The organism is Pararhodobacter marinus (assembly GCF_003122215.1).
In the GTDB taxonomy this organism is placed as follows: domain Bacteria; phylum Pseudomonadota; class Alphaproteobacteria; order Rhodobacterales; family Rhodobacteraceae; genus Pararhodobacter; species Pararhodobacter marinus.
In genome coordinates this window covers 55717-110813 of the sequence record NZ_QEYD01000013.1, presented here as the reverse complement: position 1 = coordinate 110813, position 55097 = coordinate 55717, and the positions used below count along the sequence as shown (strand labels likewise).

The following is a 55097-nucleotide window of genomic DNA, read 5'->3' as shown; positions in this document are numbered from 1 at the left end:
TCGCCGCCCTGATACACCGTCAGCCAGCCGATCATCGCGCCGAAGGCCATGATGCCCTCGATCCCCAGATTGAGCACGCCCACCCGCTCGCACAGCAACACGCCCAGCGTGCCCAGGATCAGCGGCGTGGCGATGCGCAGCACCGCCTCCCACATGCCGACCGATCCGAGGATGTCGAAAAGAACGCTCATCTGCGGATCCTGTACTGGGCAAGGAAAATCGCCACCAGCATGGTCAGCAGCGACAGGGCCACCGTCACATCGGCGATATAGGACGGGATCGACAGCGCGCGGGACATGCTGTCGGCCCCCACGAACATCACCGCCGTGAACAGCGCGGCAAAGATCACGCCCAGCGGGTTCAGATTGGCCAGCATGGCGATGACGATGCCGGAATAGCCGTAATTGGGCGACAGGTCGGTGGTGACATAGCCCTTCACGCCCATCACCTCGATCGCCCCCGCCAGCCCGGCCAGCCCGCCCGACAGGCAGGCGACACCGATCAGCGTGCGCCCCAGCGGCACGCCCGCGAAGGCCGCCGCGCGCGGGTTCAGCCCCGCCGCCCGCGCCCGCATCCCGAAGACCGAGCGCGCCTGCACGAACCACACAAGAACCGCCATCGCCAGCGCGATCAGCAGCCCCGCATGCAGCCGGGTGCGCGGGATCAGCGTGGCCAGCAGGGTGTTGTCGGGCACCGGCACCGATTGCGGCCAGCCGAAGGCGAGCGGGTCCTTCATCGCGCCCTCGATCATCAGCGACACGAAAAGCAGGGCCACGAAATTCAGCAGCAGCGTCGTCACCACCTCGTCGACGCCGAAACGCAGCCGCAGCCCCAGCGGCACCAGCAACAGCACCATCCCCGCCACCGCCCCGGCGATGCAGCAGAGCGTGATGGCAATAGGGGCGGGTATCGCGGCGATGGCGGGGATCATGCCCAGCGCGGCCACGGCGATGGCGCCCAGATAGAACTGCCCCTCGCCGCCGATATTCCACAGCCGCGCGCGGAACGCGACGGCAGCTGCAAGCCCGGTCAAAATCAGCGGCGTGGTGCGCGTCAGCGTCTCGGAAATTCCCAGCCGCGAGCCGAAAGCGCCGTTCAGGATCAGTGCATAGGCCCGGAACGGGTTGGCGCCCGCGATGGCGATCAGCACGCCCGCGACGATCAGCGCGGCCAGGATAGCCCCTACCGGCGCCAGCAGCGTCAGCGCGCGCGAGGGATGTTCGCGTCTCTCAAAGCGCATCGTGTGTCTCCGCCTCGATCCGCTCGGCCGCACTCCAGTCGCCCGCCATCATCAGCCCCAGCAGCTGCGCATTCGCGCGCCCGGCCGGGATCGCGGGCGACAGGCGCCCGTTGACGATGGCGCGGATGCGGTCGGACAGCGCGATCACCTCGTCCAGATCCTCGGAAATCAGCAGCACGCCTGCACCCCGCCCGCGCGCCTCCAACAGCCGGGCATGAACCCCGGCGATGGCGCCTTCATCGAGCCCCCGGCTGGGTTGCGCCGCGACAAGGATGTCGGGCCCGGCTTCCAGCACGCGGCCCAGGATCAGCTTTTGCATGTTGCCGCCCGACAGAAGCCGGATGCGCCCATCGACGCTGGCCCCGCGCACGTCGTAGCGCGCGAGGATATCGGCGGTGGCCTTGCGCGCAGCGGCACGCCGCACAAAGCCGCGTGCCGAGAAATCGGGCGACCAGATGCGTTCAAGCACCGCGTTTTCCCATGTCGTCATGTCGCCGATGCTGCCCTCGGCGTTGCGATCCTCGGGGATGCGGCCGATCCCGGCGGCGATGGCGTCGGGCACCGTGTGGCGCGTCACCGCGCGGCCATCCACCGAGAGGCTGCCCGAGCTCGGCGGATAAAGCCCCGAGACCACACCCGCCAGCGTGGTCTGCCCGTTGCCCGACACGCCGATGATGCCCAGCGTCTCGCCCGCGCGCAGCCGGAAGCTGACGTCATGCAGCGAGGCGCCGCCCTTGCCGTGCAAAGACAGATCGACGGCTTCCAGCAGCACCCGGCCCGGCACGGCCGGCGCGCGCGCGGGACGTTCGACCTTGCGGCCGACCATCAGTTCGGCCAGCTCTTCGCGGCTTGTCTCAGAGGTCCGCCGCTCGGCCACTACGCAGCCGCGCCGCAACACGACGACCCGGTCCGAGGCCGACATGACCTCGTGCAGCTTGTGGCTGATGAAGATCAGCGACAGCCCGTTTTCCGTCATCTGGCGCAGGGTGGCGAACAGGCTCTCGGCCTCTTGCGCGGTCAGCACGGCCGTGGGTTCGTCCAGGATCAGGATACGCGCGTCGTTATAGAGCGCCTTCAGGATCTCGACCCGCTGGCATTCGCCCACCGACAGGTCCGAGACCAGCGCATCGGGATCCACCCGGAGACCGAAGCGTTCCGACAGCGCCACTAGCTTCGCGCGCCCCGCCGCCCGGTCCGAGCGCAGGCGCCATAACGGCTCGGTCCCGGTCATCACGTTGTCGAGAACGCTCAGATTGGGCGCCAGCGCGAAATGCTGGTGCACCATGCCCACGCCCGCACGAATGGCCGCGCGTGACCGGCCCGGCGGCAATTCCTGCCCCTCGACGCGCACGGTCCCCTCATCGGCCGTGTAATGGCCGAACAGGATCGACATCAGCGTGGTCTTCCCCGCGCCGTTCTCGCCCAGAAGCGCGACGATCTCGCCGCGATCCAGATGCAGCGAGACGTCTTCATTCGCCGTCACCGCGCCGAAGCGCTTGGTGATATGGGACAGCTCAAGGACGCGGGTCATGCCCGCGCCCCTGCTTGGCTCGCGAACGCCACCGCGCTCAGGCCGGCTCTTCGAAATTGCGCGGGACTTCGAATTCGCCCGCCTTGATCGCCGCGCGGACCTCTTCCATCCGTGCCACCGCCTCGGCCGGGGCCACGCCCTCGACATACGAAATGTCGTTGCCGCCATCCTTCATCAGGCTCAGCGGCGTGTAATTCTTGCCGGTCGGGTTGCCCGCGCCGGTATCGGCGACGGCCGCGTCCAGAAGCGGGCGGAAGGACCACAGGGCATTGGCGAAAACGGTGTCGGGATAGCGCGGCGTGTAATCGATCATCGAGCCGATCGCCTTGATCCCGCGTTCGCGCGCGGCGTCGGCGGTGCCGATCCGCTCGCCGAACAGGATATCCGCGCCGCTGTCGATCTGCGCCAGCCCCGCCTCGCGCGCGCGGGGCGGGTCGAAGAAGGTGCCGATGAAGCTGACGCTGTGCTCGACATCCGGGTTCACCGCGTGCACGCCGTCGGCAAAGCCGTTGATCAGCATGTTGACTTCGGGGATCGGGATCGCGCCGACGCTGCCGACCTTGCCGGTCTGGGTCATCGCGGCGGCCAGCATCCCGCACAGATAGGCCGCTTCCCAGTTCCACGTCCCGAACACGCCGAAATTGTCGCCCGACGCTTCGCCCGACGACCCCATCAGGAACGCGGTGTCCGGGTAATCGCCCGCAACCTGCCGCGCCTCGCGCTCGACGGCATAGGATTCGCCCACGATCAGCGCATTGCCCGATTCCGCGTATTCCCGCATCGCGCGCGGGTAATCGGTGCCCGAGACGCCTTCCGAGAAGGTGTACTCGATCATGCCCTCGTCATGCGCCGCCTGAAGGGCCGCATGCAGGACCGAGTTCCACGCATTCTCGACCGGCGAGGCATGGATGCCCGCGACTTTCAGCGCCGTCTGCGCGCGCAGGATCGACGGCGCGAAAAGCGTCGAGGCCCCCAAGACGGCGCCCGTGCTCAAAAGGCGGCGGCGGTTGATCAACAGCTTGCTCATGGAAATCGTCCCTCTCCTGACATGCCCGCCGCTGGCGCGGGTCTGATGATTGCTGTTTCCAGCGGCATCGGCCGATTTCACGGGCGGTCGCGCCCGCCTGTCAAGCGGCCTTTCCGGCCCGCCTGCCCGGGAAAGGGTCAGATGCTTTCTTATTGAGCACGTTTCTGACCGCCCGGTCAAATCCCGTGCCGAGGCGCGTACTCGGCCGGGTTCACCACCTGGGGCCGACCGTCGAGCGCAAGGCGGCTCGTTTCGGGCGCGGTCTCGGCCACGACCCTGCCGCGCCGGATCACCGCCAGCCGGTTGGGACGCAGGCGGATCGCCTCGGCCGGATCGCGCGCCTGCAACAGCACCATGTCTGCCTTGCAACCCACGTCGAGCCCGTAGCCTTCAAGCCCCATGATCCGCGCGGAATTGACCGTCACCGCGTCGAACAGCGCGCGCTTGTCGGCCATCGACCCCATCTGCGTCGCATGCACCGCCATATGCGCCACGTCCAGCAAATCGCCCGTGCCCATCGAGTACCACGGATCCATCACGCAATCCTGCCCCAGCCCGACGGTGATGCCCATCTCCATCATCTGCGGGATGCGCGTCAGGCCGCGCCGCTTGGGATAGGTGTCATGGCGGCCTTGCAGCATCATGTTGATCAGCGGGTTGGGGATCGCAGCCATCTGCGCCTCGGCGATCAGCGGCAGCAGTTTCGACACATAGTAATTGTCCATCGAATGCATCGAGGTCAGGTGCGAACCCGCCACCCGGCCCTGCAGCCCGAAACGGATGGTCTGCGCGGCCAGCGTCTCGACATGGCGCGACAGCGGGTCGTCGGTTTCGTCGCAATGCATGTCGACCCTCAGCCCCCGGTCGGCGGCGATGCGGCAGAGCGCCTCGACCGAGGCCGTGCCCTCGCCCATCGTGCGCTCGAAATGCGGGATACCGCCGACGATCTCGACGCCCATGTCCAGCGCGCGCTCCAGCGCCTCGACGATCCCGGGCCCGCGATAATAGCCGTCCTGCGGAAAGGCCACGAGCTGCAGGTCCAGATAGGGCGCGACCTGACGCCGGACTTCCAGCATCGCCTCGACGGTGACCAGCGCGGGGTCGGACACGTCGACATGGCTGCGGATCGCCAAAAGGCCCTTTGACACCGCCAGGTCGCAATAGCGCACCGCGCGCTCGACCAGCGCGTCGACCGTCAGCGTGGGCCGCAATTCGCCCCAAAGCGCGATGCCTTCCAGCAGCGTGCCCGACACGTTCATGCGCGGCAGGCCCAGCGACAGCGTGGCGTCCATGTGGAAATGCGGATCGACGAAAGGCGGGCTGACCAGCAATCCGCCCGCGTCGATGACCCGCCCGGCCTCCGCGTCGATCCCCGGCTCGACGGCGATGATCGTGTCCGCGCTGACGGCGATATCCTGCCCCTGGCGCCCGTCGGGGAGGGTAGCATTGCGAATGACGAGGTCGAACATATGGCGAAACTGTCCCTGATGATGGCTCGGCGCGCAGAGTAAGCGCGCGCCCGGGCGGTGTCATCGCCCGAATCGCGCCCGCTTGGGTCCGCCCTGCCCGGGAAAAAGGAAACCGCCCGGCGACACGACCGGGCGGCTCCACGACTTCACGTCAGGGGCAAGGCCCGGTCAGGCCACCGCCTTCAGTCCCGAGCGCGCCGCGGCGATCTTCAGCGCCGCCTCGGCCGCCTCGCGCCCCTTCTGGACGAAATGCTCGCGGTAGATCGCGTTGTGATGCCCGGTTTCCTGATAATGATGCGGCGTCAGCGAGACGGACAGCACGGGCACCCCGGTCTCCATTCCCGCCTGCATCAGGCCGTTGACCACCGCCTGCGCGACGAAATCGTGCCGGTAGATCCCGCCATCGACCACGAAGGCCGCGCAGGCCACGGCGGCGTAGCGCCCGCTTGCCGCCAGGTCGCGCGCCATGAGCGGCATCTCGAAGGCGCCGGGCACGTCGACGATGTCGACCTGCGCCTGCGGAATGACCTGCAGGAACCCTTCCAGCGCGCGATCGACGATATCGGCGTGCCAACCGGCTTTGACAAAGGCGTAACGGGTGTGTGTCATGGGTATCTCCTTTCGTGACACGTCACCCAAGGCGATCCCATGCATCCCGCCCCGCTTTGCGCGGGAACGGGGACATGGTTCTCTTCCATCCGGACTGTGACCGTCGGCCCCGGAATTGCACCGGATCTGCTGACCCCTTCACCATGAAGGGCGCTCGCGGGCTTGCGGGAAACCCGCTTACCGCCGGTGGGGAATTTCACCCCGCCCTGAGAACACCCTTTTGTTCCACGCCGCGCGCCGCGCCGCAAGCCTCAGCCCGCATCGAGATGCGCCTCAAGCTCGATCACCTCGCCCTCGCAGCCCGGCCCGATCCCGGCGGCATTGGCCTCGTCGGTGTCGATATGCATCTCGGTAAAGGCCTTGGGCTGGACGCGGATCATCACCTGCCCGAAGGTCAGCGCGCGCTCCCCCTGCCCGATCTTCACCGCGACGTTCTGCCCGTCCTCAAGCCCCATCGCCTCGGCATCCCGGGGGTTCATGTGCACATGCCGTGCGGCGACGATCAGCCCGTCGGTGTCGACCGCACCATGCGGGCCGATGATGCGCACCACCGGCGTGCCGTCCAGATGCCCCGAATCGCGCACCGGCGCGTCGATGCCCAGCGCGAAACTGTCGGTGCGCGAGACCTCGATCTGCGTGCGCGGCCTGAGCGGCCCCAGAATCGCCACATGCTCGATCCGCCCTTTCGGACCTTCCAGCGTCACCCGCTCTTCCGCCGCCCAGTTTCCCGGCTGGCGCAACGGCACCTTCACCCTCAGCGCGTAGCCCGGCCCGAACAGCGCCTCCAGCTCGGCCTGCGCCAGATGCACATGCCGCCCCGACACCGCCACCGGAATGGGCCGCGGCGCGGCCTCGGGCCGGTCGAGATGCGCGGCAACCTCACGGGCGATCTGCAATTGCTCGGCGGTTTCGGTCACGATCACCGCCACGCGCGCGCCATAGGCCTGGATCTGAGGCGCGGCGCGGTCGCTCAGATCGACCGACTGGTTGCGGTCGACATCCAGCCGCAGCTCCATGAAATCGAGTCCGTCGCAGATCCGCCGCCGCATCGAGGGCGAGTTCTCGCCGATCCCGCCGGTGAACACCACGGCATCCACGCCGCCCATCCCCGCCGCGTAGCTGCCGATATATTTCCGCACCCGGTGGGCGTAGAGATTGATCGCCAGCTGCGCCGCCGCATCGCCCCCGGCCGCCCGATCCTCGACATCGCGCATGTCGGACGAACCGGTCAGCCCTTTCAGCCCGCTCTCGTGATTGAGCGCCTGTTCGATCTCTTCGATTCCCAGCCCCAGCTGCCGTTGCAGATAGCCGAAAGCGCCGGGATCGACATCGCCCGACCGCGTGCCCATCACCAGCCCTTCCAGCGGCGTCAGGCCCATAGAGCTTTCGAAGCTTCGCCCCAGCGAGATCGCGCAGACCGAAGCCCCGTTGCCCAGATGGACCGAGATGATCTTCAGCTCGGACAAGGGACGGGCCAGAGCCTGCGCCGCCCTCTCGGCCACGTATTTATGCGAGGTGCCATGAAAGCCATACCGGCGGAGCCCCGCCTCGCGCCAGCTTTGCGGCACGGCATAGGTGGTGACGCAGGGCGGATTGGTGTGATGGAACGCGGTGTCGAAAACGCCGACCTGCGGCAGGTCCGGCCAGACGTCCCGCGCCACCCGCACCGCCTGCAGATTGGCCGGGTTATGCAGGGGCGCCAGAGGCGTCAGCCGCTCGATCCGGGCAAGGGTCTGGGCATCCAGAAGCGCGGGCGCGGTGAACTCGGCGCCGCCATGGGCGATGCGGTGCCCGACAGCCTCGATCCCGGCGATCCCCTCGGCCTCGAGCAAAGCGGGCACGGCGGCGATGGCGGCGGTCAGATCGCCATGCGGCGCCGTCCCCGACCGCGCCTTGCCGTCCACGGTCAGCGTGACCTCACAGGCCCCGTCCCGGAACCGCGCGAACGCGCCCTTGAGCACCTGCCGCGTCTCGTGCCCGGCGCCGCGCGCCCGGTCGAAAACACCGAATTTCAGGCTCGAACTGCCCGCGTTGAAGACGAGTATGCGCATCCTGTCCCTCCGGTCTGCCGGCACGATAAGAGACATTGTGCAGTTGCGAAACCATGACAGGGATCAACCCGGCGGAACACCGCGCCCGCCGGGTGCTCTGCTCGTCTTTGTTCCAAAAATATCCTCGGGGGGATCCAAGGGGGGCAGACAGCCCCCCTTGGCGCGGGGAGCGCGAGGGGGCGCGCAGCCCCCTCGCCTCTTGTCAAAAACCCGGGGGCGCCCAGCCCCCTCGCCTCTTGTCAAGAACCCGGGGGCGCCCAGCCCCCTCGCCTCTTGTCAAAAACCCGGGGGCGCCCAGCCCCCGCGCACCCTACTGATCCTCGTCGTCGTCCGGCTCTTCCTCGACCACCGGGATCTTGTAATCCCCGCGCAGCCAGCGGGCCAGGTCCACATCCGCGCAGCGCTTCGAGCAGAAGGGCTTGTACGCTTCCACCATCGGCTTGCCGCATTGGGGACAGCGCGCGCTCATGCCACCCATCCCGGCAGCGCCGCGCGGTCGCGCTTGCGCGCCAGCTCGTAATTGCCCAGCGGAGTCCAGCCCGCCATGGTCGCCTCGCCCGCATCGGCGCGGAAGGCCTTGCCGATCACCTGTTCCAGCACATGCCGGTCGCGTTTCGGGCAGGGCGCGAAATCGACGATCACCATGCCGCCCAGCCCCCGCAGTCGCAGCTGGCGCGGGAGGTCGCGCGCCGCCGCGATCGAGGCTTTCAGCCCCGCCGCGGGCGAGGTATCGGCGCCGGTATTCACGTCGACGGCGACGAAGGCGCGGGTTGCCTCGATCCACATCGAGGCGCCGCCATCGAGCCGCACTTCGGGCCGCGACAGCGCGGAAAGCTGGTCGAGCACGCCGTGATGGTCCAGCGCTTCGGGGCTGTCATCGACTTCGTCGACATCGCCCCAGTCGCGCCAGGCCAGTTCGTGCGGCCCCGGCGCGTCGACCAGCAGCTCGGGCGCGCCGTCGATATCGCCCAGAACGGCCTCGGCCAGGCCGCGCATCGACAGGATGTCCTCGGCAATCTCGTCCTCGGCCGCATCCTCGCAGACCGAGCGCAGGATGAGGCCCAGCTCTTCGTCCGCGCCCGTCATCGCTTCGCTCGCCAGATCGGCCAGTCCGCGGCGCGTATCCTCGTCCCGGATCGCGCGGGAGATATTGAGCCCCGGCGCGCCGGGCGTGACGATGGCGTAGCGGCTCTTGAACAGCACCCGCAGGGTCAGCGGCAAAGCCTTGCCGTCCTCGGACGCGCCGGTGACCTGCACCAGGATCGGCTGGCCCGGGCGCAGGCCCTTGGGCGCGCGCAGGAAACCGCTATGGCCGTCAGGCAGGTCGACGAACACGCCGCCCAGCCCCTTCACGGGCCGCCCGACAATGCCGCGCAGGATGGCGCCGGTGGCGAAACCGTCCTGTTCCAGCGCCAGATCCTGCAGCACGCCGTCCTCGATCAGCGCCGCGACTTCGCGGCCCTCGATCTGTCCCAGCGCAATGACCGAGCCCTTCATATCCGGTACCCCGCTGCGTTGAGAAGTGTCGCCGTTTCGGCCAGCGGCAGGCCCACGACCGCGCTGAACGAGCCCTGGATCCACGGAATGAACGCGCCCGCGCGGCCCTGAATGCCATAGGCACCGGCCTTGCCCTGCCATTCGCCCGAGGCGAGATAGCCGTTCAGTTCGTCATCCGACAGGCGTTTCATTTTCACCGCGGTTTCCACAACCCGCTCCCAGACCTGCGCGCCGCGCTTCACCGCCACGGCGGTGATCACCGTGTGGCGCCGCCCGCCCATCGTGGTCAGGAACTCGGCCGCTTCCGCCGCGCTTTCGGGCTTGCCCAGAATGCGGCGGCCCAGCGCGACGGTCGTGTCGCCGCACAGGACGATCTCGTCGTCCGAGGCGCTGACCGCCTGCACCTTCTCGCGCGCCATGCGGGCGCAATAGGGGCGCGGAAGCTCGCGCGGATGCGGGGTTTCGTCAATATCGGCGGGACGAACGGCGTCGGGAATGACGCCGATCGTCGCCAGCAGGTCCAGCCGGCGAGGGCTGGCCGAACCCAGGACAAGCTTCATCACTTGAAGCGATAGTTGATCCGGCCCTTGGTCAGATCGTAAGGGGTCATTTCAACCTGAACCCGGTCGCCTGCGAGGACACGGATGCGGTTTTTCCGCATCTTGCCTGCCGTATGCGCGATGATCACATGGCCGTTGTCCAGCTCGACCTTGAACGTCGCGTTCGGCAGGAGTTCCTTCACGACGCCGGGAAATTCGAGCAGTTCTTCCTTGGCCATGGTCTCTCCGATTGGGTATGAACCCGCGCGAGGCGGGCGCGAGCCATATGCGCCTTCATTCGCGGATTTTCAAGGTTTAACTTGCGGCGACCACCTTGGTTCCGTTGGCAAGCCGCGTTTCCTGCTCGTCCCAGTGCCGCAGGTTCAGCACGCCGCCATCCGCGCGGGTCTTCGCGATAAGCCCGCGCGACACCGTTCCGACCACCCAGCCGGGCGCATCCAGCGTGCCCTTGGCCAGAACGCCGTCGGACGGCCAGTCGCGGTCGGGCGGCCCGTAGATCGCCGCCGCGCCGGTGTTTTCCTCGCATCCCGCGCACCAGTCGGCGGTGCCCACCAGCGGCGCATGGACCACCGCGCACTGGTTTTCCAGCGCCCGCGCCATCGAGCCGATACGCACCCGCCAATAGCCCGCCGAGGTTTCGGTACAGGACGGCGCGAGCAGGATCTCGACCCCTTCTTCAGCCAGCTTGCGCGACAGAAGCGGGAATTCGCTGTCATAGCAGATCACCACGCCCAGCCGGCCCAGCGGTGTCTCGAAGATGTTGAGCCCCTCGTCGCCGGGCACGACATCCCAGTCCTCGCGCTCGAAGCGTGTCATGATCTGTTTGTCCTGATGCCCGACCACCCCGTGCGGCCCGTGAAGCGTCGCGCGGTTGACGGGCCGGTTGCCGGTAAAAACCGGCCCCGAGGGCCCGAGGATATAGACCCCGTGTTCGGCCGCGAGTTTCGAGAAGGTCTCGTTCATCGCCGGCGTGTGTTTCGCCACTTCCGACAGCGCCCCTTCCAGATCCGCCGCCACCGCCTTGCCGCCGAGACTGGCCAGTTCCATCGCGCCGTATTCCGGGAAGACCAGAAGCTCGGCGCCTTCGCTGACCGCCGCGCCGACCCAGCGTTCGGCCTTGGCTTCGAAATCGGCGAAGCTGTCGAACCAGTCCAGCGGATAGGCCGCCGTGGCGATGGTGACGGTATCGGTGTCGGTATCGGTCATGTCAGCTCCCGGATCCAGAATTGCAGCGGCTTGGCGCTTTCGCCCTCCTCGCCGATATCCTTCCAATGGTATTGCGCCACGACGCCCGGCAAGGGCCGGTAGCCGCGTTTGCGCCAGAACGCGTCGAGCGGGCGGTAATCCGCAGGCCGGGCCGGATGGTCCGCCGGCCGCTGCACCCCGCAGAATACGACATGATGGCGGCCCAATTCGGCTGCTTTCGCCTCGCGGATGTCAAAAAAGCGATGTCCGACCCCGTGACCGCGATAGTCCGGCAAGAGCACCGACTCGGCGCAATAGAAGATGTCTGACAAATCCAGCCCGGTGCCTTCGAAAGCGCCCGCGAATTCGTCGGCATGATCTTCCATCGGCATTCCCGTCGCGGCGCCGACCAGCCTGTCGCCATCGAACGCCCCCGCGACGACCGCGCGCGGATTGTCGCGATAGGGCTCCAGATAGCGCCGCTCATAGGCCAGATCGCCGTCATAGAGATAGGGCCAGTCGCGGAACACCCGGATGCGCAGCTCGGCCACGCGGTCCAGCGCGGCTTCCAGATCGGCGCCCGAAAGCGCCTCGACCTTCACGCGCTCACCTGCCGGATCCAGTCCTGCAGGTTGTAATAGGTGGTCACGCGGGTGATCTTGCCGTCCTTCAGGCTGAAGAACCCGCCCGCCGGCAGGACATAGGTCTGGCCATGCGCTTCGGGCAGGCCGGGATCGGTTTTCAGGTAGGTGCCGTTCACCACGAATTCCGCCGCCCCGCGCGTCCCGTCATCCGATCCGTAGACGACCATGTCGGTCAGACGTTCCTTGTAGGTTTCCGACATATGCGCGCAGAACTCGGCGAAGGCGGCCTTGCCCATGCGTGCATCGCCCTCATTCACGTGGTGGACGAAGTCCTCATGCAGGCAATCGCCCATCGCGTCGGTATCCCCCGCGTTGAACGCGTCGTAATAGGCCTGGATCGTTGCGCGGGCGGTCTGTTGGGCGGTGGTCACCGGAAACTCCTGTTCTTGTCGGGAAAAGTTTAACGCAGCGGCGGGCCGAGAAAAGCCCGAAAACGGCGCCGCCGGGATACCAGCGACGCCGCGTCTGATGGGCCGGTTTCCCGGTCCCGCAACTGGCTTAGCGCAGCGCCGCCGCCACCGCATCCTTCAGCGGCGTGGTCGGGCGCCCGATCAGTCGCGACAGCGTCTTGCTGTCGTCGAAGAGCGCCCCTTCCGCCGCGCAGGCATCGGAATCGGCGAAGATCTGCGCGACCGGGGCGGGCAGGCCCACCTGCTCCAGCATCTGCGCATAGGCCTCCTTGCTCATCGCGGCATAGGGCACGTCCCTGCCCGTCTGCGCCGAGACCTCGGCGGCGAAGTCGGGCATGGTGAAAGCCTCGTCGCCCGCCAGCTCGTATACCTTCCCGGCATGGGCGTCGTCCGAGGCCAGGACCGCGAGCGCCTCGGCATAATCGGCGCGAGCCGCCGGGCTGATTTTCCCCGAGGCATTGGCCCCGGCCACCGCGCCCGCCTGCAGCGCCCCGGCAAGCGTGCCGGTGTAATTCTCGGTGTACCAGCCGTTGCGCGCCACGGTCGCCGTCAGCGGCGAGGCCGCCAGCAGCGCCTCGGTGGCGATATGGTCCTGCGCCAGGATCATCGGCGAGGCGACGCCCTTCAGGATCGACGTATAGACGATGCGCCTCACGCCCGCCGCCTCGGCCGCGCGGATGACATTGGCATGCTGGCCCGCCCGGTCGTTGAAATCGCTCGACGAGATCAGCACCAGCACGTCGACCCCCGCCAGCGCGGGCGCCAGCGTCGCGGGCTTGTGGTAATCGAAGGGCCGCGCCTCGACGCCCAGATCGGCGGCCTTCGCGCTATCGCGGACCAGAGCCACCAGCGTGGCGCCCGGGGCGCGGGATCTCAGGGCGTCGATCGTCAGGCGGCCAAGCTGGCCGGTCGCGCCGGTGATGGCAATTGTCTGGGTCATGGTGGTCCTCTTCATGCTTGATGCGGGACAGATAACACCTTACTTACGAATCGTAAGTACCCACATGAATGTTAGTATGAAGAAAGGCGGCCCATGCCCCCGATCGATCAGACCGCCGACAGGGCCCGCGCCATGCTGGATGCGTTCGGGCGCGCCAATGTGATGGCCGCCGAATGCCCCTCGCGCGCACTGTTGCAGCACCTGACCTCGCGCTGGGGCGTGCTGGTGATGGCCGCGCTCGCCACCGGCACCCACCGCTTCGCGCAACTGCGCCGCCGCATCGGCGGGGTGAGCGAGCGGATGCTGGCGCAGACGCTGCAACAGCTTGAACGCGACGGGTTCGTCCATCGCCACGATCACGGCGAAGTGCCGCCGCGCGTGGATTATGCGCTCACCCCGCTGGGGCAGCAGGCGGCGGGGCATATCGTGTCGCTGGTCGGATGGCTTGAAGACAGCCTGCCCGCGATCCTCGAGGCGCAGGCGGCGGGCGCTACTGCGTCGCCGGACCGAAGCGCTCGAGCATCCGCTTGAGGATCTGGTCGCGCGTCTGGCGATAAGCCTGCAATTTCGTCTCGCGCGTCTCGCCCAGCCCGGTCGGGTCCATGATCGGCCAGTACTCGACGTCGATATGCGCGAAGCGCGTCAGCTCCAGCGCCGCGCGCTGGCTGGCAGGCGACAGCGCGACGATCAGGTCGAAACCCGACAGGTCGTCGCCCCAGTCCATCATCTCCTCGAACGAGCGCGAGCGATGGCGCGACAGCTCGACCCCCTTCTCCGCGCTGACCGCGATGGCGAAACCGTCGATATCCAGATCGTTGTGAACACCCGCCGACTGGACATAGGCGCGCTGGCCATAGAGCTGCTTCATGAAGCCCTCGGCCATCGGCGAACGCACCGCGTTATGATCGCAGCAAAACAGGACGGAACTGGGAAAACCCTCGCCCATCACACACCGCGGTTGAGGACGCTGATCAGGGTGAACAGCCGCCGGGCGGTGTCCAGATCGATCTCGGCTTTCCCCTCCAGACGCTCCTGCAACACGCGCGCGCCCTCGTTGTGGATGCCCCGGCGCGCCATGTCGATCGCCTCGATCTGGCTCGGCGGCAGGCGCTTCACCGCCTCGAAATAGCTTGCACAGATCTGGTCGTAATCCTTCACCACCTGCTTGAACGGCCCCAGCGACAGGTGCAGCTCGCCCACCCGCGCGCCGCTTTCCTGCGCCACCTCGACCACCAGCCGCCGGTCGCGGATCGCCATCGCCAGCCGGTAGGGGCCTTCGGGCACCGCGCGCCCCTCGCGCGCGGGCAGCGTAAAGGAATTGTCTTCCAGCAGGTCGAACACCGCGACCTTGCGCTCCTGCTCCATCTCGGGCGTGACCGGCGGCAGACCGGAATCGTCGATATCGATATGGCAGATACGGCTCATGGCAGGGCTCTCGCGTCAGGTCCGACGGTCATGCAACACCCCCGCCGCCGGATCAAGCGCGATGACGAGGCCGCTCGGCGCGCCCGCATCTTTGTTCCGAAAATATCCTCGGGGGGTGAGCGCGCAGCGCGAGGGGGGCAGACAGCCCCCCTGCCCGGCCTGCCAAGGGCGCCGCCGACAACCGGATCCACAGCCCGGAAACGAAAAGCGGGGACCCGAAGGCCCCCGCTCTCGTATCCGGACAGGATCGCGTGTCACTCGCCCAGGCGGGTGATGCGGCCGTCGGTATAGGGCTCGTAGGGCGCGTTTTCCTGCATGTAGGCGACCAGCACATCGGCCAGGTCGGGGCCGAAATCATAGGCATTGCTGGCCTCGTCGCGGAACACCGCATAGCCGTCGCCGCCGTTGCGCATGTAGTCGTTGGTCACGACTCCATAGGTCGCCTCGGGGTCGATGGGCACCCACGCGCCGTCGGACTGCACCATCACATCCGACACGCGGCTGCCCGCTTCGGCCGCCGGATCGAAGGTATATTGCAGACCCGCGACCTGCGCGAAGCGGCCGGCGCCGTCTTCCAGCTGGCTCACGCCGTTTTCCAGCGCCGCGACGATATTCGCGCCCGACAGCTCGAACGTGGCCAGCGTGTTCTGGAACGGCAGGACCGAGTAGACCTCGCCCATCGTCACCACGCCCTCGTCGATCGAGGCGCGCAGGCCGCCGCCGTTCTGGATGGCGATGGTCACGCCCTGATCAGCCACGCGGGCCAGCATGGCATCGGCCACCAGCGTCCCCATCGAGCATTCCCGCTGGCGGCAGACGCTGCGGTCGCCTTCGATCAGGCCCGCGCTTTCCGAAACCGGCTCGTTGCGGAACTCGTCGATCGGACCGGCCAGCCCGGCCACCCATTCGGCGATGTCGGCATCGGGTTCGACCTCGGCGGTGATCGGGATCGCATCGCCCGAGGCGTGCAAGAGGTTGCCCTCGTCGTCGAGTTCCAGCACCAGATGGCCCAGATAGCGGCTATAGGCACCCGCCGTCACCACCGGCACCAGCGCGCCGTTCTCGGCATCGACCCAGGTCGGATAGGGGCCGTCGCGGTCGGGATCCGAGGCCGACAGATAGGTGTGGCTGTGCCCGCCCACGACGGCGGCCAGACCCGGCACCTGCGCGGCGATTTCCTGATCCTTGCGGTAGCCCACATGGGTCAGCGCGATGATCGGCGAGGCGCCTTCGGCCTGCAGTTCCGCGACCGCGGCATTCAGCGCCTCGATCTCGTCGTTGAACGTCACGGTCGGCCCGGGGGACGAGGTTTCGACCGTGTCGGTGGCCAGCGCCGAGACGATGCCGATCCGCATGTCGCCTTCTTCGATGATCGTGTAGGGCGCGACGCGGCCCGCCAGCATGTCCGCGCCCGACACGTCCAGGTTCGACGACAGGATCGGGAAGCTGACGTTGTCGAGGAACACGGCCAGGCCTTCCGGGCCGAGGTCGAATTCGTGGTTACCCACCGCCATCGCGTCGATGCCGATCCGCTCAAGCAGCTCGGCTTCGACCTCTCCGCCATAGGTGGTGTAGAACAGCGACCCCTGCGAGGCATCGCCCGCATCCAGCACGATGACCGGATCGCCCTCGGCTTCGATGGCCGAGCGCATCTGGTTGACCAGCGCATAAAGCCGCGCGGCGCCGCCGAAGCACTCGCCCGCCGCCTCGGATTCAGCCGAACAGGTCGAATTGTAGCGGCTCACCGATTCGATGCGGCTGTGGAAATCGTTGAAATGCAGGATGTGCAGATCGGTCGCGAAACCGGGCAGCGTGCTCGCCGCGACCAGCGCGGTCGAACCGAGCAGCGCTTTGAACTGGGTTTTGAAGGACATCGTGTACCCCTGATGGAATTTTTTCTGGTAGGTCAAGGATTGCGCGGCTGGCGGGCGAAGTCAAAGACTCCCCGCAGGGTTTCGCCACGGCAGGTGACACCGGCATGACGGGTGCGCGGCGTGGGCGCGAAAAACCTGCCCATTGACCGGGCGTCACGCTTTCGGCATGAGCAGGTCATGCTGGTTTACAAGATCTTCCGCCGCTCCGAATGGGATGCCTTCACCGCCGCGGGCCAGACGGCGGGCGCGCCCGTCGATCTGGCGGACGGCTATATCCACCTGTCGACCTCGGCGCAGGTGGTCGAAACCGCCGCCAAGCATTTCGCCACCGAAAGCGACCTGGTGCTGCTGGCGCTCGACAGCGACTCGCTCGGTGCCGCGCTGAAATGGGAACCTTCGCGCGGGGGGGCACTGTTTCCGCATCTCTACCGCCAGATGACGACCGAGGACGTGCTGTGGGACAAGTCGCTGCCTCTGGGCGCGGCCGGTCACATCTTCCCCGAGGGCGTGGTCTGATGATCGAGAAACTGGGCCTGTGGGCCATGCACCGGATCGACCCCGAACAGGGTCACGGGCTGGCGCTGAAGGCGCTGAACGCGGGGCTGGTGCCGTTGCCGGGCCCGATCACCTCGACCCGGTTGCGCACGCAGGTGGCGGGGCTGGATCTGCCCAACCCGGTGGGGCTGGCCGCGGGGTTCGACAAGAATGCCGTTGCGCTGGCACCGCTGGCGCGCACAGGCTTCGGCTTTGTCGAGGTCGGCGCCGCCACGCCCCGCCCGCAGCCCGGCAATCCGCGCCCTCGCCTGTTCCGGCTGTCCGAGGACCGCGCCGTGATCAATCGCTTCGGCTTCAACAACGAGGGCGCCGAGGCCATCGCCGCGCGCCTGTCCCGGCGCCGGGCGGGGCCGGTGGTCGGCCTGAACCTGGGCGCGAACAAGGACAGCGCCGACCGCGCGGCGGATTTCGCCTCGGTGCTGGGCACCTGCGGTCCCTTTGTCGATTTCGCCACCGTCAATGTCTCGTCCCCCAATACCGAGAAGCTGCGCGACCTGCAGGGGGCCGAGGCCTTGCTGGGCCTTCTGCGCGGTGTCGTCGCCCGCCGCGACGCGCTGGAGCGCCGGATCCCCGTTTTCCTGAAGATCGCGCCGGATCTGAACGATCAGGAATTGTCGGACATTGCCGGCGTCGCCGTGGAATGCGGTCTGGACGCGGTCATCGCCACCAACACGTCGCTGGACCGCGAAGGTTTGAAAAGTGTACACCGGGGCGAGGCAGGCGGTCTTTCGGGCGCGCCTTTGTTCGAAAAGTCCACCCGCGTGCTGGCCCGCCTGTCGCAACTGCTGAACCGGCGCGTGCCGCTCATCGGCGTCGGCGGCATCGCCTCGGCCGAGGATGCCTATGCCAAGATCCGCGCCGGGGCCTCGGCCGTGCAGCTTTATTCCGCGCTCGTTTATGGCGGCATGTCGCTGGTCCCCCGGATCGCGCACGGGTTGGACGCGCTTCTGGAACGCGATAGCTTTGCGCAGGTAAGCGACGCTGTCGGCACCGGGAGGGAAGAATGGCTGTAGAGATCTGGCACAATCCGCGCTGCTCGAAATCGCGGCAGGCGATGACCTATCTGGAGGAAAAGGGCATCACCCCCGAGGTGCGGCTCTATCTGAAGGACCGCCCCTCGCGCGAGGAAATCCGCGAGATGCTGGACGCGCTCGACCTGCCCGCCACTGCGCTTCTGCGCAAGGAAGGCGCCGCGCTGAAGACCGAGGTGGAAAGCGTCATCATCAACGCGATGGCCGCCGATTCCTCGCTGATCGAGCGCCCGGTGATCCGCAACGGCAGCCGCGCCGTGATCGGACGCCCGACCGAGAAGATCGACGAGATCCTCTAACCCGCTCTCTGACCCGCCGTCCGGACCGCCCGCACCGCGAAGACGCAGGCATCGGTCGGCAGCTCGGGCACGGTTGCGCAAAGCCCCCGCGCGATGTTCCACGCCGCCAGCACGCGCGGGACGTAATCGCGCGTCTCGGCAAAGGGGGGCACGCCGCCATTGCGCCGCACCGCGCCCTCGCCCGCATTATAGCCCGCCAGCGCCAGCACGATGTCGCCGTCGAACTCGTCCAGCAGCCAGTCCAGATAGGCCACGCCGCCCCGGATGTTCTGCTCGGGATCGTTGGCATCCGACACGCCGAACCGCGCGGCGGTGGCGGGGATCAGCTGCATCAGCCCCTGCGCGCCCGCATGGCTGACCGCCGCGACCCGCCCCGCGCTTTCGACCGAAATCACCGCCAGCGCCAGCGCGGGCGACACCCTTGTGCCGACCGTCGCCATCAGGATCGCGGCGTTATGCGCGGCGGCGATGTCCTGCAGGTGTTGCACGCCCGGTTCCGGTACGCGCCGGTCGTCGGGCGCATCGCGCAGCGCCTGCATCGCCGCCAGGAAACGCCCCTGCCCCTGCGCGAGGTTGGGCGAGACCGCGTCCCAGAACCAGCCGAACCGCGCCCCGTCCGCGCCCGGCGCCGGCATCGGCTGGGCCGCGCGAACAACCGTATCGGCCAGCGGCGCGACGGGTTCGGGCGGGGCCAGGCGGCGCGCCTGTTCTTCGGGGTCGACCTGCACGTCGATGCGGTTGCGGCCGTCCTGCGGGGCGACGCCGATCCGGCGGAAGGTGAAATCGCCATGCGGGGCGACCTGTGCCCGGGCCGGCAGGGACGCGGCCATGACGCAACAGGCCAGCCCGGCAAGGGCGGCCACCAGAGAGGTGTGACGGATGGGCGAGCTGCTCGGCATGGCCCCGGATTTTCTGTTTTTCCGTTTTATCGCGGTCATCGTGCCAGAAAACCGCGTTTCGAAAAAGCCCCTGCTTACCCCGCAGGCACGGCGCCGGCGCGGGCAAATGCGGCCCCGGCGGCAGCGAAATGGCAAGGACTCTCCCGCTCAGCACCCGAATCGCGCCCCCGAATCGTCTACTTTGGCGGCGATCTGTGCCCGTCAAAGGCATGACCGGTTTCCCATCGGCGCCCTATCCGCCCCCTGCCCCCGCATCGTCGCGACACCGGACACAGATCACGAAAAGACTCGGGCCCCGCCTTGTTTCCGCCGGAATTGCCCCGCGATTGCGCCCCGAACCGGATCGATAAGGAACCTGCCAAGAACGAAGCCGGTCACACATCCCAACCCCATCCGGTTTCGGTCAAGGCAAGACGTTCATAGTACCTTGTTCTCTGGAGAGACTGACATGACCTTCCTGACCAAACTCAAAACCTTCGCCGCCGATGAATCGGGCGCCGTCACCGTCGACTGGGTCGTGCTGACCGCCGCCATCGTCGGCCTTGGCCTGGCCGTGATCACCTCGGTCCGTACCGGCGTGGGCAACCTCGGCACCGACATCTCGAACTCGCTGACCAGCGCTTCGGTCGCGACGCTGGGCACGCTGGGCAACAGCAACTGAGCGGCGGATGCCTGAGCATCCCTGATGACACGGCCACCCCATGGGGTGGCCGATCCCTTTTCCGGGGTCGGGGTCTTTCCCGACGCGTTCGTGCCGACCGGACGGGCCTGACAGGCTTTTCACCGGCCGCACAATTTCTGCGCGTTTGCTGCCTTGTGGCGGGCCCGCGTCCCGGAAGGGCCACTTTGTCGCCCTATTCGACTGGTACCAGTTTTAAGTGTTCATACCCGTGCGCGCGTTTTCAGCCACGGGGCAAGCGTACAGGAGCCAAGGATGCGTGCCCTCCAGATCGGAATCCTCGGGATCGGCCTCGGTCTTGCCGGTTTCGGCGTCTACATGGCGCAGAATTATGTCAGCCAGACGCAGGCCGCGATTGCCGCGGCGCAGGCGCGCGGGGCTGACCAAGTCGCGATCCAGACCGTGCCCGTCCTTGTCGCCACGCGCCCGCTTCGCTACGGCGAACCGATCGGCGCGGACGCGGTGCAGGTCGTGGACTGGCCCGCCGCCGCCGTGCCGCAGGGCGTGTTTCAGGACATCAACGTCCTGATCCCCGACCCCAACCGCCCGCGCATCGCCCTGCGCGCGATGGAACCGATGGAGCCTCTTCTGGATCTGAAGGTCTCGGATCCCGGTCAGCCCGCCGGCATCGCTGCGATCCTGACGCCGGGAATGCGCGCCTTTACCATCCGTGTCGACCAGAACAGCGGCATTTCCGGCACGCTGCGTCCGTCGAACACGGTCGATATCTACTGGACAGGGCGCGGCGCCGAAAGCGGCGAGGTCACGCGGCTTCTGTCCTCGGGCGTGCGCATCATCGCGCTGGATGAAAACGCCGATCAGGACCGCAACTTTCAGGGCGTGCCGCGCTCGATCACGGTCGAGGCCGAACCCGAAACCGTCGCCACGCTGGCGCAGGGCCAGTCCACCGGACGCCTGTCGCTGTCGCTTGTGGGTCTCGACGACACGTCGTCGGCGCCGAGCCAGATCCAGGTCGATGGCCGCAGCCTGCTGGGGATCGAGGACGCCCCCGCCCTGCAGGCGCCCGAGCGCTGCACCGTGCGCACGCGCCGCGGCTCGGAAGTCGTGATGATCGAGATTCCCTGCACCAACTGACCGGCCCCGCCGGCGCATCGGACCCGGAACACGGCGCCCCGAACAGGGCGCCGTTTCGTCTTTCTGCCCCTGCGGCACCCGTGGCGATTGGCGATTGCGTCTTTCCTGCAACAGCAACGCCCGCAATATCTGGGGTCGGGGCGGCATTTCAACGCCAGACCTCGGCGCCACTTTTCGGATCCACGCGAAAGACGCGCCGCAATCATTTGAATCTTGCAAAAAAAACCGGATTCCCGCATTCTGACGACAAAGCGCCCGTCAGAGGCCGATGAAAATCGTGATCGAGAGGCAGGATCACATGACCATGAAACGGACGATCGCGTCGGCGATGACGCTGGCGATTGTTGGCCTCGGGCAGGCCATCCTTCCCGCCACGCCGGGCTGGGCGCAAACGATGCGCGTGTCCTCGGGGCGTGCGCAGGATACGCTGGCCGTCGCGATGAACCGCGCGGTGGTGGTGGAAACCGATACCCCCTTCGTCGAATTGTCGATCGCCAATCCCGGCATCGCCGATATCTCGACCCTTTCGGACCGCTCGATCTATGTGCTGGGCAAGGCGCCCGGACGCACCACGCTGACCATCCTGGGCGCGAATGGCGAGCTGATCGCCAATGTCGAGGTTCAGGTCACGCCGGACGTGGCCGAGTTCCGCGAGCGCCTGCGCCAGATCCTGCCCTCGGAACCCATCGAGGTGCGCACCGCCAATGACGGCATCGTGCTGTCTGGCATCGTCTCGTCGGGCGCGCGCCTCGATGCGGCTTTGCAACTGGCAGAACGCTATGCGCCGGGCCGGGTGTCCAACCTGATGAGCGTCGGCGGCACCCAGCAGGTGATGCTGCGCGTGCGCTTCTCGGAAGTGCAGCGCTCGGCGGCGCAAAGCCTTGCCGCCAGCCTGTCGGCCAGCCATGGCCGCTCGCAGGTCGGCACCGGCCGCTTCGGCACGCAGGCCCTGGGCACCGCGGGCCTGACGATTCCGGCGCTTGAAAACAGCACGGAATCCCAGGGCGTGATCACCGGCGGCTTCTCGATCGGCGCGGTGCAGTTCCAGGTGCTGCTGGAAGCGATGGAATCGAACGGACTTGCGCGGACCCTGTCGGAACCCAGCCTGACCGCCCTGTCGGGACAGGAAGCGCATTTCCTCGCCGGTGGCGAGGTCCCGGTGCCGGTGATCGGCGATTCGGGCAGCGTGACCATCGATTACCGCCCCTTCGGCGTCGAGCTGACCTTTACCCCGCGTGTGGTCGACGGCGATGTCATCAACCTGTCGCTCGACGCGGCGGTGTCGAGCCTCGACAGTTCGAACTCGGTCACCACCGGCGGCGTGTCGGTCCCCGCCTTCCGGGTGCGCCAGACCTCGACCACGGTCGAGATGCGCGACGGCGAAAGCTTCGCCATCGCCGGCCTTCTGCAGGACGATTTCCAGGGCTCGATCGGCCAGGTGCCATGGCTGGGCGATATTCCGGTGCTGGGCGCGCTCTTCCGTTCCTCGGATTACCAGCGGTCGCAGAGCGAGCTGATGATCTTCGTCACCGCCCATCTGGTCAGCCCGACCCGGGGCGAGGCGCTGCTTCTGCCCACCGACCGCGTCCGGCTGCCCAACGAATCCGAGCTGTTCCTCAACGGACAGCTGACCGGCGGCACCTCGGGCGCGTCCGAAGTCGCGCGGCAGGATTTCCGCGGCGGCTACGGCTATGTGATGGAGTAAGCGATGACCCTGCCCCGTATCCATGCCCCGCTGATTTCGCGCCGCGCCCTGCTTCTGGGACTGGCCGGCGGCGCGCTGGCGGCCTGCGACACCACGGGCGAGGTCGGCGCCTTCATCGACGAGGGCGCCTTCGGCACCCCCACCGCGCATAACCTGCTGATCCAGACCGGCCAGCTGGATTACGCGGTGATCCTGGCCGAGCGCTTTGCCCGCGAAGTCCCCAACACCGTGAATTTCGCCTTCGACAGCGCGCAGCTCGACGAGGCCGCGCGGTTCGTGCTGATGCGCCAGGCCAGCTGGATGGCGCAATTCCCCGAACTGGCGTTCCGCGTCTTCGGCCATACCGATCTGGTGGGGTCCGAACGCTACAACCAGGGCCTCGGCCTGCGCCGCGCGCGCGCCGTCGCCTCGTATCTGGTGAGCCTTGGCATCAGCCGCCGCCGCGTGCAGGCGGTGGTGTCCAACGGCGAGACCCAGCCCCTGATCCCGACACCCGCACGCGAACGTGAGAACCGGAGGGCGGTCACCGAAGTCTCGGGCTTCGTGCAGAACCATCCCCGGATCCTCAATGGCGAATACGCGCATGTGGTGCACCGGGAATACGTTGAGAGTGCCGTGCGGGCCCCGGATATTCCCTGATACCTCTGCCGGGTTACCCTGTCCGGCACACCTCGCAACGCCCTGCCGACCCGTTCGGCAGGGCGTCTGCGTTGTGATGAAGCGCCAGACAATTACGCTTTCTTAGCCCCATTATTGCCAAGATTGTCACCGAGATTGGCCAAGCCCCTCTCCTCCCTGACCCTTTGGTCAGACAGGCGGGACGGGACGGTTCAGGTGCCATTGCCCCGCAGAATGCGGGGACGGAGGATAAGAAACATGTCGAGCGCAAGCGCCAGCAGGCAACTCGCCCCGATCCGGGCCTGCACCATCTCGCGGGATGTGCAGAACTTCGATCTTCTGATCGAGGATATGGAGCTTGAACTGGGCGAAAGCTGGGGCGACCTGTCCTTTCCCAACGCCTTGAAATTCCTCGACCAACCCGATGCGCGGGGCATGGAATTCATCGCCATCGCGCTCGACGACGAGGACGAATCGAACATGGCCATGGTCGAGGCGGTGATCCAGCGTGCCAACACGCTCGATATCGCCGTCCTGCTCATCGCCGAGGAACTCGGTCCGATCACGCTGCACCGCCTGCTGCGGCTGGGGGCCAGCGATTTCGTCCCCTACCCGCTGCCCGAAGGCGCCCTGCACGACGCGATCCAGCGTCTGCGCGCGCCGGTGACCGAAATGTCGAACATCTCGGCGCAGTCGCGGATGATGCCCAGCGCCTCGCAGAAAATGGGCGCGGTCTATGCCGTGCAGCCGCTCTCGGGGGGATCGGGCGCCACCACCTTCGCCGTCAACCTCGCCTGGGAAATCGCCAATAGCGGCAAGGACGCGCCCAGCGTCTGCCTGCTGGACCTCGACCTTCAGACCGGCTCGATCGCCACCTATCTCGACCTCGCGCGGACCGAGAAGGTCTATGAATTGCTGTCCAACACCGCCGTGATGGACCGCGACTTCTTCATGAACACGCTGCAGACCTTCAACGAAAAGCTGAAGGTGCTGACCGCGGCCGCCGACATGCTGCCGCTCGATTTGATCACGCCCGACGATATCGAACGCGTCATCACCATGGCGCGGGCGAATTTCGACGTGGTCATCATCGACATGCCCGGCACCGTGGTGCAATGGACCGAAACCGTGCTCAACGACGCCGATTGCTATTACGCGACGATGGAGCTGGACATGCGCTCGGCGCAGAACGCGCTGCGCCTGATCCGCGCGCTGAAGGCCGAGGATCTGCCGCTGTCGAAGCTGCGCTACGTGCTGAACCGCTCGCCCAAATTTACCGACCTGTCGGGCAAGGCCCGCGCCAAGCGCATGGCCGAGAGCCTCGATATCGACTTCGAAGTGTCGCTGCCCGATGGCACCGCGCAGGTCACCCATGCCAACGATCACGGGCTTCCGCTGGCCGAGATCGCGCCCAAGAACCCGCTGCTGAAGGAAATCCGCAAGCTCGCGCAGACCATCGCCGAAGCCACGCACGACCACAGCCGCGCCGCGGCCTGAGGAGACGCCCATGTTTTCCCGCTATCGCAAGGACACGGCCCCTGTCAGCGACACCCCCAAGCGCGACTCGCGCGCGGTGCCGGTGCACGAGATCGCCTCGGTCTCGCCCTCGGCCCAGCCCACGCTGACGACCCAGCCGCGTCCGGCAAGCGCCCCTCCCCGCGCCTTCAAGGCCACGCCCGCCCAGACCAGCATCAGCGCCCAGCCCGCCGCCAACGACAAGGATCGCCGCCGCAAGCAGCGCATTCTAGAGGTGAAGTCCGAACTGCACACGCGACTTCTGGACAATCTGAACCTCGCCGCGCTCGACAGCGCGTCCGAGGCCGAACTGCGCGCCGAAATCGCCTCGATCTCGGCCGAAGCGCTGAGCGAGATCAACTTCGCCCTGACCAGCGAAGAGCGCCTGACGCTGAACCAGGACCTCTATTTCGAAGTCCGCGGCCTCGGCCCGCTGGAGCCGCTGCTGAAAGACGACACCGTCAACGACATCCTGGTGAACGGGCCCAACCGCGTCTTTGTCGAACGCAACGGCAAGCTCGAACTCAGCGACGTGACCTTCAAGGATGAACGCCACCTGCTGCGGATCATCGACAAGATCGTCTCGGCGGTGGGCCGGCGGGTGGACGAATCCAATCCCTATGTCGACGCCCGGCTTGCCGATGGCTCGCGCTTCAACGCGATGGTGCCGCCGGTCGCGGTCGACGGCTCGCTGGTCTCGATCCGGAAGTTCAAGAAAGAGAAACTCGGCGTCAACGACCTGGTGAATTTCGGCGCCTTCTCGGAAGAGATGGCAATGTATCTCGAAGCCGCCGTTGCCACCCGGCTCAATGTCATCGTTTCGGGCGGTACGGGGTCGGGCAAGACGACGACGCTGAACGCGCTGTCGTCCTTCATCGACAATTCCGAACGGATCCTGACGATCGAAGACACCGCCGAATTGCAGCTTCAGCAGGTCCATGTCGGCCGGATGGAAAGCCGCCCGCCCAATGTCGAAGGCAAGGGCGCCGTCACCCAGCGCGACTGTCTGCGCAACGCGCTCAGGATGCGGCCCGACCGGATCATCGTGGGGGAAACCCGCGGCGAAGAGGTCATCGACATGCTGCAGGCGATGAATACGGGCCATGACGGCTCGATGACCACGATCCACGCCAACTCGGCGCGCGACGCGGTCTCGCGGCTGGAAAACATGATCGCCATGTCCGGCATCGAGATGCCGCTGCGCGCCGTGCGCAGCCAGATCGCCAGCGCCGTCAACCTGATCGTGCAGGCCTCGCGCCTGCAGGACGGCTCGCGCCGGATGGTCTCGATCACCGAGGTGACGGGCATGGAAGGCGACATCATCACCATGCAGGAGGTCTTCCGGTTCGAACGCACCGGGCTGGAACCCAATGGCAAGATCCTTGGCCATTTCACCGGCGCGGGCATCCGGTCGCATTATTCCGACCGCTTCCGCCGCTGGGGCTATGACCTGCCCTCCAGCCTTTACGACATCGTGCAGTAACCGGGTTTCGCCATGTCCATTTCCCCGACCCTGATGATCTATATCGCGATTTTCGGCGGCATCCTGCTGCTGGTCGAAGCGCTGTACCTGGTCGTCTTCGGCCGCTCGATCCGGCTCGGCAGCCGCATGAACCGGCGGCTGGAAATGCTGGACAAGTCGGCCGACCGGGCCGAGACGATGGAGCGCCTGCGCAAGGAAGCGTCGCAGCATAGCAAGTCGACCTCGATCCCGTTCTATTCGCTCTTGGCCGAGAAGGCCGAGAAAGCGCAGATCGCCTTTTCGCCCGTGATGCTGATCCTCGTGATGGTGCTGGTCGCGGCGTTCGGCTTCATGGCGCTGAGCGTCTTCACCGAGGCCCCGGTCGGCGTGCGCGCGGGCGTGGCGGCGGTGATGGGCGGGGGCGGCGTGTGGCTCTGGGTGTCGAACAAGGCCAAGAAGCGGCTCAGCCTGATCGAAGAGCAACTGCCGGACGCCATCGACCTGATCGTGCGCGGGCTGCGCGTGGGCCATCCCTTCATCCACGCCCTCTCGGCGGCGGCGCGCGAGATCCCCGATCCGCTGGGCAGCGAGCTGGGCCTCATCGCCGATGAGGCCGCCTATGGCCGCGATATCGGCGAGGCGCTGATGGCCTTCGCCGAGCGGATGGACATGCAGGATCTGCGGTTCCTGGCGGTGTCGGTGACGATCCAGGCGCAATCGGGTGGCAACCTGGCCGAAATCCTCGACGGTCTGTCCAAGGTCGTGCGCGCGCGCTTCAAGCTGTTCCGCCGGGTCCGCGCCATCACCGCCGAGGCGAAATGGTCGGGCATGTTCCTGTCGGCCTTTCCCATCGTCGCGATGATCGCGATCAGTGTGATCAAGCCGGACTATTACGACGAGGTGAAGGAAACGCCCTACTTCATCCCCACCGCCCTGGTGGTCGGCGCGTTTCTGGTGATCAACGTCCTGTACATGCGCAAGATGGTCAATATCAAAGTCTGAGGTATCCGCGTGCTGAGTCCCGACCTGCTTGAGAACCTGATGTCGCCGCCGGTGCTGATCGCGCTGATGCTGGCGGTCGGCGTGACGCTGGTGCTGATGATCCTGATGGGGCGCGGCGGCGACAAGCCCGATCCCCTGGAAAAGCTGCGCCAGCAATCGCGCAACGAATACCACAGCCATGAGCGCACCAGCCTGAACCGCCGCACCGCCGCTGACGAAAACGCGCTGAACAAGCGTCTGGACAAGTTCAAGAATTTCCTCGAGCCGACCGACGAAGCCCAGATGGGCGAGGCCAAGCTCAAGATGGTTCAAGCGGGGTACCTGGGCAAGAACGCGGTGCGCGACTTCCACGCGGCCAAGTTCATTCTGGGTCTCGGCGGGCTGATGATCGGCCTGGGCTATATCCTGCTTTTCCCGCCGCAAGAGGGCGCCTCGATGCTGGCCACCGCGCTGCCGGTGCTGGTGCCGACGCTGCTGGGCTATTACTTCCCGATCTACTGGGTCAACAAGCGCCATGCCGAACGTCAGGAACAGATCCAGAGCGGTTTCCCCGACGCGCTGGACATGCTGCTGATCTGCACCGAGGCCGGGCAGTCGATGGACCAGTCCATTGCCCGCGTCGCCCGGGAGCTGCGCGCGGGTTATCCCGCGCTGGCCGAGGAATTCGATACCGTCTCGCATGAAACCAAGGCAGGCAAGGACCGGCTGGAGGTGCTGCGCGACATGGGCGTGCGCTGCGGCAATGCCGATATCAAGTCCTTCGTGACCGTGCTGATCCAGTCGGCCACCTACGGCACCTCGGTCGCCGAGGCCCTGCGCGTCTATGCCAGCGAAATGCGTGACAAGCGCGTGATGCTGGCCGAAGAAAAGGCGAATGTCTTGCCCACCAAGCTCACTCTGGGCACAATGATGTTCACCGTGCCGCCGCTTCTGATCATCCTGGTCGGGCCGTCGGTCTACGGGGTCATTACGATGTTGAGCACGGCTGACTTCACTCTATGACGCGACTTTTCTGCCTGGCGCTGCTTCTTGCAGTGGCGGGCTGCCAATCCAGCGGCGAGTTCTCGCCCGACGGCCTGCCCGGCCGCGCCGTCAGCGCGGCCGAAGACGTGGACGGGTTGCTGGTCGGTCACCGGCTGATGGATGCGGGCGAATACGAGCTGGCCCTGCGCGCCTATTACCGCTCGATCGCCGAACAGGGCCCGACCGTCGACGCGCTCTCGGCCATCGGCTCGGCCAATCTGCGGCTGGGGCGGCTGGGACAGGCCGAACAGATGCTGCGCCGTGCCATCGAATTCGACCCCGAATTCATTCCGGCTATCAACAATCTCGGCGTCGTCATGGTCGAGAACCGCGACTGGGGACAGGCCGCGCATCTCTTCCGCACCGCCTTTGCGCTCGATTCCGGACGCTCCGAAGAAATCCGGGAGAACCTGCGCCTTGCGCTCGCAAATCTCGAGATTTCCGGCTATACTGACGAAAACAACGATAATTTCGCTTTGGTGCGGCGCGGCGACGGACGGTTCCTTCTTCTCGCTTCACACTGAGCGTCGAGCAGTAAAAGGACAGAGCATGCGCAAGGTGTGGATGGCACCGATGTGCCTGGCAGGGCTGGCCCTGCTGGCGGGCTGTGGCGAATCGATGCGGGCCCAGACGGCGCGCGCCATCGACAGCGTCCAGTCGATCGACCAGGAGAACATGGCCGAGATGATGCTCGCCGTCTCCGATCCGCGCGAGGCCGTCCAGTACTTCACCGCCCAGTCGCAGCAATATCCCGACCGCGTCATCTTTCGCCGTGGCCTTGCCCGCTCGATGATGCGCGCGGGCGATGCCGAGGCGTCGATCCCGATCTGGCAAGAGGTTCTCGCCCATCCCGAGGCCACGCTGGACGACCGCGTCGATCTGGCCGAGGCCTATATCCGCTCGAACAACTGGCCGCAGGCCGAAGCGACCCTGAACTCGATCCCGCCCACGCACGAGACCTATTCGCGCTACCGGCTCGAAGCCATGGTCGCCGACAGCCGCGAGCAATGGGACCGCGCCGACAGCTTCTACGAAATCGCCGTAGGCCTCACGCCCACACCGGCCAGCACGCTCAACAACTGGGGCTATTCCAAGCTGACGCGCGGCGACGCGCGCGGGGCCGAGCGGTTGTTCCTGGAAGCGCTGCAGCATGACAGCACGCTGTTCCACGCCAAGAACAACCTGGTTCTGGCCCGCGCGGCGCAGCGCAATTACGAATTGCCGCTGATGCCCATGACCCAGATCGAACGGGCCGAGCTTCTGCACACGATGGCGCTGGCCGCCATCCGCCAGGGCGACGTGTCGATCGGGCGCGCGCTTTTGCAGGACGCCATCGCAACCCATCCGCAACATTTCGAGGCAGCCGCCAACGCCCTCGCCGCTCTGCAATAGGCCCGGCCATGATGACCCAATCGGCCCATGCCGCGGTGTGGCTTCTGATCTTCGCGACGCCCGTGGCGCTGTATGTGGCCTGGACCGACCTCAAGGCGATGCGCATCCCCAACATGGCGGTGGTCGCGCTGCTGGCCGTTTACCTGGTGGTGGGGCTGATCACCCTGCCCCTGCCCGTCTGGGGCTGGTCGCTGCTGCATTTCGTCGTCGTTCTGGTGATTGGCTTCGTCATCAGCCTGACGGGCGGTTTCGGCGCGGGCGACGCGAAATTCGCGGCTGCCATGGCGCCCTTCGTTGCGGTGGGCGACCTGCGGTTGTTCCTTGTCCTGCTCTGCGCGGTGTCGCTGGCGGCGTTCGTCGTGCACCGCGCGATGCGCGCCCTGCCCTTCATCCGCCGCGCCACGCCCGACTGGCAAAGCTGGGAGCGCAAGGAATTTCCCTTTGGACTGGCACTCGGCCCGTCGTTAATCTTTTATCTCGCTTTGGCGAGCATCTATGGAAGCTGACGCTTCCCGCTGAGGTCCGGCCATGAACGAGCAGGCGCCCGAATCCCGCATCCTTCCGCCGCCGCCGCCCGCGACGCTGGCCGATACCGCCCTGCCCGAAACGCTGATGCGCGACATCCTGCTGAAGACGATGTTCCGCATGTCGCTGAGCCATGTCTCGGATATCGCGCGCATCGTCTGCCTGTCCTTCGCGCAGGTTCAGCAACTGATCGACAAGGCGCGCGGCGAGCGGCTGATCGAAGCCATGGGCACGCTGAACGCCACCGCCGAATCTGCCGAGATGGGGTATCAGCTGACCGATGCGGGCCGTCAGCGGGCGCAGCAGGCGCTGGCGATCTCGGAATATTACGGCGCCATGCCTGTGCCGCTTGAGGCTTATGGTGAACAGGTCCGGCGGCAGTCGATCCGCAAGGTCAAGATCACCCGCGACCAGCTGACCGCCGCGATGGGCGACCTGATCCTGCCCGAAACCCTGCTCGCCGATCTGGGCCCCGCCGTCACCTCGGGCCGGTCAATCCTGATGTATGGCCCGCCGGGCAACGGGAAATCCTCGATCTCGAACGGGATCCGTGACGCGCTGGGGGACCATGTCTTCGTGCCGATGGCGGTGGTGCATTCGGGACAGGTCATCGCCGTCTACGACCCGATCGTGCATCGCAAGATCGACACGCCCAAACCGCAGGGCAGCCAGCTGCGGATCCAGGGCGCGCGCCACGACCCGCGCTACGTGCTGTGCGAACGGCCCACCGTCATCACCGGCGGCGAGCTCAGGCTCGACATGCTCGAGCTGAAATACAACCCCGTCGCGCGCACCTATCAGGCGCCCTTGCAGTTCAAGGCGATGGGCGGGGTGTTCATCGTCGACGACCTCGGCCGCCAGGAAGAGCCGCCACAGGCGCTGGTCAACCGCTGGATCGTCCCGCTCGAGATGAATTACGACATCCTGACGCTGACCTCGGGCGAGAAATTCATCGTGCCCTTCGACACGCTGGTGATCTTCTCGACCAACTTCCACCCCAATACGATCTTCGACCAGGCGGCGCTCAGGCGGATTTTCTTCAAGATCAAGATCGATGGGCCGACGCAGGCCGATTTCCTGAAGATCTTCGCGCTGGTGGCGCGCAAACGCCGTGTGCCGCTGAACGAGGACGCGCTGATCCACCTGTTGCAGAACAAGTATCCGACGATCGACAACGTCTATTCGAACTATCAGCCGGTCTTCCTGATCGACCAGATCATCGCCATCTGCGACTACGAGGGGAAACCCTATCACATGTCGCCCGAGTTGATCGACCGCGCCTGGTCCAACATGTTCGTCAAGGATTCCGACATCGTCCGCTGACACGGTCGTGACGCGACGATCTGCTGGGCAGCGCCCGCCTTTCCGGCTTTCCTGTCGGCGGGAGGAACCAGCATGACCGACATCTCCATGGAAACGCGCGTGCGCGCCAGTTTCGCGCAACAGACGATGATGCAGACGCTGGCGGCAAGCCTGATCTCGGTCGAGCCCGGGCGCTGCGTGATCCGCGCGCCCATCGTCGACCATCTCAGGCAGCAGCACGGCGCGGCCCATGCGGGACTGGCCTTCACGCTGGGCGACACGGCGGCGGGCTATGCAGCCTTGTCGATGATGCCCGGAGATACCGAGGTGATGACGGTCGAGATGAAGATCAACCTGCTCTCGCCCGCCTTGGGCGAGGCGCTGGAAGCCGTGGGTCAGGTCATGCGCGCGGGCAAGCGGCTGACGATCGTCACCGCCGAGGTCTTTGCGCTGCAGGGCGAGACGCGAAAATCCGTGGCGCTTCTGCAGGGCACGATGATCCCCGTGGCGCAACGCTGACGCAAAAGGCGCGACCGAAGCCGCGCCTTTCGAAGAACCACAGGATCCCGAAACTCAGGCCGTCAGGCCCTGAGGCTCGGCCAGGCCGTTCGCACGGCAGGCCGCCGTCAGCGTGTTGGCCAGCAGGCAGGCGATGGTCATCGGCCCCACGCCGCCCGGCACCGGGGTGATCGCGCCCGCGACCGCCGCCGCGCTGTCGAAATGCACGTCGCCCACCAGCCGCGTCTTGCCCTCGCCCTTTTCAGGCGCGTCGATGCGGTTGATGCCCACGTCGATCACGGTCGCGCCCGGCTTCACCCAGTCGCCCGGGATCATTTCTGGGCGGCCCACGGCGGCGACGAGGATATCGGCCTGCCGGCAGACCGCGCCCAGATCCTTGGTGCGGCTATGCGCGATGGTCACCGTGCAGCTGTCGCCCAGAAGAAGCTGCGCCATCGGCTTGCCGACGATGTTCGACCGGCCCACGACCACGGCGTTGAGCCCCGACAGGCTGCCCAGATGGTCGCGCAGCATCATCAGGCAACCCAGCGGCGTGCAGGGAACCATCGACTTCTGGCCGGTACCCAGAAGCCCCACATTCGAGATGTGGAAGCCGTCGACATCCTTGGCCGGGTCGATGGAATTGATCACCAGATCGCTGTTCAGATGCCCCGGCAGCGGCAGCTGCACCAGGATGCCATGCACCGACGCATCCTTGTTGAGCTGGTCGATCAGCGCCAGCAGATCGGCCTCGGACGTGTCGGCGGGCAGCTTGTGCTCAAACGAGTTCATGCCGACCTCGGTGGTCTGCTTGCCCTTCGACTTCACATAGACCTGGCTTGCCGGGTCCTCGCCCACCAGCACCACGGCCAGACCCGGGGTCAGGCCGTTTTCATCCTTCAGCCGCTGCACATGGCCCGCGACCTGTTCGCGGACCTTGGCCGCGAAAGCCTTGCCGTCGATGATGGTTGCGCTCATCCGTCTCTCCCTCGCTTGCGGGTCGCGTCTGCGACCCCGTCTCGTTCTGTCCCGGGCGCGAGCGCCTCAGGCTTCGGTATTGGCAAAAGCGGCGCGGTAATGCGCCATCTGCAGCCGCGTCGCCAGCACCGCGTTCTTCATCAGCGTGGCCACCGTCACCGGCCCGACCCCGCCGGGCACCGGCGTGATCCAGCCCGCCACCTCGGCGCAGCTGTCGAAATCCGCGTCGCCCACGGTCTTTCCGTCCACCCGGTTGATGCCGATATCGATCAGCGCCGCCCCGGGTTTGAGCATGTCGCCCGTCACAAGCCCGGGCTTGCCCACCGCCACGAACACCGCATCCGCGGCGCGGCTGTGCATCGCCACCGAACGGGTCATGTGGTGACAGACCGTCACCGTCGCCCCCAGCCCCATCAGCAGGAAGGCGATGGGCTTGCCGACGATCTCGCTGTGACCGATCACCGTGACGTCCAGCCCTTCCAGCTTCAGCGGCAGCGTCTTCAGGATCTCGACCGCTGCGACGGCGGTACAGGGCCCCAGCGCCAGATCGTTATAGACGATGTTGCCGATGGATGACGGGTGCATGCCCTCGACATCCTTGAGCGGATGCACGGCTTTCTGCAGCGTCTTCACCGGGATATGCGCGGGCAGCGGGCGCTGGATGATGATCCCGTTCACGCGCGGATCGGCGTTGAGCCCGTGCAGCACGCCCACCAGCTGCTCCATCGAGATCGTTTCGGGATAATTGCGCGCCTCGAACTCGACGCCCGAGGATTCCGCCGTCTTCTGCTGGTTGCGGACGTAAAGCTCGGCTGCGGCCGTATCGCCGACCGAGATCGACACCAGCCTCGGCTGCCAGCCCTGCTCGGCCAGTTCCCGGGCTTCGGTGGCATTCTCGGACCGCATCTGCGCGGCGATGCCCTTTCCATCGATGATCGCGGCTCGCATGGATCTACTCCTGATCGCTGAGGACGTCGTATGTCGGATCGCGGCGGCCCCGGGGCCGCCGTCGGTCAGGGCGCGCAGCGGTGATGCGGCACCCCGGCCCAGAATAAGCGCGACGGCCTTACCGCCGTGATAACCGATCCCGGCCCGCAGCGACCGAGCGGCAAGGAACGGCCCCGCCTCGGCGGGAAACGGGCCGGCAAGGGATATCCCTGCCGGCCCGGACCATCAGAACAGGCCTTCGACGAAGCCCGATTCGTTGATGCGGATCGTTTCGGCCGCCGGCGCGCGTGGCAGACCGGGCATGGTCATGATCTCACCGCAGATCACGACGATGAAGCCCGCGCCTGCCGACAGCCGGACCTCGCGCACCGGGACCGAATGGCCGGTGGGCGCGCCGCGCAGGTTGGGATCGGTCGAGAACGAATACTGCGTTTTCGCCATGCAGACCGGGAAGTGGCCGTAGCCCGCTTCTTCCCACGCTTTCAGCTGCGCGCGGATCGACTTGTCGGCGATCACCTCGTCGGCGTGGTAGATGCGCTTGGCGACGGTTTCGATCTTCTCGAACAGGCTCATCTCGTCGGGATAGATCGGCGAGAAGTTCGACGTGCCCGATTCGGCCATCGACACGACCTTGTGCGCCAGTTCTTCGATCCCGGCCGACCCATGCGCCCAGTGCTTGCAGACGATGGCCTCGGCCCCCTGCTCGGCGACATAGGCTTTCACCGCTTCGATCTCGGCATCGGTATCCGAGTGGAAGTGGTTGATCGCCACGACGACCGGCACGCCGAAGCTCTTCACGTTCGAGATGTGACGCCCCAGGTTCGGGCAGCCCTTCTTGACCGCGGCCACGTTCTCGGCGCCCAGATCGGCCTTGGCGACGCCGCCATTCATCTTCATCGCGCGCACCGTGGCGACCAGCACCGAAGCGGCGGGCTTCAGACCGGCCTTGCGGCACTTGATGTCGAAGAATTTCTCGGCGCCCAGATCAGCCCCGAAACCGGCTTCGGTGACGACGTAGTCGCCCAGTTTCAGCGCGGTCTTGGTGGCGATGACCGAGTTGCAGCCATGCGCGATATTGGCGAAGGGGCCGCCATGCACGAAGGCGGGGTTGTTTTCCAGCGTCTGCACGAGGTTGGGCTGCATCGCGTCCTTCAGCAGCACCGTCATCGCGCCGTCGGCCTTGATGTCGCGGCAATAGATCGGCGTCCGATCACGGGTATAGGCCACGACGATGTCGCCCAGACGCTTCTGCAGGTCTTCGAGATCCTTCGACAGGCAGAGGATCGCCATGACTTCGGACGCGACGGTGATGTCGAAGCCGGTCTGGCGCGGGAAGCCGTTCGCCACGCCGCCCAGCGACGAGACGACGTCCCGCAGCGCGCGGTCGTTCATGTCCATGACGCGGCGCCAGACGACGCGGCGCTGGTCGATTTCCAGCGAATTGCCCCAGTAGATGTGGTTGTCGATCATCGCCGACAGCAGGTTATGCGCCGAGGTGATCGCGTGGAAATCGCCGGTGAAGTGGAGGTTCATTTCCTCCATCGGCACGACCTGGGCATAACCGCCGCCCGCAGCGCCGCCCTTCATGCCGAAATTCGGCCCGAGCGAGGCTTCGCGGATACAGATCACGGCTTTCTTGCCGATCCGGTTCAGGCCGTCGCCCAGACCCACGGTGGTCGTGGTCTTGCCTTCGCCGGCGGGGGTCGGGTTGATCGCGGTCACGAGGATCAGCTTGCCGTCGGGACGATCGGCCAGCGAGGTGATGAAATCCTGGCTCACCTTGGCCTTGTCATGGCCATAGGGCAGCAGATCGGCCGCCGGGATCCCCAGTTTCTCGCCGATCTCCATGATCGGTTTCTTCTTCGCTTCGCGCGCGATCTCGATATCGGTCTTGAATGACATGAAAGCCCTCCCTGCACTTGCCTGGCTTGCGCCAGACTTATCGGGCGAGCACGATTGTATACATGCCTATTGCGACCTGTCCGGGTGGTTTTCCGCCGCCCCGCGTTTCCGATCGGAAAGCCGCGGATCACTCGGTGTTCATAATTTCCCGTTCTGCCCAGACCGGCTGGTCCGGCACGAAGAGCCGCAGCTTGTCGCCCAGGGCCACGGCGCCCTCGGCCTCGACCCAGGCGGTCACGCCGCGCCGGCCCCTGGCGGCACCCTTGAACGCCTTGCCGAAGCCGGGATGCGCGGTCTCGATCGGGCGCGCGGGCAAGGTGCAGGGCCGGTTTTCCATATCCACCGTGACCGACGCGCCCGAGCCCGCCAGCAGCCGCGACGAGGGCGGCACATGGCTGAAATCCGGGATACCGCGAATCACCATCGTCGCCCCGACCAGAGCCGGGTTCAGCGTCTTGAGCCCCATCTCGGCGGCAATCTGGTCCAGTTCCTCGACCGACAGGATCGACAATTGGCGCGCATTGCGGATGGGCGTGTTGCGGGGATACAGCCCCATCACGCGCGAGCAGGAGGGCCGGGTCATCCCGCCATGCGTCTCGCCCGCCGGGCCGTCAAAGGTCAGTTCCATCCGCTCGAGCGGTTGCGATTCCAGCGCGGCATCCCGGTCCGGCACGATGCCCAGCCAGACGATTTCGGCTTCAAAACGGGTCTTGGCAAGCGCGGGCATGGCGGGGATCCTTTTCCTTCACGCATGAAAAAGCCCGGCACCGTCGCGCGGTGCCGGGCTGAATGCAAGGGCGGATCGGCGATCCGCCGGGGCGTCAGGCGCTCGGATTGGGCTCCATCCCGCCATCGTCGCCGCGCGGACGCGGGCGCGTTTTCGGGATCGACGCGACCGAGGGCAGGCCGCCGCCGGAATTGGGCGCGTCGTCCTCGTCGCGGCCCGGGCCTTCGCCGCGCATCACGCGGGTGATTTCCGAGCCGGTCAGCGTCTCGTATTCCAGCAGACCCTGCGCCAGGTTTTCCAGCTCGTCGGCATGTTCGGTCAGGATCCGCTTGGCGGTCTGATACCCTTCGTCGACGATCTTGCGCACTTCCTCGTCGATCTTCTTCTGGGTTTCCTGGCTGGCATTCGTCCCGCCCGAGTAGTTCCCCAGATAGGATTGCTGCTCGTTGGCATAGTCGATATGGCCCAGCTCGTCCGAGAAGCCGAACTGCGTCACCATCGCCCGCGCGATCTTGGACACCTGCTGGATGTCCGAGGACGCGCCCGAGGTCACGTTTTCCTTGCCGAAGATCAGCTCCTCGGCCACCTTGCCGCCCATCGCCATGGCGATCTTGGACTTGTACTTGGTGTAGGTCACGCTCAGCTGGTCGCGCTCGGGCAGCGACAGGACCAGGCCCAGCGCGCGACCGCGCGGGATGATCGTCGCCTTGTGGATCGGATCGTGCTGCGGGACGTGCAGGCCGACGACCGCGTGCCCGGCCTCGTGATAGGCGGTCAGCTTCTTCTCGTCCTCGGTCATGACCATCGAGCGCCGTTCGGAGCCCATCATCACCTTGTCCTTGGCGTCCTCGAAATCCTGCATGGTCACGAAGCGGCGGTTCTTGCGCGCGGCCATCAGCGCGGCCTCGTTCACAAGGTTCGCCAGATCCGCCCCCGAGAAGCCCGGCGTACCCCGCGCGATGATGCGCAGATCCACGTTCGGCCCCAGCGGCACCTTGCGGGCGTGGACGCCCAGAATACGCTCGCGACCCTTGATGTCGGGATTGGGCACCTGCACCTGACGGTCGAAACGACCGGGACGCAGCAGCGCGGGATCCAGAACGTCGGGGCGGTTGGTCGCGGCGACGATGATGATGCCTTCATTGGCCTCGAAACCGTCCATCTCGACCAGAAGCTGGTTCAGCGTCTGCTCGCGCTCGTCATTGCCACCGCCATAGCCCACGCCACGCGACCGGCCCACGGCGTCGATCTCGTCGATGAAGACGATGCAGGGGGCGTTCTTCTTGGCCTGTTCGAACATGTCGCGCACGCGGCTGGCACCGACACCCACGAACATCTCGACGAAGTCCGAGCCCGAGATGGTGAAGAACGGCACGCCCGCCTCGCCCGCGATCGCGCGCGCCAGCAGCGTCTTACCCGTGCCCGGAGGGCCCACCAGCAGCGCGCCCTTGGGGATCTTGCCGCCCAGACGGCTGAATTTCTGCGGATTGCGCAGGAATTCGACGATCTCTTCCAGCTCTTCCTTGGCCTCGTCGATGCCGGCGACATCGTCAAAGGTCACGCGGCCGTGCTTTTCGGTCAGCAGCTTGGCCTTGGACTTGCCAAAGCCCATCGCGCCCCCGCGCCCGCCGCCCTGCATGCGGTTCATGAAGAAGATCCACACGCCGATCAGCAGCAGGAAAGGCAGCCAGACCGACAGCGCCGACATCAGGCCCGAGCGCTCTTGCGGACGCGCCTCGACCGCGACGTCGGATTCCAGAAGCCGCTCGGTCGGGTTCTCGCCCGAGGGTCGGATGGTCGTGTAGGCGGTGCCCGAACGGTCGGTCACGCGCAGCGTCTCGCCGTCGATCACGACCCGGCTCACATCCCCGGCTTCGACCCTTTGCAGGAAATCCGAATAGCCGATGCTCCGCCCGCTGCTCGTCGTGGACCCGTTGTTGAACAACGTGAACAGAACGATCATCAGGAAGAACAGCACGATCCAGAAGGCGAAATTGCGCGCGTTGCCCACGGGGCTCTCCCAAAAACGACGGCCCGATGGGCCAGATGCGCTTAAGATAGTGATGCAGCGGGTGACTTCAATGCGATTGTGACGGCGTGTCATGGAACGCGGCGACGGGTCGCGCAGTCAGCGACCATCCTTCGGGCCAGAAAACCAGCGGCGCGGCCACCAGCGCCTCGTCGCGCCAGATCGCCGGCAATCCCGCCATCACGCCGCGCGGCAAGCCGGTCTCGCGCGGATGCGGATGCAGACCCGCACGCGCCTGACGGCCCAAGACAGCCAGCCCCGATTCGCCCAGCGCGCGAATCTCGGTGCCCTCTGCCGCCATCGCTGCCGCGTCGGGCGCCTCTGCCCGCCAGCGCCCGTCCCAGACCGCGCCCACCGGCACCCGCAGGGCCTCGACCGCCCGGGCCTCGCGCGCCAGCCGCCAATCCGCGCCCTCGCGCCACAGCACGCAGCCCATCAGCGTCCCCTCGCCCGCCGCCATCCAGCGCTGCAGCGCGTCGAAACGCGGCCGATAGGCCGCGCCCGACAACGCCATCGCCAGATGCGCCATGATCCGCGCCCGGATCTCATCGGTCTCGTCGGCCAGCGCGCCGCGCAGGATCAGGACGCCCCGCTCCTCGCGCAGGTCGCGCGCCAGAACCGCCTGCGCCTGCGCCTCCAGCGCCTCGCGCGCCCGCGCCATGCGCCCGGCGGTCCGCACCAGCCCCCCGGCTTCGATCCCCAGCGCCCGTAACCCGTCCAGCGCCTGCCGCGCCCGCACGCGCAGGAATCGCGGATCGGCATTGGTCGGATCCTCGACCCAGCCGATCCCGCGCGCCTGCAACGCGTCGCGCAGATCCGCACGCGAAACCTCCAGGAAGGGCCTCAGCCACACGACGCCCCGGGCCTGCCGCCGCGCGGCCATGCCCGACAGCCCGTCCACGCCCGAGCCCCGCGCCAGCCGCATCAGCACCGTCTCGGCCTGGTCGTCCAGCGTATGCGCCAGCACCACCGCGTCCACGCGGCCCCGCGCCCAGTTCCCGATCAACGCGAACCGCGCCGCGCGCGCGGCGTCCATCAGGTTGCCGCCCTGCGGCCCGGCCTCCCAGCGCAGGATGTCATGCGCCACCCCCAGCCGCGCGCACAAGGCGGCCACCCCGGCCGCTTCCCCGGCAGCCTCCGCGCGCAGGCCATGATCGACCGTCACCGCCGCCACGCGTGCGGGACCCAGCGCCGCGACCGCCAGAACCAGCGCCGCGACCGAATCCCCGCCCCCCGAGACCGCGACGCCCACCCGCTCCAGCCCGCCACAGGCCGTCCGGATGGCCGAAAGGGCAGCGCCGCTCACGACCCTGCCCCTTCACTTTGCCTCAAATACTCTCTTCGGGAGCGCCGTCGACGCCCCGTCGATCCGGCCGGCAAGAGCAAGGGGGCCCGCTGCCCCCCGGCCTTTTCATGCGTCGCCGTCATTGCGCTCAGCGCGACACCACCGTCACCGCGCGGCGGTTCAGATCCCAGCAGCGCTGTTCGGCGCAAACCTCGATCGGGCGCTCCTTGCCGTAGCTCACGGTGCGCAGGCGCGCCGCGCTCACGCCTTCCTGGATCAGGAACTGCTCGACCCGGGCCGCGCGGCGGGCGCCCAGCGCCACGTTGTATTCGCGCGTGCCGCGTTCGTCGGCATGGCCTTCGATCAGGATCTGGTAATCGGGATAGCGCGCCAGCCACGCTGCCTGCGTGCGCAGGATGGTCATCGCCTGCGGCGACAACTCGCTCGAATCGACGGTAAAGTTCACCGTGTCGCCGATCGTCTGGTTGAAATAGGCGATCGAGGTCGGATCGCTCGGATCGCCCAGCGCGCTCGAGCCGATCCCGCCCATGCCGCCGGTCGGCTCGTCGTAATCGCCGCCACGGGGGTTGTTACACGCGGCCAGCGCCAGCGCGGCCACGACCAGAATGGCCTTCGTCAGAAGTTGCATGTCTCTCGTCCTTTTTTATCCGCCGTTATCCACGTTTGCCGGGCCGGCCTCTGTCACAGTCTATCAGAGGCCGCCGGGCGGGGGAATCGGGCGCAGATCACGTTGCGCGGCGTTTCGCGTGTCCTCGGACCGGTTGCGCGGCGTTACGGCAGCAGCGGCGACCAGGACGGGTCCGAGGCCGGCCCCGGCGTGGGGATGCGCCGCAGGTTGCGCCCGGTGATGTCCACGGACATCAGGCTGGCATTGCTGCCCGGCTCTTCGCGGGTGAACATGATTACCCGGCCATTGGGCGACCAGGTGGGGCCTTCGTCCAGGTAGCTTGCCGTCAGCAGCCGCTCGTTTGAGCCATCGGTGCGCATCACGCCGATATGGAAACGCCCGTTATGCTGCTTGGTAAAGGCGATCATGTCGCCGCGCGGCGACCAGACCGGGGTCGAATAGCGCCCCTGCCCCTGGCTCACGCGGTAGGCCGTGCCGCCCTGCAGCGACATCGTGTAAAGCTGCGAATTGCCCGAGCGGTCGCTCTCGAAGACCAGCCGCTGGCCGTCGGGCGAGAAGCTGGGCGCGGTGTCGATCGCCTCGGTCTGCGTCAGTTGCCAGCGCTGGCCCGAGGCCACGTTCAGCATGTACAGATCCGTCCGCCCGTCCACCGACAGCGAATAGACCACCGATAGCCCGTCGGGCGAGAAGCGCGGCGCGAAGGTCATCGTGCCGGGCTGGTCGCCGATCATCTGCCGCGAGCGCGAGGCCACGTCCATCAGGTAGATGCGCGGGAAACCGGTCTCGTAGCTGGTGAACAGGATCCGGTCGCCGGTGGGCGAGAAGCGCGGCGCGAAGGCCAGCGCCGTGCCGTCGGTCAGGTACTGCACGTTCTCGCCGTCCTGATCCATGATCGCCACCTGCTTGCGGCGGTTATTGGCCGGGCCGCTTTCGGCGATGAAGACCACGCGGCTGTCGAAATAGCCGCTCTCGCCGGTCAGCCGCATATAGACCTGATCCGACACCCGGTGCGCCATCCGCCGCCAGGCCTGCGTCGAGCCGTCAAGCTGCAGCCCGTCGCCCAGCTGCTGGCCGGACACGACATCGAACAGCCGGAATTTCACGGTGATCTGCTGGCCGTTCACCCGCACCGCGCCGGTGATCAGCGCCCGCGCGCTGATCGCACGCCAGTCCGAGAACTGCACCGGGCTGTCGAAGCTGCCGATCCGGCCGATATGCGCGCTGGTCGGGATCTCGCGCAGCAGGCCGGTGCTCGACAGGTTGTTGGCGATCACCCGCGCGATCGAGGCGGCATATTCGCCGCCCGCCGCGTTCTCGGGCACGAAATCGGGAATCGCGAAAGGCACCGGCTCGATCACGCCCTCGGTGATCTCGATCCTCAGGGGCTGCTGCGCCAACGCGGCGCGCGGCGCAAGCGCCAGCCCGGCCAGAAGGCCAAGCACGGGGCGGCGGGAAATCTGGGTCATCGCGTACTCATCCGGGCTGGGTTGAAGGTGATTTCGACCAGACGCCACTGGTCGTAAAGATCGGACGGAAGGCCATAGCCGTTCGTACCACATTGCACGATGGCCTGTCGCCCCGCGTCGAAGGCGGCCTGCTGAGCGCCCGCCGATCCGCCCGAAGCGCTGACCTGACGGATGCTCGATTCCACGGGCCGGGCGTCGGGCGTCATCTCGAAGGCGATGGTGATCACGACGTTCAGCGCCTCGGTCGACAGGATGCCGACGTTCCAGCATTGCTCGACGCTCAGCCGAAGGCCGTCCATGTCGGCCTGGCTCAGGCTGCCGCCGGGCTGCCCCAAAGCGCCGCCCAAGGCACCCCCCAGCGCCTGCGCCAGCGCATCCTCGACCGCCGAGGCGCTTGGCCCCTGCGTGTCGGGCTCGGGTTCGGGCTCGGGTTCCGGGGTGGGCGCCGGAGTCGGTTCGGGTGTCGGTGTTGGCGTCGGTGTCGAGGTGGGCTCGGGTTCGGCGGTGGCAACCTGCTGGGGCCGCTGCTGCGGCCGGGCGCGCGGGCGCATCGAGACTTCGGGCGCGGTCGCGGTCCGTTGGGCGGGCTGGCTGTCGTCGATGGTCGTGGCCTCGGTCACCGTCTCGGTCGCGGCGGCCTCGCGCTGGGTCGCTTCCTGCGCTTCGGGCGCGTCGACCGACGCCTCGGCATCGGGCGTGATCGCCGCCTGATCGGTGGGCGCGATGACGATATCGGGATCGGGCGTCGGCGCGGCATCGGGCGCGACGCGCTCGGCATCGGGCTGAACCGGCGTCAGCGCGGCGTCGGGCGTCACCGTCGGCGCCGTCACGGCAGCCTGCGGCGGTTCAGGCGCGGGGGCGGGCGGCGCCGGTTCGGGTTCCGGCTGAGGTTCCGGCTCGGGCGCCGGAGGGGGCGGCGGCGGGGCCACCGGCTCGGGCGTCGCCACCGGTTCGGGGCGCGCGACGGGCGCGGGCGTCTCGACGGGGGCTGCGGGCGCTGGCTCGGGTTCGGGAGCGGGCTCGGGTTCAGGGGCGGGCTCAGGCGTGGCCGCGCCGGGCTCGGCCTGCGACATCGCCGCGAAATCGCTCTCCGAGACGATCGCCACCTCGGTCACCTCGGGCATCATCGAATGGTCCGGCGCCGCGAAGATATCGAACACCATGATCCACACGATCAGCCCGCCATGCAGCAGGGCCGAGACCTTCTGTCCCGTGTTCATATGAGCCAGTGAGAACGACGCCATGGTATGTTTACTGCCCGGAGGCAGCTCCGGTTCCCGCATTCGACCCGCCGAAATCGGGGCCGCCGGTCTCTGTCACCAGACCGATATTGTTGAACCCGCCCGCATTCAGCGCGCCCATGACCTGCACGACGCGGCTGTAGGGAATGCTGCCATCCGCGCGCAGGAAGACCCGGTCGCCCGTGCGCTCGGCTGCGATGGCCTGCAATTGCGGCAGCAGATCGGCCTCGGCCACCGGGGTGGTCATCAGCGCCAGCGATCCGTCGGCACCGATGGTGATCGACAGCGGCTCTTCGCGCTCGGCGGGCAAGGCCCCGGCAGCGGTGCGCGGCAATTCGACCGGCACGCCCACGACCAGCATGGGCGCGGCCACCATGAAGATGATGAGCAACACCAGCATCACGTCCACGAAGGGCGTGACGTTGATCTCGGACATCTTGGCGGCCTGCCCGCGCCGGCGCCGGCGCGTGCCGCTTCCGCCCTGCCGTTTGATGGATTGCGCCCCCATGGCTCAGCCGTCCAGATTGCGCGACAGGAGGGTGCCGAATTCGTCGGCGAACTGCTCGTAGCCCGAGGCGATCGTGTCGCTGTCATCGCTGAGCTTGTTGTAGAAGATCGTCGCCGGGATGGCCGCCAGAAGGCCCAGCCCCGTGGCCAGCAGCGCCTCGGCGATCCCGGGCGCGACGACGGCAAGGTTGGTCGATTGCGCCAGCGCGATTTCCTCGAAGGCGTATTTGATGCCCCAGACGGTGCCGAACAGACCCACGAAGGGGCTGGCCGAGCCGACGGTGGCCAGGAATGTCAGCCCGCCATTCAGCTCGCGCACCTCGCGGTTGATGGCGACATCCATCGAGCGGTCGATGCGCTGCGCGGCACCCGGGATCATCGCCCCGTCCTGGCGGTGCGAACGCTGCCATTCCGCCATGCCGGCGGCGAAGATGCGCTCGGGCCCGCTCGAGGGGTTGGCACCGACGCGGGCGTAAAGCTCGTCCAGCGGCTCGCCCGACCAGAAGGCGGCATCGAAACGCGCGGCCTCGTCGCGGGCGCGGCGGAAGACCAGATGTTTCTGGATGATGATCGCCCAGGACCAGAACGAGGCCACGATCAGCATGATCATGACCAGTTTGACGGTCAGCGTTGCGCGCAAAAACAGCGCGATCAGCGAAAAATCGATGTCGCTGGCCTGCGCCAGTGTCGAGGTATCCATGCCGTGTTTCCTGCTCGTTCCGCACGCGTGCTGGGGCGCTTGCCTTGCAGCAGCCCTCTTTGGCCCGAGAATAGCGTGTTTCCAAGCCCAACACCAATGGAACCACGCGATTGTTACGTGTTTCCGCTTAAACCGCGCAGTTCTTCGGACAGCCGGCGCGGTTTGCCCCCGGTCGTCATGGAAACCAGCGTCACCTGCGCGCGAAACAGGCAGGTATCGCCGCGATAGACCCGCTGATCCAGCACCATCCGCACCGACCCGGCCTCGGCGATTGCGGTCTCTACGGTCAGTTCTTCGTCCAGCGTGGCGGGGGCCTGGAACCACGCCTCGATATGATGGACCGCAAAGACCACCCCGTCGCGGCGCAACGCGACCTGGTCGATGCCCAGCTTGCGCACCCAGTCCGAGCGCGCGCGTTCGATGAATTTCAGGTAATTCGCGTGATAGACGATACCGCCAAGGTCGGTATCCTCGTAATGGACGGTGACGGGATAGCTGTGCATCGGGCTCCTCACATCGTCAGCAACGCGCCCAGCTCGCCCAGCCCGGTCAGCTCTTCGGGCAGGCGGCGCGGCTTGCCGTCCAGACTGACCAGCGCGATGGTCACCAGCGCGCGAAACAGGCAGGTCTCGCCGCGATAGACCTTCTGGTCCAGAACCAGCCGCAGCCGGCTCACGCTTTTCACCGCCGTTCGGATCGTCAGCCGGTCCTCGAGCCTGGCCGAGGCCAGGAAATCCGCCTCGATCCGGTGCACGACGAAGACGAAGCCTTCCTCGCGCAGGGCATTCTGATCGACGCCGATGCTGCGCACCCAGTCGGCCCGCGCGCGGTCGATGAATTTCATGTAATTCGCATGATACACGATCGCGCCGAGATCGGTCTCGTCGTAATAGACGGTCACGGGGAAAGTGTGCATGGCTCGGCGCTCGAGGTCTGGCGGTCCGGGCTGACCCCGGCGCTCTTTATCAAAAAGGCGGCTTTTCAAAGGGTTGGCCGCAGATGCCCCGCTTTGTCAACCCATTCGGCCCGCTTCACCACGGTTTTCTTTCCCCTGCGGCAAGGTTCGGGACGAGCGCTTGCGCGGCCCACGCATTCAGGCGCATGATAACACACGCAAAAAGTGATCAGCCCGGCCCGAGCGTGCTGTAATGCCCGTGCTTGGCATCGTGCACAAGGAATGCGCAACGAAATCCAGGCAAGATTTGATTTCCACATCAAGAAAGACTATATTTCTTTCCAAGGAAACCACACTCACCGAACCGAGGCTCGCATGTCTCTCGCCCTGCCCGTCCAGACGCCCGAATCCGGCGACAGCCAGCTTGTCGCGCGTGCCGTGATCCGCGCGGGCGCGGCGCTGGGTCTGCGCGGGGCCGAGATCGCGGCGATCATCGGCACCAGCCCGTCGCAGGTTTCCAAGATGAAAGACAGCGCCGGTGTCAGCGGCAAATCCTTTGAACTGGCGCTTTACCTGATCCGCGTTTTCCGCTCGCTCGACGCGATCACCGGCGGCGACGTGCAATCGGCCAAGGCATGGATGCGCGCGCCAAACCGCGATCTGAACGGCATTCCCGCCGAACTGGCGCAAAGCGCCGCCGGGCTGGTCGCGGTGATGAATTATCTGGACGCCGCGCGTGCCCCGATCTGAGCTGCGCTACGAGCCCTATCTCGGCAATGTCTGGCGTCTGATCGAGGGGCAATACCGCCCCGCCACCCGCAAGATCACCGATTCCGTGGCCGAGCAGTCGCGGCTCGAAACCCTTCTCGACGCGACCAAGCCCACGATCCCTGAAGAATGCGCGCATCTGGATTACCAGTTCAGCACGCCCTTCCGCTATGGCTGCTATCCCCGCGATTCCCGCTTTCGCCGCGCGGGGCCGACGCCGGGCGTCTATTACGCCGCCGAGGATCCGCTGACCGCCGCCATCGAAAGCGCATGGGGCAGCGTGGCGTTCTTCCGCGCCTCGCCCGCGACGCCGCTGCCGACGATCCCGCGCGCCTGTTCCGCGATCCTGGCCGAGATCCGCGCGCCCGTGGCGCTGGACCTGACCGCGCCAGACAATGCCGCGCTGGGGCGCTGGACCGACCCGGTGGATTACGGCGATTGCCTCGATCTGGCCGATCAGGCGCGCGCCAGGGGCGGCGAGGCAATCCGCTATACCTCGGTCCGCGACCCGCTGGCGCGGGCGAATGTAGCGGTGCTGACCTGCGCCGCCTTTGCCCGGCCCGAGCCGCTGACCAGCCAGACATGGCATCTGCACCTGACCGGCGACCGCGTCGTCCTGACGAATGAGAGCCTGCGACAGACGCAGGAATACCGCGTCGGCGCGCAGGCGCTGGAACCGGCGTAGCGCCCGCTCAGACCAGCCGCGCGGACAATCGCAGCGCGTGCGAGGCATCGTCCGCCGCGACGGGCATCACCCGGTCATAGGCGGCGGCGATCACGGCGGCGATTTCCGGGCGCAACACCGTCACGCCGTTGGCGCGCGCCAAGGGGGGCATCTCGCGGAACGCTTCATCGCCCCAGAGCAGGATCACCTGCACGGCCTGCATCAGCGCGATATCCTCGGCGGGCAGCGCGCTCATTCCCGCGTCCATCCGCACGAAGACGAAGGCCGCCCTGATCGCGCCGTCCTCGTCGAAGCGAAAGGCGCGGTACTGGTTGGCGTCCTGAGCTTTCAGCCGGGGCACCAGCGTGCCCAGCCCCTCGACCACGCGGTCGAGATCCGGCACCGCCAGCAGCTCGTCCCAGTCGCGGAAAAAGAACAACATCAGGTTGGTGCCCAGTTCGGGATCGACCTCGGCCATCTTGTGCCCGGCCAGCAGCACGACGGCCTCGATCGCGCCCTTGATGGTGCGCAACGTGGCGTCGTCGGTGCCGAAAACGATGGGCGCGATCGGACGGCCCCAGCGGGCAAAGGCATAGCGCCCGTCCGAGCGGGTAAACAGGCGGGTGATCTGGTCAGGCGTCAGCGCATCGGTCATGCGCCCCAGCTATCAAGCCGTGATCGAACGCGCAATTCTGGGATACAGAAACGCCTGCGCCACGCCGCGCATCACGTTGAACAGCGTCAGCGACAGCCACAGCCCGTGATTGCCCATGGGCCAGGTCAGCAGCAGCGACACGGCATAGAAACAGGCGGCGAAGGCCACGGTGATCAGCATCTCGCGGGTGAAGGTCGCGCCGATATAGATGCCGTCGAACATATAGGCCGCAACGGCCGCCAGCGGGGCGATGACGATCCACGGCAGGTAAAGCCGCGCCTCGGCCCGGACCTCGGGCGCGGTGGTCATCGCGTCGATGATCGACGGCCCGGCCAGCGCGAAGACCAGCGCCATCGCGACCGCGCCGCCCAACGCCCAGATCCCCGTCATCCGCGCCGCGCGCCGCAACGCCGCGGCCGAGCGCGCGCCCATCGCCTGCCCCACAAGCGTTTCGGCCGAGAAGGCGAAACCGTCCAGCAGGAAAGCCAGAAACTCGAGAAACTGCAGCAGGATCTGGTTCGACGCGATCACCACGTCGCCGCGCCCGGCCGACAGGAACATGAAGACGACGAAACAGCCCTTCAGGATGATCGACCGCACCATGATATAGCCGTTGACACCCGCCATGTGCCGCAGGCGCGCGGCGTCGAAGATCCGCGCGCCCGTGGCCTTCAGCCCGTCGCGGCACAGCCACAGGCCGAAGCTGAAGCCCACGGCCTCGGCCATCAGCGTGGCGACGGCGACGCCGCTCACGCCCCAGTCGAGGCCCAGCACGAACCAGATATCCAGCGCGATATTCGTCCCGTTGGCGAGGATCTGCAGCACCAGCACCGCGCGCGTGCGCTCCAGCGCGATCAGCCAGCCGGTGACGGCGTAAAGCCCGATGGTCAGCGGCGCGCCCCAGATGCGGATCTGCAGGTAATCGGATGCCAGCCCTTCCACCGCGTCGGATGCCGGCGCCAGCGCGAACCCCGCCCAGAACAGTAGCGGCTGCAGCACGATCAGCGCCAGCCCGACGCTGCCCGCGATCAGCAGGCCGCGCTTCAGGATCGCGCCGGTTTCGGCGGTGTCGCCCCGGCCATGCGCCTGTGCGGCAAGCCCGGTCGTGCCCATCCGCAGGAAACCGAACACCCAGTAGAACGCGGTCAGGATCACCGCGCCCAAGCCCACGGCGCCGATCGGCGCGGCCTCGCCCAGTTGGCCCACCACGGCGGTATCGACCAGCCCCAGCAACGGCACGGTGACATTCGCCGCAACGATGGGCAGGGCGATCTTCAGCACCCGGCCATGGGTGAGCGGCGTCATGCGGTCTTGTCGCGCGAGGGGATCAGGAAATGCCCGGTCGCCTGTGCGAAGAGCCGCGTGCGGTTGTCCTGCCACGCCTCGACATGGACCGAGGCATAGCGCCGCCCCGAGCGGTTCACCCGCGCACGGGCATAGGCATCGCGCGGCAGGCCCGAACGCAGGTAATCGACGGTGAAATCGATGGTCTTGGGCAAGCGCGGCAGATGCGCGTCATCGACCGATTGCGGGTCCAGCGCGCCCTTTTCCATGTCTTCCCACAGCATCGACCAGCTCAGCTCGATCATCGCCGTGATCTCCAGAAAGGCCGAGGTCACGCCGCCATGGATCGCCGGCAGGAACGGGTTGCCGATCAGCTTTTCATCGAAAGGCAGGGTCGCGGTCAGCTCGTCGCCCCGGCGGTCGAACTGGATGCCCAGCCACTGCACATAGGGAATGCCGCCAACGAGCGTCTTCAGCGCGCGGTCGCGCCGCTCCTTGACCACCTGCACGGGTTCGGGACGGGGCCGGCTCATTGCGCGCCCTCCTTTTTCGTGCCCGTCTTCGTGTCTGCGGGCCGGATCACGCTTTCCATCGTGAACGCGCCCGAGGCGGTCGCGACGGGCAAGCCTTCATCCTCGTCATGCGCGGTCGCCTTGACGAAAGCCACGGTGCGCGTCGCGTGGAAACATTCGGCCCGCGCGATGATCCGCTGTCCGGGCTTTGCCGCGCGCATGTAATCGATGCGCAGATCCAGCGTTGCCGTGCCCCGCGCGCCGGGAAAGGTCATCACCGCCGCCCCGCAGCAGGTATCCATCAGCGCCGAGACCGCGCCCCCCGCGATCACGCCCGTCGCCGGATCGCCGATGAACCGCGTGTCATAGGGCATCGAGATCACCGCCCTGCCCTCGCCGATTTCTTCCAGCGTCATCCCCAGCGCCTTGGAATGGGGAATCGCCTCGATGAATTGCTGCGCGGCGGTGGCGTCGGTCATGGGACTTCCTGCATGTTCTGGACAGTGCGGGCGCAGAGCGCCTGCCCAAAGGCATGGCCCGAAGCCCGCCGGATATCAAGGCTCGCAAAAGACCTTTGTCGACCGCCTGCAGCGCCCCGGGTCGCAACGTCAGTAATCCCAGCCCCGGTATTCCGAGTGTTCCGACTTCATCATCTCGTAAAGCCAGACCATGCGGTCCAGATACCAGCTCTTGCCCAGATACGCCAAGGCGACACCCAGAACGGCCCCCCAGACCGAGTAGGTAACCACCGCCCAGATCGCGATCCCCATCCCGACGGACGAAATCGCGTTGAGAATGGCGTAAAGCGGCGTCTTGTGGATGCCGGGAATATCGACCCGGTCGCGGTTCAGATAGACCCGCTCGCCCAGAACCGCTTTCGAGGCCCAGTTCCGCGTCGAGCGGGGCTTGGGGAAGAAGACTGGGTTCAGGAACAGCCACAGAAGCGAGGCAATCCCCGGGATCAGACACCACCAGCCGATCCAGACCCGGCTCCAGAAGGCCAGCACGATCAGCGGCAGAACCGAGTACCGGGTCCAGACGCTCCACGGATTGGCGTGTTTCATCCAGTTTTCGTCGTTCAGCCGGAACAGCCGCGCGACGTTGCGCTCCAGTGTCATTTCTTCCCGCCTTCCCGCGTCCTCGGGTGCCGGTCGCAACCTGTGCTTGTTTCTACGGAGAAAGTACGCCCGTTTCAATGAAACGCGGAACGACCGTGTCGCGGTGGCGCCGCTCGGCACATGCCGGACGGGAAGCCGGTTGCACTTGGCCGATCCGCGCCCTACCCTGAGTGACGTTGGGACAAGACTTTCCGCAAGGCGGCCGATGAACGAGACAAGACTGTCTTTCAAGGAGATGTGCGCGCGGTTCGACGTGACGCCGCGCACGTTGCGCTACTACGAATATATCGAGCTGCTGACGCCGGAAAAGGAAGGCCGCAACCGCTTTTACGGCCCCCGCGAAATCGCCCGCATGACGCTCATCCTGCGTGGCCGCCGCTTCGGTTTCGCGCTGGAAGAACTGCGCCAATGGCTGCTGATCTACGAAAAACAGGGCACCAAGGCGCAGCTTGAAACATTTGTCGGCATGGCCAACCGCCAGCTCGGCGCGCTGACCAAACAGCGCGAGGAACTGGCCGTGACGATCGAGGATCTGCGCCAGCTTCGCGACGAGGCCGCGCGCCTCGCCGAAAGCGAAAGCGACGCCTGAAACCGTCCCCTGAAACCACTCCCTGACCCGTCCCGCTGACGGCCCTGCCCGCATCGGTCCGCTCCGCCGGACCGATCCCGGCTGCGCGCTCTGCCGCGATGCAGCGATTCCCAGCTTGACATTATCTTTCGCCTGACTATTCCTTTCAAGCAAGAATATTGCGCTGCGACTGCACGCTCTCACGTCCTGCCCGGAGGCTCCGCCATGACCCAGCCCGCCGAAGAAAAGCCCGCCCGCGACAAGACAGATCGCGACAAGCCGTGGCTGTTCCGGACCTATGCCGGCCATTCGACCGCGAAAGCCTCGAACGAACTCTACCGCACGAACCTGTCCAAGGGTCAGACCGGCCTGTCGGTCGCCTTCGACCTGCCCACGCAAACGGGTTATGACAGCGACCACGAACTGGCGCGCGGCGAGGTCGGCAAGGTCGGCGTGCCGGTCAGCCATCTGGGCGATATGCGCGCGCTGTTCGACCGGATTCCGCTGGAACAGATGAACACCTCGATGACGATCAACGCGACGGCGCCGTGGCTGTTGGCGCTCTATATCGCCGTGGCCGAGGAACAGGGCGCCGATGTGTCGAAATTGCAGGGCACGGTGCAGAACGACCTGATCAAGGAATACCTGAGCCGCGGCACCTATATCTGCCCGCCCAAACCGTCCTTGCGCATGATCACCGATGTCGCCGCCTATACGCGCGAGCATCTGCCCAAATGGAACCCGATGAACGTGTGTTCCTACCACCTGCAGGAAGCGGGCGCGACGCCGGAACAGGAGCTGGCTTTCGCGCTGGCCACCGCCTGCGCGGTGCTCGACGATCTGAAGGCCAAGGTCCCGGCGCAGCATTTCCCCGCGATGGTGGGCCGCATCTCGTTCTTCGTGAATGCGGGCATCCGCTTCGTGACCGAGATGTGCAAGATGCGGGCGTTTACCGAGCTCTGGGACGAGCTGTGCCTCGAACGCTACGGCGTCGAGGACGCGCGCTATCGCCGCTTCCGCTACGGCGTGCAGGTCAATTCGCTGGGCCTGACCGAGCAGCAGCCAGAAAACAACGTCTACCGCATCCTGATCGAGGCGCTCGCGGTGACGCTGTCGAAGAACGCCCGCGCCCGCGCCGTGCAGCTGCCGGCCTGGAACGAGGCGCTCGGCCTGCCGCGCAAATGGGACCAGCAATGGTCGCTCCGGATGCAGCAAATCCTCGCCTTTGAAACCGACCTGCTCGAATACGGCGATCTCTTCGACGGCAACCCGGTGGTCGATGCCAAGGTGCAGGCGCTCAAGGAAGGCGCGCGCGCGGAACTCGCGCTCATCGACGATATGGGCGGCGCGGTTCAGGCGATCGACTACATGAAGGGCCGGCTGGTCGAAGCGAATGCCGAGCGTATCGCGCGGATCGAACAGGGCGAGACCGTGGTCGTGGGCGTCAACCGCTTCACCACCACCGAACCGTCGCCGCTGACCACCGGCGAGGGCGCGATCATGGTCGCCGATGCCGATGCCGAGGCCGATCAGATCGCCCGCCTGACCGCGTGGCGCGGCGAGCGCGACGAAGCGGCGGTGCAGGACGCGCTGAGCGCGCTGCGCGAAGCGGCGCTGTCGGGGGCCAATGTCATGCCCGCGTCGATCGCCGCCGCGAAAGCGGGCGCCACGACCGGCGAATGGGGCCTCGTGATGCGCCGGGCCTTCGGCGAATACCGCGCGCCCACCGGCGTCTCGCGCAACCCATCGAACCGCACCGAAGGCCTGGAAGAGATCCGCGCCGCCGTCGACTCGGTCAGCGCGCAGCTCGGGCGCCGGTTGAAATTCGTGGTCGGCAAGCCGGGCCTCGACGGCCATTCCAACGGCGCCGAACAGATCGCCGCCCGCGCACGCGATTGCGGCATGGACATCCATTACGAAGGCATCCGCCTGACGCCCTCGGAAATCGTCGACGCCGCGCTCGACCAGCAAGCGCATGTCGTGGGGCTGTCGATCCTCTCGGGCAGCCATGTGCCCCTGGTCGAAGAGCTGATGACCCGGATGCGCGACGCGGGTCTGGGCGACACGCCCGTCGTGGTCGGCGGCATCATCCCCGAAGACGACGCCGCGCGCCTGCGCGCGATGGGCGTCGCCGCCGTCTACACGCCCAAGGATTTCGAGCTCAACCGCATCATGATGGATATCGTGGGCCTCGTCTCGGAAACCGCCGTCGCCGCCGAGTAACCGCCAGGGACAAGCGCGGGCGGTTCCCGAAAAACCGCCCGCCCCATCTTTGTTCCTCAAATATCCCGGGGGTCCGGGGGCAGCGCCCCCGGTCCTGTCCTCTCAGACCAGCGCGCCCTCGGGCGTGATGCGGGTCTTGCCGCCCAGCCAGGGATGCAGCGCCGCCGGCAGCGTGACCGAGCCATCCGCCTGTTGCCCGTTTTCCAGCACCGCGATCAGGCAACGCCCGACCGCCAGCCCCGATCCGTTCAGCGTCGCCAGGAATTCGGGCTTGCCGCCGCCCTCGGGCCGGAACCGCCCGTTCATCCGCCGCGCCTGGAACGTGCCGCAGGTCGAGCAGGACGAGATCTCGCGATACGCGTTCTGGCCGGGCAGCCAGACCTCGATGTCATGCGTCTTCTGGCTGCCGAAGCCCATGTCGCCCGTGCACAGCACCACCGTGCGATAGGGCAGCTCCAGCTTCTCCAGGATCGCCTGCGCGCAGCCGGTCATGCGGTCGTGCTCGGCCAGTGCCTCGTCGGGATGGCACAGGGTCACCATCTCGACCTTCTCGAACTGGTGCTGGCGCAGGATGCCGGTCGTGTCCTTGCCCGCCGAGCCCGCTTCCGAGCGGAAGCAATGGGTATGCGCGGTCATCCGCACCGGCAATTGCGCGCCGTCCATGATCTCGCCCGCGGCAAAGTTCGTCATGGTGACTTCCGAGGTCGGGATCAGCCACCAGCCATTCGTCGTCTGGTAGCTGTCCTCGGCGAATTTCGGCAGGTTGCCCGTGCCGTACATCGCCTCGTCCTTGACCAGAACCGGGGTCCAGCATTCTTCCAGCCCATGCTCGGTCGTGTGGGTGTCGATCATGAACTGCGCCAGCGCCCGGTGAACGCGCGCCACGGCGCCCTTCAGCACCATGAAACGCGACCCCGACAGCTTCGCCGCCATCGCCAGATCCAGCCCCGGCTTCACGCCCGGAATGTCGAAATGCTCGACCGGCTGGAAATCCAGCGCGCGCGGCTCGCCCCAGCGGCGGATCTCGACATTGTCGTCCTCGTCCTTGCCGAAGGGCACCTCGTCAAGCGGCAGGTTCGGGATCTCGGCCAGCCGCGCGGTCAGCGTGGCGTCCTCTTCCGCCGCCTGCGCGTTCAGCGCGGCCACTTCGGCCTTCTTCTCGGCCACCAGCGCGCGCAGGCGCTCGAACTCGGCCTCGTCGCCCCGGCCCTTGGCGGCGCCCACCTCCTTCGAGGCGCGGTTCTGCTCGGCCTGCGCGGTTTCGGCGGCGAGGATCTTCGCACGGCGGCTCTCGTCCATCGACAGCAGCTCGCCCGACAGCGGCGCAAGCCCCCGGCGGGCCAGGGCGGCGTCGAAAGCGGCGGGATTCTCGCGGATGGCGCGGATGTCGTGCATTGTCGTCCTCGAAACTGGCGCGAAACGTCTGGGCCCTGATATGCACCAAAGCGCCGCACGGGGAAAGGCCGCGCGTCGCGCTGTTCCCGCAGCGGCCCGGAGGCTCAGCTCTGCTGGACGAGGATGTCGAAATCCACCCGGCACCAGCGCAGATGGCCCAGATGCCGGATCTGCCCGCGGATGCGGATCGTGCCCTCGGTCGTCTCATCGATATTGGACGGCCACATCGAGATCAGCCGTATCTCAGCCGCTTCGTGGTTGTCCTGATCGCGGAAACTGATCGGCCCGCCGATGAAGGCGTGCCGCACCGGCTGCCAGGCATAGGAAAAGCTTCCGCCCGCGCGCTCGACGCTGAATCCGTGGTGATCGTTCAGGAAGGTCAGCGTATCGCCATCGGTGTTCCAGGCGATATTGGCCGGGTGATAGCGCACGACATAGGTCTGCGGCCGCCCCGACCAGCCGCCGCCCAGGCAGGGCGCGGTGAAATTCGACAAGGTCCCGCCGCCTTCGAACCGCCCCGA

The 55097-nt window shown here is 66.8% G+C and carries 60 protein-coding genes and 1 riboswitch (2 of these 61 only partly in view); of the genes, 21 read left to right on the top strand and 39 right to left on the bottom strand.

What is annotated here, in order from left to right; genetic code table 11:
• From C4N9_RS19045 to C4N9_RS18975, 15 genes are all read right to left on the bottom strand, one after another.
• Positions 1-191, bottom strand: partial view of an ABC transporter permease gene (locus C4N9_RS19045; protein WP_109534948.1) — the 5' portion only. 751 nt of this gene lie to the left of the window's left edge; the window shows 191 of its 942 coding nt (coding positions 1-191); the start codon lies at positions 189-191; its stop codon lies beyond the left edge, outside the window.
• Complete coding sequence (locus C4N9_RS19040) at positions 188-1240, bottom strand: ABC transporter permease (protein ID WP_109534947.1); 1053 nt, start codon at positions 1238-1240, stop codon at positions 188-190. The genes C4N9_RS19045 and C4N9_RS19040 overlap by 4 nt, the downstream gene beginning before the upstream one ends.
• A complete protein-coding gene (locus C4N9_RS19035) occupies positions 1230-2771 on the bottom strand; it encodes an ABC transporter ATP-binding protein (RefSeq protein ID WP_109534946.1) in 1542 nt (513 codons plus the stop codon). Before C4N9_RS19035 ends, C4N9_RS19040 begins: the two co-directional genes overlap by 11 nt.
• A 37-nt stretch (positions 2772-2808) precedes the next feature.
• The gene (locus C4N9_RS19030; RefSeq protein WP_109534945.1) at positions 2809-3798 is read right to left on the bottom strand and encodes a BMP family protein; all 990 of its coding nucleotides are present in this window, start codon (positions 3796-3798) and stop codon (positions 2809-2811) included.
• Between the two features lie 176 nt (positions 3799-3974).
• Complete coding sequence (locus tag C4N9_RS19025) at positions 3975-5267, bottom strand: amidohydrolase family protein (RefSeq protein WP_109534944.1); 1293 nt, start codon at positions 5265-5267, stop codon at positions 3975-3977.
• Positions 5268-5435: 168 nt separating this feature from the next.
• Positions 5436-5876, bottom strand: a complete 441-nt coding sequence (locus tag C4N9_RS19020) for a 6,7-dimethyl-8-ribityllumazine synthase (protein WP_109534943.1) — start codon at positions 5874-5876, stop codon at positions 5436-5438.
• Positions 5877-5949: 73 nt separating this feature from the next.
• Positions 5950-6094: riboswitch (FMN riboswitch) on the bottom strand.
• 33 nt (positions 6095-6127) lie between these two features.
• A complete protein-coding gene (locus C4N9_RS19015) occupies positions 6128-7927 on the bottom strand; it encodes an acetate/propionate family kinase (RefSeq protein WP_109534942.1) in 1800 nt (599 codons plus the stop codon).
• Between the two features lie 310 nt (positions 7928-8237).
• Positions 8238-8396 (bottom strand): DNA gyrase inhibitor YacG, encoded by a 159-nt coding sequence (locus C4N9_RS19010; protein WP_210404074.1) that lies wholly within the window; start codon positions 8394-8396, stop codon positions 8238-8240.
• Positions 8393-9424 (bottom strand): ribonuclease E/G, encoded by a 1032-nt coding sequence (locus C4N9_RS19005; RefSeq protein WP_109534940.1) that lies wholly within the window; start codon positions 9422-9424, stop codon positions 8393-8395. The genes C4N9_RS19010 and C4N9_RS19005 overlap by 4 nt, the downstream gene beginning before the upstream one ends.
• Complete coding sequence (locus C4N9_RS19000; RefSeq protein ID WP_109534939.1) at positions 9421-9984, bottom strand: Maf family protein; 564 nt, start codon at positions 9982-9984, stop codon at positions 9421-9423. The genes C4N9_RS19005 and C4N9_RS19000 overlap by 4 nt, the downstream gene beginning before the upstream one ends.
• On the bottom strand, positions 9984-10202 hold the full coding sequence (infA, locus tag C4N9_RS18995; RefSeq protein ID WP_107753147.1) for a translation initiation factor IF-1: 219 nt from the start codon (positions 10200-10202) through the stop codon (positions 9984-9986). Before infA ends, C4N9_RS19000 begins: the two co-directional genes overlap by 1 nt.
• Positions 10203-10278: 76 nt before the next feature.
• Positions 10279-11190, bottom strand: coding sequence for a carbon-nitrogen hydrolase family protein (locus C4N9_RS18990; protein WP_109534938.1), 912 nt, complete (start codon positions 11188-11190; stop codon positions 10279-10281).
• Positions 11187-11771: a GNAT family N-acetyltransferase gene (locus tag C4N9_RS18985; protein ID WP_109534937.1), complete on the bottom strand. Its 585-nt coding sequence runs from the start codon at positions 11769-11771 to the stop codon at positions 11187-11189. The genes C4N9_RS18990 and C4N9_RS18985 overlap by 4 nt, the downstream gene beginning before the upstream one ends.
• The gene (locus C4N9_RS22325) at positions 11768-12184 is read right to left on the bottom strand and encodes a ketosteroid isomerase-related protein (protein ID WP_281260148.1); all 417 of its coding nucleotides are present in this window, start codon (positions 12182-12184) and stop codon (positions 11768-11770) included. The genes C4N9_RS18985 and C4N9_RS22325 overlap by 4 nt, the downstream gene beginning before the upstream one ends.
• Before the next feature lie 127 nt (positions 12185-12311).
• Entirely contained in the window at positions 12312-13163 is an 852-nt protein-coding gene (locus C4N9_RS18975) for an SDR family oxidoreductase (RefSeq protein ID WP_109534935.1), read from the bottom strand.
• A 93-nt stretch (positions 13164-13256) separates the two neighbouring features.
• On the opposite strand from C4N9_RS18975, the gene C4N9_RS18970 reads away from it, so the two are divergent.
• Positions 13257-13694, top strand: a complete 438-nt coding sequence (locus tag C4N9_RS18970; protein ID WP_281260147.1) for a winged helix-turn-helix transcriptional regulator — start codon at positions 13257-13259, stop codon at positions 13692-13694.
• Here the strand turns inward: C4N9_RS18970 and C4N9_RS18965 are convergent.
• The 3 genes from C4N9_RS18965 to C4N9_RS18955 all read right to left on the bottom strand — a co-directional run bounded on the left by C4N9_RS18965 (position 13654) and on the right by C4N9_RS18955 (position 16462).
• A complete protein-coding gene (locus tag C4N9_RS18965; protein WP_109534934.1) occupies positions 13654-14109 on the bottom strand; it encodes an arsenate-mycothiol transferase ArsC in 456 nt (151 codons plus the stop codon). The two genes, C4N9_RS18970 and C4N9_RS18965, sit on opposite strands and share 41 nt — an antisense overlap.
• Positions 14109-14588 carry a UPF0262 family protein gene (locus tag C4N9_RS18960; protein WP_109534933.1) on the bottom strand — a complete coding sequence of 160 codons (480 nt, stop codon included), beginning with the start codon at positions 14586-14588 and terminating at the stop codon, positions 14109-14111. Before C4N9_RS18960 ends, C4N9_RS18965 begins: the two co-directional genes overlap by 1 nt.
• Before the next feature lie 254 nt (positions 14589-14842).
• Positions 14843-16462 (bottom strand): bifunctional metallophosphatase/5'-nucleotidase, encoded by a 1620-nt coding sequence (locus tag C4N9_RS18955; protein WP_109534932.1) that lies wholly within the window; start codon positions 16460-16462, stop codon positions 14843-14845.
• A 177-nt stretch (positions 16463-16639) separates the two neighbouring features.
• On the opposite strand from C4N9_RS18955, the gene C4N9_RS18950 reads away from it, so the two are divergent.
• From C4N9_RS18950 to C4N9_RS18940, 3 genes are read left to right on the top strand one after another with little or no spacing between them, the layout of a single operon-like run.
• Positions 16640-16978 carry a DUF952 domain-containing protein gene (locus C4N9_RS18950; RefSeq protein ID WP_109534931.1) on the top strand — a complete coding sequence of 113 codons (339 nt, stop codon included), beginning with the start codon at positions 16640-16642 and terminating at the stop codon, positions 16976-16978.
• The gene (locus C4N9_RS18945) at positions 16978-18030 is read left to right on the top strand and encodes a quinone-dependent dihydroorotate dehydrogenase (protein WP_109534930.1); all 1053 of its coding nucleotides are present in this window, start codon (positions 16978-16980) and stop codon (positions 18028-18030) included. Before C4N9_RS18950 ends, C4N9_RS18945 begins: the two co-directional genes overlap by 1 nt.
• Complete coding sequence (locus C4N9_RS18940; protein WP_109534929.1) at positions 18021-18347, top strand: ArsC/Spx/MgsR family protein; 327 nt, start codon at positions 18021-18023, stop codon at positions 18345-18347. The genes C4N9_RS18945 and C4N9_RS18940 overlap by 10 nt, the downstream gene beginning before the upstream one ends.
• Here the strand turns inward: C4N9_RS18940 and C4N9_RS18935 are convergent.
• Positions 18344-19177, bottom strand: a complete 834-nt coding sequence (locus C4N9_RS18935; protein WP_109534968.1) for a lytic transglycosylase domain-containing protein — start codon at positions 19175-19177, stop codon at positions 18344-18346. The two genes, C4N9_RS18940 and C4N9_RS18935, sit on opposite strands and share 4 nt — an antisense overlap.
• 517 nt (positions 19178-19694) lie before the next feature.
• Between C4N9_RS18935 and C4N9_RS18930 the strand changes: the two genes are divergently transcribed.
• The 13 genes from C4N9_RS18930 to C4N9_RS18870 all read left to right on the top strand — a co-directional run bounded on the left by C4N9_RS18930 (position 19695) and on the right by C4N9_RS18870 (position 32083).
• Positions 19695-19907 (top strand): Flp family type IVb pilin, encoded by a 213-nt coding sequence (locus C4N9_RS18930; RefSeq protein WP_109534928.1) that lies wholly within the window; start codon positions 19695-19697, stop codon positions 19905-19907.
• Between the two features lie 273 nt (positions 19908-20180).
• Positions 20181-21020, top strand: a complete 840-nt coding sequence (gene cpaB / locus C4N9_RS18925; protein ID WP_109534927.1) for a Flp pilus assembly protein CpaB — start codon at positions 20181-20183, stop codon at positions 21018-21020.
• A 298-nt stretch (positions 21021-21318) separates the two neighbouring features.
• Positions 21319-22725, top strand: coding sequence for a type II and III secretion system protein family protein (locus tag C4N9_RS18920; RefSeq protein ID WP_109534926.1), 1407 nt, complete (start codon positions 21319-21321; stop codon positions 22723-22725).
• Positions 22726-22728: 3 nt separating this feature from the next.
• Positions 22729-23364, top strand: coding sequence for an OmpA family protein (locus C4N9_RS18915; protein ID WP_245902624.1), 636 nt, complete (start codon positions 22729-22731; stop codon positions 23362-23364).
• Positions 23365-23601: 237 nt separating this feature from the next.
• Positions 23602-24840, top strand: a complete 1239-nt coding sequence (locus tag C4N9_RS18910; RefSeq protein WP_109534925.1) for a CpaE/TadZ family protein — start codon at positions 23602-23604, stop codon at positions 24838-24840.
• Between the two features lie 10 nt (positions 24841-24850).
• The gene (locus tag C4N9_RS18905) at positions 24851-26341 is read left to right on the top strand and encodes a TadA family conjugal transfer-associated ATPase (protein WP_245902623.1); all 1491 of its coding nucleotides are present in this window, start codon (positions 24851-24853) and stop codon (positions 26339-26341) included.
• 12 nt (positions 26342-26353) lie between these two features.
• Positions 26354-27322, top strand: coding sequence for a type II secretion system F family protein (locus C4N9_RS18900; RefSeq protein WP_109534924.1), 969 nt, complete (start codon positions 26354-26356; stop codon positions 27320-27322).
• 3 nt (positions 27323-27325) lie between these two features.
• The gene (locus C4N9_RS18895; protein WP_109534923.1) at positions 27326-28324 is read left to right on the top strand and encodes a type II secretion system F family protein; all 999 of its coding nucleotides are present in this window, start codon (positions 27326-27328) and stop codon (positions 28322-28324) included.
• Positions 28321-28869, top strand: a complete 549-nt coding sequence (locus tag C4N9_RS18890; RefSeq protein ID WP_109534922.1) for a tetratricopeptide repeat protein — start codon at positions 28321-28323, stop codon at positions 28867-28869. The genes C4N9_RS18895 and C4N9_RS18890 overlap by 4 nt, the downstream gene beginning before the upstream one ends.
• 25 nt (positions 28870-28894) lie before the next feature.
• Entirely contained in the window at positions 28895-29737 is an 843-nt protein-coding gene (locus C4N9_RS18885) for a tetratricopeptide repeat protein (RefSeq protein ID WP_109534921.1), read from the top strand.
• 11 nt (positions 29738-29748) lie between these two features.
• The gene (locus tag C4N9_RS18880) at positions 29749-30243 is read left to right on the top strand and encodes an A24 family peptidase (protein WP_370205897.1); all 495 of its coding nucleotides are present in this window, start codon (positions 29749-29751) and stop codon (positions 30241-30243) included.
• Between the two features lie 22 nt (positions 30244-30265).
• On the top strand, positions 30266-31585 hold the full coding sequence (locus C4N9_RS18875; protein ID WP_109534919.1) for an ATPase: 1320 nt from the start codon (positions 30266-30268) through the stop codon (positions 31583-31585).
• A gap of 72 nt (positions 31586-31657) precedes the next feature.
• Positions 31658-32083 (top strand): PaaI family thioesterase, encoded by a 426-nt coding sequence (locus C4N9_RS18870; RefSeq protein WP_109534918.1) that lies wholly within the window; start codon positions 31658-31660, stop codon positions 32081-32083.
• A gap of 54 nt (positions 32084-32137) precedes the next feature.
• On the opposite strand, the gene folD is transcribed toward C4N9_RS18870, so the two are convergent.
• From folD to ybgC (C4N9_RS18795), 13 genes are all read right to left on the bottom strand, one after another.
• Entirely contained in the window at positions 32138-33040 is a 903-nt protein-coding gene (gene folD / locus C4N9_RS18865; protein ID WP_109534917.1) for a bifunctional methylenetetrahydrofolate dehydrogenase/methenyltetrahydrofolate cyclohydrolase FolD, read from the bottom strand.
• 66 nt (positions 33041-33106) lie between these two features.
• Positions 33107-33988, bottom strand: a complete 882-nt coding sequence (locus C4N9_RS18860) for a bifunctional 5,10-methylenetetrahydrofolate dehydrogenase/5,10-methenyltetrahydrofolate cyclohydrolase (RefSeq protein WP_109534916.1) — start codon at positions 33986-33988, stop codon at positions 33107-33109.
• 225 nt (positions 33989-34213) lie between these two features.
• Positions 34214-35890, bottom strand: coding sequence for a formate--tetrahydrofolate ligase (locus C4N9_RS18855; protein WP_109534915.1), 1677 nt, complete (start codon positions 35888-35890; stop codon positions 34214-34216).
• Between the two features lie 127 nt (positions 35891-36017).
• Entirely contained in the window at positions 36018-36617 is a 600-nt protein-coding gene (locus C4N9_RS18850; protein ID WP_109534914.1) for an MOSC domain-containing protein, read from the bottom strand.
• A 94-nt stretch (positions 36618-36711) separates the two neighbouring features.
• The gene (gene ftsH, locus C4N9_RS18845; protein WP_109534913.1) at positions 36712-38628 is read right to left on the bottom strand and encodes an ATP-dependent zinc metalloprotease FtsH; all 1917 of its coding nucleotides are present in this window, start codon (positions 38626-38628) and stop codon (positions 36712-36714) included.
• A 67-nt stretch (positions 38629-38695) separates the two neighbouring features.
• Positions 38696-39952: a tRNA lysidine(34) synthetase TilS gene (gene tilS / locus C4N9_RS18840; RefSeq protein ID WP_109534912.1), complete on the bottom strand. Its 1257-nt coding sequence runs from the start codon at positions 39950-39952 to the stop codon at positions 38696-38698.
• 127 nt (positions 39953-40079) lie between these two features.
• Entirely contained in the window at positions 40080-40580 is a 501-nt protein-coding gene (gene pal, locus C4N9_RS18835; protein ID WP_109534911.1) for a peptidoglycan-associated lipoprotein Pal, read from the bottom strand.
• Positions 40581-40723: 143 nt separating this feature from the next.
• Complete coding sequence (gene tolB / locus C4N9_RS18830; RefSeq protein WP_109534910.1) at positions 40724-42046, bottom strand: Tol-Pal system beta propeller repeat protein TolB; 1323 nt, start codon at positions 42044-42046, stop codon at positions 40724-40726.
• Positions 42043-43290, bottom strand: a complete 1248-nt coding sequence (locus tag C4N9_RS21985) for a hypothetical protein (protein WP_168192289.1) — start codon at positions 43288-43290, stop codon at positions 42043-42045. Before C4N9_RS21985 ends, tolB begins: the two co-directional genes overlap by 4 nt.
• Before the next feature lie 7 nt (positions 43291-43297).
• Positions 43298-43795 carry a protein TolR gene (tolR, locus tag C4N9_RS18810; protein ID WP_109534906.1) on the bottom strand — a complete coding sequence of 166 codons (498 nt, stop codon included), beginning with the start codon at positions 43793-43795 and terminating at the stop codon, positions 43298-43300.
• A gap of 3 nt (positions 43796-43798) precedes the next feature.
• Positions 43799-44494, bottom strand: coding sequence for a protein TolQ (tolQ, locus tag C4N9_RS18805; protein ID WP_109534905.1), 696 nt, complete (start codon positions 44492-44494; stop codon positions 43799-43801).
• A gap of 113 nt (positions 44495-44607) precedes the next feature.
• Positions 44608-44997: a tol-pal system-associated acyl-CoA thioesterase gene (gene ybgC, locus C4N9_RS18800; protein WP_109534904.1), complete on the bottom strand. Its 390-nt coding sequence runs from the start codon at positions 44995-44997 to the stop codon at positions 44608-44610.
• A gap of 8 nt (positions 44998-45005) precedes the next feature.
• Positions 45006-45410, bottom strand: coding sequence for a tol-pal system-associated acyl-CoA thioesterase (gene ybgC, locus C4N9_RS18795; protein WP_109534903.1), 405 nt, complete (start codon positions 45408-45410; stop codon positions 45006-45008).
• Between the two features lie 354 nt (positions 45411-45764).
• On the opposite strand from ybgC (C4N9_RS18795), the gene C4N9_RS18790 reads away from it, so the two are divergent.
• A complete protein-coding gene (locus C4N9_RS18790) occupies positions 45765-46139 on the top strand; it encodes an MbcA/ParS/Xre antitoxin family protein (RefSeq protein WP_109534902.1) in 375 nt (124 codons plus the stop codon).
• Entirely contained in the window at positions 46126-46842 is a 717-nt protein-coding gene (locus tag C4N9_RS18785; RefSeq protein WP_168192288.1) for an RES family NAD+ phosphorylase, read from the top strand. Before C4N9_RS18790 ends, C4N9_RS18785 begins: the two co-directional genes overlap by 14 nt.
• A 7-nt stretch (positions 46843-46849) precedes the next feature.
• On the opposite strand, the gene C4N9_RS18780 is transcribed toward C4N9_RS18785, so the two are convergent.
• From C4N9_RS18780 to C4N9_RS18760, 5 genes are all read right to left on the bottom strand, one after another.
• Positions 46850-47476 (bottom strand): hypothetical protein, encoded by a 627-nt coding sequence (locus C4N9_RS18780; RefSeq protein ID WP_109534900.1) that lies wholly within the window; start codon positions 47474-47476, stop codon positions 46850-46852.
• Positions 47477-47488: 12 nt separating this feature from the next.
• Positions 47489-48781 (bottom strand): MATE family efflux transporter, encoded by a 1293-nt coding sequence (locus C4N9_RS18775; RefSeq protein WP_109534899.1) that lies wholly within the window; start codon positions 48779-48781, stop codon positions 47489-47491.
• Positions 48778-49293 carry a PaaI family thioesterase gene (locus tag C4N9_RS18770; protein ID WP_109534898.1) on the bottom strand — a complete coding sequence of 172 codons (516 nt, stop codon included), beginning with the start codon at positions 49291-49293 and terminating at the stop codon, positions 48778-48780. The genes C4N9_RS18775 and C4N9_RS18770 overlap by 4 nt, the downstream gene beginning before the upstream one ends.
• Complete coding sequence (locus C4N9_RS18765; protein WP_109534897.1) at positions 49290-49751, bottom strand: PaaI family thioesterase; 462 nt, start codon at positions 49749-49751, stop codon at positions 49290-49292. Before C4N9_RS18765 ends, C4N9_RS18770 begins: the two co-directional genes overlap by 4 nt.
• Before the next feature lie 129 nt (positions 49752-49880).
• Entirely contained in the window at positions 49881-50390 is a 510-nt protein-coding gene (locus tag C4N9_RS18760) for a DUF6653 family protein (protein WP_109534896.1), read from the bottom strand.
• A 205-nt stretch (positions 50391-50595) separates the two neighbouring features.
• Between C4N9_RS18760 and C4N9_RS18755 the strand changes: the two genes are divergently transcribed.
• Both C4N9_RS18755 and C4N9_RS18750 read left to right on the top strand, forming a co-directional pair.
• Positions 50596-50979, top strand: coding sequence for a MerR family transcriptional regulator (locus C4N9_RS18755; RefSeq protein ID WP_109534895.1), 384 nt, complete (start codon positions 50596-50598; stop codon positions 50977-50979).
• Between the two features lie 204 nt (positions 50980-51183).
• Complete coding sequence (locus C4N9_RS18750) at positions 51184-53181, top strand: protein meaA (RefSeq protein WP_109534894.1); 1998 nt, start codon at positions 51184-51186, stop codon at positions 53179-53181.
• Positions 53182-53283: 102 nt separating this feature from the next.
• On the opposite strand, the gene serS is transcribed toward C4N9_RS18750, so the two are convergent.
• Both serS and C4N9_RS18740 read right to left on the bottom strand, forming a co-directional pair.
• Complete coding sequence (gene serS / locus C4N9_RS18745; protein WP_109534893.1) at positions 53284-54576, bottom strand: serine--tRNA ligase; 1293 nt, start codon at positions 54574-54576, stop codon at positions 53284-53286.
• A 104-nt stretch (positions 54577-54680) separates the two neighbouring features.
• Positions 54681-55097, bottom strand: partial view of a hypothetical protein gene (locus tag C4N9_RS18740; protein ID WP_109534892.1) — the 3' portion only. The gene runs 78 nt beyond the window's last position; the window shows 417 of its 495 coding nt (coding positions 79-495); its start codon lies off the right edge, out of view; its stop codon occupies positions 54681-54683.

Coding starts and splice junctions, on each gene's coding strand:
- C4N9_RS19040 (WP_109534947.1), bottom strand. CDS start 1,240: ATGCGCTTTGAGAGACGCGAACATCCCTCGCGCGCGCTGACGCTGCTG.
- C4N9_RS19035 (WP_109534946.1), bottom strand. CDS start 2,771: ATGACCCGCGTCCTTGAGCTGTCCCATATCACCAAGCGCTTCGGCGCG.
- C4N9_RS19030 (WP_109534945.1), bottom strand. CDS start 3,798: ATGAGCAAGCTGTTGATCAACCGCCGCCGCCTTTTGAGCACGGGCGCC.
- C4N9_RS19025 (WP_109534944.1), bottom strand. CDS start 5,267: ATGTTCGACCTCGTCATTCGCAATGCTACCCTCCCCGACGGGCGCCAG.
- C4N9_RS19020 (WP_109534943.1), bottom strand. CDS start 5,876: ATGACACACACCCGTTACGCCTTTGTCAAAGCCGGTTGGCACGCCGAT.
- C4N9_RS19015 (WP_109534942.1), bottom strand. CDS start 7,927: ATGCGCATACTCGTCTTCAACGCGGGCAGTTCGAGCCTGAAATTCGGT.
- C4N9_RS19010 (WP_210404074.1), bottom strand. CDS start 8,396: ATGAGCGCGCGCTGTCCCCAATGCGGCAAGCCGATGGTGGAAGCGTAC.
- C4N9_RS19005 (WP_109534940.1), bottom strand. CDS start 9,424: ATGAAGGGCTCGGTCATTGCGCTGGGACAGATCGAGGGCCGCGAAGTC.
- C4N9_RS19000 (WP_109534939.1), bottom strand. CDS start 9,984: ATGAAGCTTGTCCTGGGTTCGGCCAGCCCTCGCCGGCTGGACCTGCTG.
- infA (WP_107753147.1), bottom strand. CDS start 10,202: ATGGCCAAGGAAGAACTGCTCGAATTTCCCGGCGTCGTGAAGGAACTC.
- C4N9_RS18990 (WP_109534938.1), bottom strand. CDS start 11,190: ATGACCGATACCGACACCGATACCGTCACCATCGCCACGGCGGCCTAT.
- C4N9_RS18975 (WP_109534935.1), bottom strand. CDS start 13,163: ATGACCCAGACAATTGCCATCACCGGCGCGACCGGCCAGCTTGGCCGC.
- C4N9_RS18970 (WP_281260147.1), top strand. CDS start 13,257: ATGCCCCCGATCGATCAGACCGCCGACAGGGCCCGCGCCATGCTGGAT.
- C4N9_RS18965 (WP_109534934.1), bottom strand. CDS start 14,109: ATGGGCGAGGGTTTTCCCAGTTCCGTCCTGTTTTGCTGCGATCATAAC.
- C4N9_RS18960 (WP_109534933.1), bottom strand. CDS start 14,588: ATGAGCCGTATCTGCCATATCGATATCGACGATTCCGGTCTGCCGCCG.
- C4N9_RS18955 (WP_109534932.1), bottom strand. CDS start 16,462: ATGTCCTTCAAAACCCAGTTCAAAGCGCTGCTCGGTTCGACCGCGCTG.
- C4N9_RS18950 (WP_109534931.1), top strand. CDS start 16,640: ATGCTGGTTTACAAGATCTTCCGCCGCTCCGAATGGGATGCCTTCACC.
- C4N9_RS18945 (WP_109534930.1), top strand. CDS start 16,978: ATGATCGAGAAACTGGGCCTGTGGGCCATGCACCGGATCGACCCCGAA.
- C4N9_RS18940 (WP_109534929.1), top strand. CDS start 18,021: ATGGCTGTAGAGATCTGGCACAATCCGCGCTGCTCGAAATCGCGGCAG.
- C4N9_RS18935 (WP_109534968.1), bottom strand. CDS start 19,177: ATGGCCGCGTCCCTGCCGGCCCGGGCACAGGTCGCCCCGCATGGCGAT.
- C4N9_RS18930 (WP_109534928.1), top strand. CDS start 19,695: ATGACCTTCCTGACCAAACTCAAAACCTTCGCCGCCGATGAATCGGGC.
- cpaB (WP_109534927.1), top strand. CDS start 20,181: ATGCGTGCCCTCCAGATCGGAATCCTCGGGATCGGCCTCGGTCTTGCC.
- C4N9_RS18920 (WP_109534926.1), top strand. CDS start 21,319: ATGACCATGAAACGGACGATCGCGTCGGCGATGACGCTGGCGATTGTT.
- C4N9_RS18915 (WP_245902624.1), top strand. CDS start 22,729: ATGACCCTGCCCCGTATCCATGCCCCGCTGATTTCGCGCCGCGCCCTG.
- C4N9_RS18910 (WP_109534925.1), top strand. CDS start 23,602: ATGTCGAGCGCAAGCGCCAGCAGGCAACTCGCCCCGATCCGGGCCTGC.
- C4N9_RS18905 (WP_245902623.1), top strand. CDS start 24,851: ATGTTTTCCCGCTATCGCAAGGACACGGCCCCTGTCAGCGACACCCCC.
- C4N9_RS18900 (WP_109534924.1), top strand. CDS start 26,354: ATGTCCATTTCCCCGACCCTGATGATCTATATCGCGATTTTCGGCGGC.
- C4N9_RS18890 (WP_109534922.1), top strand. CDS start 28,321: ATGACGCGACTTTTCTGCCTGGCGCTGCTTCTTGCAGTGGCGGGCTGC.
- C4N9_RS18885 (WP_109534921.1), top strand. CDS start 28,895: ATGCGCAAGGTGTGGATGGCACCGATGTGCCTGGCAGGGCTGGCCCTG.
- C4N9_RS18880 (WP_370205897.1), top strand. CDS start 29,749: ATGACCCAATCGGCCCATGCCGCGGTGTGGCTTCTGATCTTCGCGACG.
- C4N9_RS18875 (WP_109534919.1), top strand. CDS start 30,266: ATGAACGAGCAGGCGCCCGAATCCCGCATCCTTCCGCCGCCGCCGCCC.
- C4N9_RS18870 (WP_109534918.1), top strand. CDS start 31,658: ATGACCGACATCTCCATGGAAACGCGCGTGCGCGCCAGTTTCGCGCAA.
- folD (WP_109534917.1), bottom strand. CDS start 33,040: ATGAGCGCAACCATCATCGACGGCAAGGCTTTCGCGGCCAAGGTCCGC.
- C4N9_RS18860 (WP_109534916.1), bottom strand. CDS start 33,988: ATGCGAGCCGCGATCATCGATGGAAAGGGCATCGCCGCGCAGATGCGG.
- C4N9_RS18855 (WP_109534915.1), bottom strand. CDS start 35,890: ATGTCATTCAAGACCGATATCGAGATCGCGCGCGAAGCGAAGAAGAAA.
- C4N9_RS18850 (WP_109534914.1), bottom strand. CDS start 36,617: ATGCCCGCGCTTGCCAAGACCCGTTTTGAAGCCGAAATCGTCTGGCTG.
- pal (WP_109534911.1), bottom strand. CDS start 40,580: ATGCAACTTCTGACGAAGGCCATTCTGGTCGTGGCCGCGCTGGCGCTG.
- tolB (WP_109534910.1), bottom strand. CDS start 42,046: ATGACCCAGATTTCCCGCCGCCCCGTGCTTGGCCTTCTGGCCGGGCTG.
- C4N9_RS21985 (WP_168192289.1), bottom strand. CDS start 43,290: ATGGCGTCGTTCTCACTGGCTCATATGAACACGGGACAGAAGGTCTCG.
- tolR (WP_109534906.1), bottom strand. CDS start 43,795: ATGGGGGCGCAATCCATCAAACGGCAGGGCGGAAGCGGCACGCGCCGG.
- tolQ (WP_109534905.1), bottom strand. CDS start 44,494: ATGGATACCTCGACACTGGCGCAGGCCAGCGACATCGATTTTTCGCTG.
- ybgC (WP_109534904.1), bottom strand. CDS start 44,997: ATGCACAGCTATCCCGTCACCGTCCATTACGAGGATACCGACCTTGGC.
- ybgC (WP_109534903.1), bottom strand. CDS start 45,410: ATGCACACTTTCCCCGTGACCGTCTATTACGACGAGACCGATCTCGGC.
- C4N9_RS18790 (WP_109534902.1), top strand. CDS start 45,765: ATGTCTCTCGCCCTGCCCGTCCAGACGCCCGAATCCGGCGACAGCCAG.
- C4N9_RS18780 (WP_109534900.1), bottom strand. CDS start 47,476: ATGACCGATGCGCTGACGCCTGACCAGATCACCCGCCTGTTTACCCGC.
- C4N9_RS18775 (WP_109534899.1), bottom strand. CDS start 48,781: ATGACGCCGCTCACCCATGGCCGGGTGCTGAAGATCGCCCTGCCCATC.
- C4N9_RS18770 (WP_109534898.1), bottom strand. CDS start 49,293: ATGAGCCGGCCCCGTCCCGAACCCGTGCAGGTGGTCAAGGAGCGGCGC.
- C4N9_RS18765 (WP_109534897.1), bottom strand. CDS start 49,751: ATGACCGACGCCACCGCCGCGCAGCAATTCATCGAGGCGATTCCCCAT.
- C4N9_RS18760 (WP_109534896.1), bottom strand. CDS start 50,390: ATGACACTGGAGCGCAACGTCGCGCGGCTGTTCCGGCTGAACGACGAA.
- C4N9_RS18755 (WP_109534895.1), top strand. CDS start 50,596: ATGAACGAGACAAGACTGTCTTTCAAGGAGATGTGCGCGCGGTTCGAC.
- C4N9_RS18750 (WP_109534894.1), top strand. CDS start 51,184: ATGACCCAGCCCGCCGAAGAAAAGCCCGCCCGCGACAAGACAGATCGC.
- serS (WP_109534893.1), bottom strand. CDS start 54,576: ATGCACGACATCCGCGCCATCCGCGAGAATCCCGCCGCTTTCGACGCC.